The sequence below is a fragment of the Microbacterium flavum genome (assembly GCF_018717645.1).
Lineage (GTDB): Bacteria > Actinomycetota > Actinomycetes > Actinomycetales > Microbacteriaceae > Microbacterium > Microbacterium flavum.
In genome coordinates this window covers 57,672-114,278 of record NZ_JAFLHG010000010.1, presented here as the reverse complement: position 1 = coordinate 114,278, position 56,607 = coordinate 57,672, and the positions used below count along the sequence as shown (strand labels likewise).

Sequence of the window (56,607 nt, the reverse complement as noted above, 5' to 3'; positions counted from 1 at the left end):
CGGTGTCGGGCTGGCTTGGCGACGGGGCAGAGCTCGTCTCCACGTATCGGGCGACGCTCGAGGCACTGCGCGAGGGCCGGATCGATGAACGGCACGCGTCGGCGATCATCGACGCCGGGGTGGCCCTGGATGGGGATGTGCGCGCAGAGTACGAGCGCCGCGCTCTCGACATCGCCGACACAGCCACCGCACCGGAGCTGCGCGATACCGCGCGCATCATTGCGGCGCGCCTGCAGCCGTCGATCGTCGACGAGGGCCGCCGTGACGCGCTGGCGCAGCGCCAGGTGAAGACCTACGGTCTCCGCGACGGTCTGTCGCGGCTGCTGCTCGACGCTCCGGCGGCGCTCGTCCAGGGGGTCTTCGAACGGGTCACCGACATGGCGTGCGCGCTCGAGTCCGCGGCGCCGCCGGACGAGACGGAGGACAGCGACGATCGCACGCTCGACCAGCGCCGTGCGGATGTTCTCTGCGACCTGCTGCTGACCGGTGCCCCGGCGCTCGGCGCGAAGTCCGCGGCGCCGCCGGACGAGACGGAGGACAGCGACGATCGCACGCTCGACCAGCGCCGTGCGGATGTTCTCTGCGACCTGCTGCTGACCGGTGCCCCGGCGCTCGGCGCGAAGGCGGGCCTCGGATCCATTCGCGCGACCGTCAACGTCACCGTGCCGCTCCTGACCCTCGCTGGCCTGGACTCTCGGCCGGCCGTCCTCCACGGCCACGGGCCGATCGACGTCGAGACGGTCCGAGTGCTGGCCGCGGCCGCGCCCGTCTGGCAGCGGGTCATGACGCACCCCGTGACCGAAGAGCCGCTCCGCCTCGACGTCTACCGGCCGAGCGGACGCCTTCGCCGCCTGCTGAATGCCCGGGACCGCACCTGCCGGTGGCCGGGATGCCGCCGCCCCGCGGCGAGATCAGAAGCCGACCACACTCGGGCGTGGGAGGAGGGTGGCGCGACCTGCGCATCGAACCTCGCGATTCTGTGCAAGGGACATCACACCCTCAAGCACGCGTCCGCGTGGACGGTGCGTCATCTCGGCGGCGGCAGCCTCGAGTTCACGTCGCCGACCCGGCGACGACATCGGAACGACGCTCCGGCAGTGGTGGAGGCGCGGGGAGATGTCGGCCTCCGGCCACCGCCGTGGCGGCGTCTGCTCGACTCCCAGTACGACTGGTCCGATCCTGCGCCGTTCTGAGCCGCGGGCGACGGATGTACGGCGCGCTCGTCGAGTGAGATACTCGGGCATCGTTATGATCGCTTGCGCCCCGCCCACGTGACCGTCGGGTAAACGGTCGCACGTGGCAGGGGCCCGGCGTAAATGGTTGGGAACGGTTCTGTAAGGTCCTGGTCACCGAACCGATCCACGCGGCATCCGGGCCATAGCGTCGTCTCCACCTCGCCGACTGGCGGCGGGAGGCAAGGAGCTGACATGATCGACAACCCGCCGCTGGCGACGAGGACGGAGGGGCGCCCCGGGCGCACCCGTTCTCTCATGTACTGGCAGGTGCGCATCTTCGCGATCACCTGGATCGCGTACGCCGCCTTCTACATCACCCGTCAGGCGTTCGCCGCCGCGAAGCTCGGCATCCTCGACGACCCCGACGCGAGCACTATTCTGACGCGGGAGATGCTGGGTAACATCGACGCGGCCTACCTCATCGCCTACGCCGTCGGCCAGTTCGTCTGGGGCAGCGTCGCCGACAAGTGGGGCACCCGCGTCGTCGTCCTCGGCGGGCTGCTCGGGTCGGCCGTCGCCGCCCTCCTCATGGGCGTCGTGCCGGCTCTCATCCTGTTCCTCCCCCTCATGATCGTGCAGGGGCTCGCGCAGTCCTCGGGCTGGGGCCCCCTGCTGAAGAACGTGTCGCTGTTCTTCTCGCCGTCCGTCCGCGGGCGGGTCATCGGGTTCTGGTCGACCACGTACGTCTTCGGCGGTCTCATCGGCGCGCCCGTGGCCGGATGGTTCGCCTACTCGGTCTTCGACTCGTGGCGGGCCGCCTTCGTCGCCGCCGCCCTCATCGTCACCGCGGTGGCCGTCCTGTTCTTCGTGTTCCAGCGGAACACCCCGGAGGACGTCGGCCTCTCGGCCGCCGAGCCCGTCGACGGCGAGGAGGGGATCCCCGGATCGGAGGCGAAGAAGGTCGTCGCTGCTCCCGCGCGACGCGGCTCCGCCTTCCGTGCCCTCCTGGATGCGATGCGCAACCGCGACGTCGTCCGCCTGGGCGCGGTCTACTTCCTGCTGAAGCCGGCGCGCTACGCGATCCTGCTGTGGGGCCCGATCATCGCGATCGAGCGGATCCCGAGCCTCGACTTCCTGTCTGCGACGGTTCTCCCGGTCGTCTTCGGGATCGCGGGGCTGGCCGCGCCGATCGTCGCCGGCTGGGTGTCCGACTCCGTCTTCGGTGCGCGGCGCGCCCCTGTCGCGATCATCGCCCTCGGCGTCACCGCGCTCGCCCTCGCCCTCTTCTACCCGCTCACCGCGGGCGGCTCGATCTGGGCTCTCGCGCTCATGTTCGGTGCCCTCGGCTTCGCGCTCTACAGCGCCGACTCGGTCGTCTCGGCGGTCGCGGCCGTCGACTTCGGCGACGATGAGTCCGCCGCGGCATCTATCGGCTTCGTCAACGGCGCCGGGGCGATCGGGGCGGTGCTCGGCGGACTGCTGCCCGGGTACTTCGCGGGATCGACCCTCTTCCTGTTCTTCGGTGGAGCGACGGTCGTCGCCGCGCTGATCCTCCTGCCCAGCTGGAACCGCCGCGCGTCGGACCGGTCCGTTCTCCTCGAGGAGGTCGCGCGATGAGCGGTTCGAGCATCATGGAGGCCAACAGCTTCTCCGGCGCCTTCGCGGAGGGGATGGACGAAGACGTGCAGCAGCTCGTCGAGCGTCGGCAGAAGGTCATGGGCGGGGCCTACCGACTCTTCTACCGGGAGCCCGTGCACCTCGTCCGCGGCCGCGGCGCCAGGCTGTGGGATGCCGCGGGTCGCGAGTACATCGACATGTACAACAACGTCGCGAGCCTCGGGCACTGCCACCCGGCGGTGATCGAGGCGGTCACCGCGCAGATGTCGCAGCTCAACACGCACACGCGCTACCTGCACGAGACCGTGGTCGACTACACCGAGCGCCTGCTCGAGACCTTCCCCGCGGCCATCGACCGGGCCATGTACATGTGCACGGGATCCGAGGCCAACGACCTCGCGATCCGCGTCGCGCAGCAGTACACCGGCGCGCGCGGCATCATCGTGACCTCCGAGGCCTATCACGGCACGAGCGCGCTCACGAGCGGAGCCTCACCCGCCCTCGGCTCCGGCCAGCCCCTCGCGCCCGAGGTGCGCGCGGTGCCGGCGCCGGACACGTACCGGGAGGGAGCGGATGCCGGCGCCCGGTTCGCGCGAGACGTCCGCGCGGCGGCCGCAGACCTCGCCGCCCACGGTCACGGCACGGCCGCGCTCCTCATCGACTCGATCCTCTCCTCGGACGGGGTCCTGCCCGGTCCGCGCGGCATGCTCGGCGCGGCGGCGGCAGAGGTCCGGGCCGCGGGCGGCATCGTGATCGCCGACGAGGTGCAACCCGGCTTCGGACGAACCGGGGACACCTTCTGGGGCTTCGAGCGGCACGCGCTCGACCCCGAGATCGTGACCCTCGGCAAGCCGATGGGCAACGGGATGCCGGTGTCCGGCCTCGTCGCCCGCGGCGACGTGCTCGCCGCGTTCAGCGATGACCTGCCGTACTTCAACACGTTCGGAGGGAACCCCGTGTCCATGGCGGCGGCGTCGGCGGTGCTGCGCGTGCTGCAGGAGGAGAGGCTCATGGAGCACAGCGCCCGCATCGGCGGGCAGCTGCTCGAATCGCTGTCGACGCTGGCCGACCGGCACGAGCTCGTCGGCGACGTGCGCGGCGCGGGACTGTTCATCGGCTTCGAGCTGGTCGAGGACCGCACGACGAAGGCGCCGGCCCGCACCGCGGCGCTGCAGGTGATCGAGGAGCTGCGTCGCAGGGGAGTGCTGACCTCGGTCGCCGGGCCCTACGGCAATGTCCTGAAACTGCGCCCGCCGCTGGCGTTCCAGGAGTCCGACATCGCTCCTGTCGTCGCGGCGCTGGACGATTCCCTCCGCGTCGTCGAGCATTGACCCATGCCATCCGGACGGGCAGGAGCGAGCGCGGAGGAGATCCTGCGCGAATGGATGCATCAGGGTGCCTTCCTGCCCGGAGAGCGACTGGGGAGTGAGCGTGATCTCGCAGAGCGGTTCGGCATCAGCCGGGCCGCTCTGCGGTCGGCGCTCGAACATCTCGAAGCGGCCGGACAGGTCCGCCGGGCCATGGGACGCACCGGGGGCGTGTTCGCCGACGACGGCAAGCTGCAGCGTCAGGTCAACACCACCCTCGGCGTCCCCGCCATCGCCCGTCAACAGGGCTACGACGTCATCACCCGCGTGCTGGGCTGCGACCTCACCGCCGCGACCCCCGCACAGTCCCGCGCCCTGCAGATCGCCGCCGGTGATGGCGTCGTCCGCATCCGGCGGCTGCGGAGCGTCAAGGGCACCAGCTGGTCGCTGGACGAGTCGGTCCTTCCCGCCGCACGGTTCCCGGGGCTCGAGGACAGGGACCTCTCGGGCTCCCTGTACGACCTGCTCCGTGAGTCGTACGCGCTCCGCATCGGCCGGACGGAGGAGACGGTCGAGGGGATCATCGCCGACGAGAGCCGCGCCGAGCTGCTGCGCATCCCGGACGGTGCACCGCTCCTGCTGCTGCGCCGCGTGGCGTGGGACGACGCCGGCGCGCCGTTCGAATGGGCGCAGGACGCGTTCCGGGCCGACCGCACCCGGCTGCAGCTCGCGCCGCTCCCGGCCAACTGGAAGAGACTCCAGGGCTGAGGCCGCGCCTCAGATGAAGTACTCGGGCGTCGTGAGGATCGCCCGCGTGTCGTCGCCCGGGACGCGTCGGCGCGCCTTGGCGGGCACGCCGACGAGGACCGAGTCCTCCGGGGCATCCCGCGTGACGACCGCGTTCGCACCGACCGCGGACCCCGCGCCGATGACGACGGGGCCGAGGATCTTCGCTCCGGCTCCCACGGCGACCCCGTCGCCGAGGGTCGGATGCCGCTTGCCCGCATCGCGGGTGCGTCCGCCGAGGGTGACTCCGTGGTAGAGCATCACGTCGTCGCCGACTTCGGCCGTCTCGCCGATGACGACGCCCATGCCGTGATCGATGAAGAAGCGGCGCCCGATCACCGCGCCCGGGTGGATCTCGACGCCCGTGAGCCACCGCGTCAGCTGGGAGAGGGCGCGCGCGGGAAAGCGCAGACCGCGCTCCCACAGCGCGTGGGCGATCCGGTACGACCAGATCGCGTGGAGACCCGAGTACAGGACGGCGATCTCCACGCCGCTCCGGGCGGCGGGGTCGCGCAGCTTCGCAGCGGCGATGTCTTCACGCACGCGGGCCACCGCGCCGATGCGGTCGTTCGCAGGGGTCATGTCGCAGGTCTCCGGTCGGGGGAGGGGGCGATGAGCGGACGGCGGCGGTCACGGACGACGGGAACCCGCGTCCGTGACCGCCCCGGCGTCCGATCAGAGCCCGGCGGGCTCGTCGCGCAGGTTCTCGAACAGCACGGTCGACAGGTAGCGCTCGCCGAAGGAGGGGATGATCACCACGATGTTCTTGCCCTCGGCCTCGGGACGCGCGGCGATCTGCAGCGCCGCCCACACCGCGGCGCCCGACGAGATGCCCGCGAGAATGCCTTCGCGGGTGGCGAGCTCGCGCGCGACGCGCAGCGTGTCGTCGAGCTGGACGTCGATGACCTCGTCGATGACGCTCTGGTCGAGGATCTCGGGGATGAAGTTCGCGCCGATGCCCTGGATCTTGTGCGGCCCCGCGGTGCCCTTGGTCAGAAGCGGCGAGTCGGCCGGCTCGACGGCGACGACCTTGGCATCCGGCACGCGCTCCTTGAGCACCTGGCCGACGCCGGAGATGGTGCCGCCGGTGCCGACGCCCGCGACGAAGTAGCCGATCTCGCCGTCGGTGTCGCGGAGGATCTCCTCCGCGGTCGTCTTGCGGTGGATCTCGACGTTCGCCTGGTTCGCGAACTGCTTCGCGAGGATGGCGCCCGGCGTCTCCGCGGCGATCTCCTCGGCCTTGGCGACCGCGCCCTTCATGCCGAGGGGCGGGTCGGTGAGCACCAGCTCGGCGCCGTAGGCCTTCAGGAGCAGACGGCGCTCGATCGACATGGATGCCGGCATCGTGAGGATCACCTTGTAGCCGCGCGCCGCACCCACCATGGCGAGCGCGATGCCGGTGTTGCCGCTCGTGCCCTCGACGATCGTGCCGCCCGGCTTGAGCTCGCCCGACGCCTCCGCCGCGTCGATGATCGCGATCCCGAGGCGGTCCTTGACCGAGGAGGCGGGGTTGTAGAACTCGAGCTTGGCGAGGATGGTGCCCGGGAGCCCCTCCGCGAGGCGATTGAGACGGACGAGCGGAGTGTTGCCGAACGCGCTGGTGATGTCGGGGTGGATGCCGGACATGGAATGCCTTTCGTGGGGTTCCAGGATTGTCCAGAAGCCTATTGCGACCGGCCGGCGCGGGGGCCGAATGTGACGAATCGTCACGGGGGGCTTGCCACGGGGCCGGGGAGCGGGCACCGGTAAACTGGCACGAGTCATGAACATCGCGCACGAACCCGCGGCATCCGCACCCGACGTCCCGACCGAGGCGGCGCCGGCCCCCGATCTCCCGCTCGCCGCCGTCCTGACGGACGCCGCCGCCGTCCTCGCCTCCGCCGGCGTCCCGACGCCGGACGTGGATGCCGAGCTCCTCGCGGCCCACGTCCTGGGCCTTTCGCGGGGGGAGCTCGCCGCCGTCGCCCTGCGCGGAGGGGCGTTCTCCGGGGATGCGGCGGAGTTCGCCCAGCTCGTCCGCCGCCGCGCGTCTCGCGAGCCCCTCCAGCACCTGACCGGCTCCGCGCCGTTCCGCCACCTCGAACTCCGCGTCGGACCGGGCGTGTTCGTCCCGCGACCCGAGACGGAGATGGTCGCCCAGCTCGCGATCGACGCGCTGCGCGCCGTCCCCGACGCCGCACCGATCGCCGTCGACCTCGGCACCGGGTCGGGTGCGATCGCCCTGTCGCTGCAGACGGAGGTGCCGCACGCCCGTGTGCACGCCGCCGAGAACGCGGTCGACGCGTTCGTCTGGGCGAAGGAGAACTTCGCGCGGATCGCTCCCGAGGCGCGGCTCGCCTTCGTCGACCTCGCCCAGGCGTTCCCCGACCTCGACGGCGCGGTCTCGGTGCTCGTCTCCAACCCGCCCTACGTCCCGGATGGGGCGATCCCGCGCGACCCCGAGGTGCAGCACTGGGACCCGCCGTCCGCCCTGTACGGGGGAGCGGACGGGCTCGACGTCGTCCGCGTGCTCTCCGAGGTCGGGCTCCGGCTCCTGCGCCCCGGGGGGACGCTCGTCATCGAGCACGGCGAGTGGCAGGGGGCCGCCATCCGGGGCCTCCTCACCGACGCCGGGTGGCGCGCCGCCGCCACGCATCCCGACCTCACCCAGCGCGAGCGCGCCACGACCGCGCTTCGTCCCTGACCGGGAGCGGCCCTCGCCGTAGACTGGCACGGATATGTACGAGCTCTTCGACAGCCGCGATCCCGAGCAGCTGCTTCCCGGCATGCGCAAAGCGCGTCAGGCGATCGCGCGCGGCGAGCTGGTGGTCCTGCCGACCGACACCGTCTACGGGGTGGCCGCCGACGCGTTCAACGCCGCTGCGGTCGCACGGCTCCTCGCCGCGAAGGGCCGCGGCCGCCAGTCGCCTCCGCCCGTCCTCGTGGCCGGCGTGACGACGATGCGGGCGCTCGTGGCCGACGTCCCCGAACCGATCGAGCGTCTCGTCGAAGCCTTCTGGCCCGGCGGCCTCACGATCGTGCTGCCCGCGCAGCCGTCGCTGTCATGGGATCTCGGCGACACGGGCGGCACCGTCGCCGTGCGGATGCCGGCGGACCGCGTCGCGCTGGAGCTTCTGGAGGAGTGCGGACCGCTCGCCGTCTCGAGCGCGAACCTCACGAAGCGCTCCGCCGCCGTCGACGTCGACGACGCGGCGAGGATGCTCGGCGACACCGTCGCGGTGTACCTCGACGGCGGCCCGTCCCGCGATGGCGTGGCCTCGACGATCATCGACGCCACCGGGCTCGTGAGCGGTGCGCGGCCGGTGCGGGTCCTCCGCAGCGGCGCCGTCAGCCGCGACCAGCTCCGCAGCATCCTCGGCGAGCACCTCGAGCCCGACCCCGAGGACGACCACGACCACGATCACGGCCCGGCGTGAAGTACTACGTCTTCACGGTCGTCGTGACGGCCCTCGTCACCCTGGGCTTCACGGCGATCGTGTGGCGGCTGGGGCTGCGTTTCAAGCTGCACCCCGAGATCCGCGAGCGCGACGTGCACACGACGCCGAAGCCCCGCATCGGCGGGGTGGCCATGTATCTCGGCATCCTCGCCGCCTTCGCGCTCTCCTCCCGGGTTCCGTACTTCTCGATCATCTGGAACGACCCGGCCGTCATCTGGTCGATCCTCGGTGCGGCGACCCTCATCGTCATCATCGGCGTGGCCGACGACCTCTGGGACCTCGACTGGATGATCAAGCTGGGCGCGCAGTTCCTCGCGGCGGGGATCGTCGTGGGCTTCGGCGGCGTGCAGATCTTCGCGATCCCGTTCGGCGGCCAGATCGTGTTCTCGAGCTGGGTGAGCTTCGCCCTGTCCGTGCTGGCGATCGTCATCGTCATGAACGCGGTGAACTTCATCGACGGCCTCGACGGACTCGTCGCCGGGGTGGCGCTCATCGCCAACGCGGTCTTCTTCGTCTACACCTACCTCGTCGCCCGTGACACCGGCGCCTCGACCTACTCGAGCCTCGCCTCCTTCATCGCCGTCGCCCTGGTGGCGGTGTGCCTCGGGTTCCTGCCGCTCAACTGGAACCCGTCCAAGCTCTTCATGGGGGATTCCGGGGCGCTCCTCATCGGCCTGCTCATGGCGGTCGCGGCCATCGTCTTCACCGGGAACCTGGACCCGGCCCTGCTCGGCGACAACGACGTCTTCGGCCGCTCGCAGCTGCTCGGCGCCTTCATCCCGATCCTCCTGCCGGTGGTGGTGGTCCTCCTGCCGCTCCTCGATTTCGGCATGGCCGTGATCCGTCGGATGGGCCAGGGCAAGTCGCCGTTCTCGCCGGACCGCAAGCACCTGCATCACCGGATGCTCGACATGGGCCACTCCGACCGCGCCGCCGTCCTCATCTTCTACGCGTGGACCGCCGTCGTGTCGACCGGCGTCCTCCTGATGTACATCGGGACGACCCAGGACTGGCCGGGCGACTACTGGCCGGGCGTCGCGTTCCTCGTCCTCGGCGCCGCCGCGTGCGTCGCCGTCACCCTCCTTCCGCGGCCGCGCGCCGCCCTGCTCCCGACCGCGGCGCCCGGGCCCGAACCCGGCGCCGAATCCGCACCTGAACCGAGGACCTCATGACCGAGACCCCCGATCCGTCCGCCGCCACCTCCCGCCGCGCGGTGTCGAGCGACCGCCTGTTCCGCACGACCCTGCTGTGGTCTGCGGCGATCACCGGCATCCTCGCGGTCGCCGGCGCTGCCATCGGCTTCGCCGTCGGCGGCACCTCGGGCCTGTGGAGCGCGCTGGTCGCGATCATCCTGGCCGCCGTGTTCCTCGGCCTCACCGCGGGGACGATTCTCGTCGCGAACCGCTGGTACGGCGATCCTCTCTACGTCCCGATCTTCTTCGGCGCCGTGATGGGCGGATGGATCGTCAAGTTCGCCCTGTTCATCGTCGTGCTGCTGGTCCTGCGGGGTCAGCCGTGGCTGAACAACACGGTGTTCTTTGTCGCGCTCGTCGTCAGCGTGGTGGCATCGCTCGTCATCGACGTCGTCGTCATGCTGAAGATGCGGGTCCCGCACGTGGGGGACGTGACCCTTCCCACCCTCGCGGATGTGATCGAAGAGGCCCGGCGCCCGTCGATGCCGCCGGCGCCTCCGGAGGAGGGGAACCAGTCTCCTCCCGCGGACGCAGCGGCGCCGCGCGCCTGATAGGCTGTGCATGCGCCCCGTGACCGCGGTGTGAAAACGCTGGGGACTGTGTGCGCATCGACTTTCACCGACCATCGTCGCCTCGGTCCATGCCGATGCCCCGAAGCTGGAGTCTGCGCTGTTTACCCACGCTGCGACACTGATCGCCAAGACCGCTGAAGATGGCGGCGAGTTCCACGGGCCTTCGATCCATGAGTTCTTCCCGGATGTGCTGTTCACGATCGCGGGGATCCCGGTCACCCGCATCCACCTGATCCAGATCCTGGCGACCGTGGCCCTCGTGCTCTTCCTGTGGCTCGGGACGCGCAACATGCGCATCGTGCCGGGTCGCTTCCAGTCGATCACCGAGATGGGGCTCGACTTCGTCCGGGTCAGCATCGCCGAGGACCTGCTGGGCAAGAAGGACGGGCAGCGGTTCCTCCCGATCCTCACGACGATCTTCTTCATGATCCTGTTCTTCAACCTGACAGGCATCATCCCGTTCCTGAACCTGGCGGGGACGGCGATCATCGCGGTCCCGCTCCTGCTGGCACTCGTCAGCTACGTGACGTTCATCTACGCCGGCATCAAGAAGAGCCCGAAGAACTTCTTCAAGAACGCGCTGTTCCCCTCGGGCGTGCCGTGGCCGATCTACATCATCGTGACGCCGATCGAGCTCATCTCGACGTTCATCATCCGCCCGGTGACGCTGACCCTGCGACTGCTCATGAACATGATGGTCGGGCACCTCCTGCTCGTCCTGTTCTTCGCCGCCACGCAGTTCTTCCTCTTCACCCTCGGCGGCTGGTGGTCGGCGCTCGCGGCGGGCTCGCTCGCCTTCGGCTTCGTCTTCACGCTGTTCGAACTCCTGGTGGCCGTCCTCCAGGCCTACGTCTTCACCATCCTCACCGCGGTCTACATCCAGCTCGCGGTGGCAGAAGAGCACTGAGCGGGCGAACCTCCCGGTTCTCCCACCCAACCCCGAAAGGAAACAACCCGTGGACGCAACTACGGTTCTCGCCGATGTCTCCGGCTCCATCGCGACGGTCGGCTACGGCCTCGCGGCCATCGGCCCCGCCATCGGCGTGGGCATCGTCGTCGGCAAGACGATCGAGGGCGTCGCCCGTCAGCCCGAGCTGGCCGGTCGCCTGCAGGTGCTGATGTGGATCGGTATCGCCTTCACCGAGGCGCTCGCCTTCATCGGCATCGCCACCGCCTTCATCTTCGGCTTCTGATCGCCCCCCACCAGTCTTAAGGAGACAGGATGCACAGTCTTGTCGCGTACGCCGCGGAAGAGGGAGCGCCCAACCCGCTCATCCCCGCGTGGTATGACATCATCTGGTCGGCGGTCTGCTTCGTCATCATCCTGATCGTCGTCTGGAAGGTCGCTCTTCCCAAGATGAAGGTCATGCTGGACAAGCGGGCTGAGGCCATCGAGGGCAACATCGCGAAGGCCGACGAGGCCCAGCGCAAGGCCGAGGCCGCGCTCGAGGAGTACACGGCGCAGCTCGCCGAGGCTCGCAAGGAGGCGGGTGAGATCCGAGACGCCGCCCGCGAGGACGGCAAGAAGATCGTCGCCGAGGCCAAGGATGCCGCGACCACCGAGGCCGCGCGCGTCACCGCCAGCGCCCACTCGCAGATCGAGGCGGAGCGCCAGTCGGCCCTCGTCTCGCTGCGCAGCGAGGTCGGCACGCTCGCCCTCGACCTGGCCGGCGGTGTCATCGGCGAGACCCTCTCCGACGACGCCAAGGCCAAGGGCGTCGTGGACCGCTTCCTCGCCGACCTCGAGAAGGCGAAGTAATGGGAAGCGCGACCACTCACGCACTGGCGACGACCACCGCGGAGCTGAAGACGGCCCACGTGAGCGACCTCGAGGTCGCCCGCGAGCTGTTCACGGCCGCGCGCGAGATCGCCGACTCGGCGCAGCTGAGCGGCGCGCTCTCCTCATGGGGCGCGCCGGGCGCGGCGCGTGCCCAGGTCATGCGGACGGTCTTCGCCGGCTTCGGTGAGACCTCCCGCCAGCTTCTCGCTGCGGCGGCCGCCGAGCGCTGGTCCTCCGTGGAGGACCTCGTCTCCGGGATCGAGGAGCTCGCCATCCGCGCGGCGGCGATGGCGGCGACGGGAACGGACCTCGAAGGGGAGCTGTTCCAGTTCTCCCGCGCGGTCGGCGGCAACGCGGAGCTCGAGCTCGCCCTCGGGAGCCGTCTCGGCGACGCGTCCGCGAAGGGCGCCCTCGTCTCGACGCTGCTGAGCGGCCGCGCGAGCGAAGCGACGACGCTGATCGTCTCGGAGCTCGTGCAGCAGCCCCGCGAGCGGCGTGTGCGCTCGCTCCTCGGTCGCGCGCTGAAGATCGTGGCGGACCAGCGCGGCTCGACCGTCGCGACGGTCCGCGTGGCAAATGCACTGGATGCCGCGCAGCAGGGCCGCCTCGCGGCTGCGCTCGGCGCGAAGTACGGCAGCGACGTCACCCTGAACGTCGTCGTCGACCCGACCGTCCTCGGCGGCGTGCGGGTGGAGATCGGAGACGACGCCATCGACGCGACCGTCTCCTCCCGAATCAACGACTTGCGCCAGCGCCTCGCTGGCTAGAACAGAAGGAACACCATGGCAGATCTCACCATCAGCCCCGACGTCATCCGTGACGCGCTGAAAGACTTCGTCGCCGCCTACGAGCCCTCGGGCGCCGCGGCGACCGAGGTCGGCACGGTCGTCGACGCGGCCGACGGCATCGCGCACGTCGAGGGTCTCCCCGGCGTCATGGCGAACGAGCTCGTCCGGTTCGACAACGGCGTCGAGGGTCTCGCGCTGAACCTCGATGAGACCGAGATCGGTGTCGTCGTGCTCGGCGACTTCTCCGGCATCCAGGCGGGCCAGAAGGTCACGCGCACCGGCGAGGTGCTCTCGGTCGCCGTCGGCGACGGCTACCTCGGCCGCGTCGTCGACCCGCTCGGCAACCCGATCGACGGTCTCGGCGAGATCGCCACCGAGGGTCGCCGCGCACTCGAACTGCAGGCCCCCGGCGTCATGCAGCGTAAGAGCGTGCACGAGCCCATGCAGACCGGCATCAAGGCGATCGACGCCATGATCCCCGTCGGCCGCGGCCAGCGCCAGCTCATCATCGGCGACCGCCAGACGGGCAAGACGGCGATCGCGATCGACACGATCATCAACCAGAAGGCCAACTGGGAGTCCGGCGACGTCGAGAAGCAGGTCCGCTGCATCTACGTCGCGATCGGCCAGAAGGGCTCCACGATCGCCGCCGTCAAGGGTGCGCTCGAGGATGCCGGCGCCATGGACTACACGACCATCGTGGCCGCTCCCGCGTCCGACCCGGCCGGCTTCAAGTACCTCGCGCCCTACACCGGCTCGGCCATCGGCCAGCACTGGATGTACGGCGGCAAGCACGTCCTGATCATCTTCGACGACCTGTCCAAGCAGGCCGAGGCCTACCGCGCCGTGTCGCTGCTGCTGCGTCGCCCGCCGGGCCGCGAGGCGTACCCCGGCGACGTCTTCTACCTGCACTCGCGTCTGCTGGAGCGTTGCGCGAAGCTCTCCGACGAGCTGGGTGCCGGATCGATGACGGGTCTGCCGATCATCGAGACGAAGGCCAACGACGTGTCGGCCTACATCCCGACCAACGTGATCTCGATCACCGACGGCCAGATCTTCCTCCAGTCCGACCTGTTCAACGCGAACCAGCGTCCGGCTGTCGACGTGGGAATCTCGGTCTCGCGCGTCGGCGGTGACGCCCAGGTCAAGTCGATCAAGAAGGTGTCGGGAACGCTCAAGCTCGAGCTCGCCCAGTACCGCTCGCTCGAGGCGTTCGCGATGTTCGCCTCCGACCTCGACGCGGCCTCGCGCCGTCAGCTCGAGCGCGGCGCGCGTCTGACCGAGCTGCTCAAGCAGCCCCAGTACGACCCGTATCCCGTCGAGGAGCAGGTCGTCTCGATCTGGGCCGGCACGAACGGCAAGCTCGACACGATCGCGGTCGAGGACGTGCTCCGCTTCGAGCGGGACCTCCTGGACTACCTCAAGCGCAACACGACCATCCTCGACACGCTCCGCGACACGAACGTCCTCGACGACGCGACCGCCGCTGAGCTCGAGAAGGTCACGGACGCCTTCGTCCTGGAGTTCCAGGGCGGCAAGGGCCAGGCCATCAACAAGCCGGGTCACGAAGAGGTCTCCGCAGCTCTCGAGGACGACGTCAACCAGGAGCAGATCGTCAAGGGTCGCCGCGGCTGAGGCCGGGCATCCCCCTCTGATACAGGACATCCATGGGCGCACAACTCCGGGTCTACAAGCAGAAGATCTCTTCTGCTCAGACGACCAAGAAGATCACGAAGGCGATGGAACTCATCGCGGCTTCGCGCATCCAGAAGGCGATGGCGCGCGTGCGCGCCTCCTCGCCCTTCGCGCGAGCCGTGACGCGGGCCGTCTCCGCCGTGGCCACGCACTCGAACATCCAGCACCCGCTCACGACCGAGCGTGAGACGATCCGCCGCTCGGCGGTCGTCATCTTCGCCTCGGACCGCGGGCTCGCCGGCGCGTTCAACTCGCAGATCCTCCGCGAGGGCATGCAGCTCGGCGAGCTGCTGCGCTCGCAGGGCAAGGACGTCGAGTACTTCCTCGTCGGACGCAAGGCGGTGGGCTATTTCCAGTTCCGCCGCATGGCGGCGGCGGGGGAGTGGATCGGCGACACCGACACCCCTCACTTCAACACCGCGGAGCAGATCGCGGGCGCCCTTCTGGACGCCTATGACCGCGGCGGCGAGGAGGAGGGCGGCGTCGACGAGATCCACCTCGTCTTCAATCGCTTCGTCAGCATGATGACCCAGGAGCCGCAGACCGTGCGTCTGCTGCCCCTCGAGGTCGTCGAAGCCGATGAGGTCGTGGAGTCGGCAGGCGCCGGGCCCAGCCAGGTGTACCCGCTCTACGAGTTCGAGCCGAGCCCCGAGGTCGTCCTCGATGCGCTGCTGCCGGTCTACGTGCAGAGCCGCGTGTTCAACGCGCTCCTGCAGTCCTCGGCAGCCAAGCACGCCGCGACCCAGAAGGCGATGAAGAGCGCGAGCGACAACGCCGACAAGCTCATCACCGACTACACCCGCCTGCGCAACAACGCGCGTCAGGCCGAGATCACTCAGCAGATCGCCGAGATCGTCGGCGGCGCCGACGCCCTGGCATCCGGCAAATAAGCCCGACTGCACGACAGACCACACGAAAGAGAAGAAGCCATGAGCCTCACCGCAGACAAGACGGACACGACGGTCGTCGGCCGCGTCGCGCGCGTCACCGGGCCCGTCGTCGACATCGAGTTCCCGCACGACTCGATCCCGGACATCTACAACGCTCTGAAGACGACCATCACCATCGGCGACGAGGCGACGGAGATCACGCTCGAGGTCGCGCAGCACCTCGGCGACGACCTCGTCCGCGCCATCTCCCTCAAGCCCACCGACGGCATGGTCCGCGGCCAGGAGGTGCGCGACACTGGCGGCCCCATCACCGTCCCCGTGGGCGATGTCACCAAGGGCAAGGTCTTCAACGTCACCGGCGACATCCTCAACCTCGAGCCCGGCGAGCAGGTGGAGATCACCGAGCGCTGGGGCATCCACCGCCAGGCGCCGAACTTCGACCAGCTCGAGTCGAAGACGGAGATGTTCGAGACCGGCATCAAGTCGATCGACCTCCTCACCCCCTACGTGCAGGGCGGCAAGATCGGCCTGTTCGGCGGTGCCGGGGTCGGCAAGACCGTCCTCATCCAGGAGATGATCCAGCGCGTTGCACAGGACCACGGTGGTGTGTCCGTGTTCGCCGGCGTCGGCGAGCGCACGCGTGAGGGCAACGACCTCATCGGCGAGATGGAGGAGGCGGGCGTCTTCGACAAGACCGCGCTCGTCTTCGGTCAGATGGACGAGCCGCCGGGAACGCGCCTGCGCGTGGCCCTGTCGGCGCTGACGATGGCGGAGTACTTCCGCGACGTGCAGAAGCAGGACGTGCTGCTGTTCATCGACAACATCTTCCGCTTCACGCAGGCCGGATCCGAGGTGTCGACCCTTCTCGGCCGCATGCCCTCCGCGGTGGGCTACCAGCCGAACCTCGCCGACGAGATGGGTGTACTCCAGGAGCGCATCACCTCGACGCGCGGTCACTCGATCACCTCGCTGCAGGCGATCTACGTGCCCGCCGACGACTACACCGACCCGGCCCCGGCCACGACGTTCGCGCACCTGGACGCGACCACCGAGCTCTCCCGTGAGATCGCCTCGAAGGGTCTGTACCCGGCGATCGACCCGCTGACCTCGACGAGCCGCATCCTGGACCCCCGCTACATCGGTGAGGACCACTACCGCGTGGCCACGGCCGTGAAGCAGATCCTCCAGAAGAACAAGGAGCTGCAGGAGATCATCGCGATCCTCGGTGTCGACGAGCTCTCCGAAGAGGACAAGATCGTCGTCTCGCGCGCCCGTCGCATCCAGCAGTTCCTCTCGCAGAACACCTACATGGCGAAGAAGTTCACCGGTGTCGAGGGCTCCACGGTTCCGATCAAGGAGACCATCGAATCGTTCGACGCGATCGTCAAGGGCGACTTCGACCACGTCGCCGAGCAGGCCTTCTTCAACGTCGGCGGCATCGGCGACGTCGAGGAGAAGTGGGCGAAGATCCAGAAGGAGAACAGCTGACATGGCGCTGACCGTCACCCTCGTCTCCGCGGAGGAGGAGGTCTGGCACGGCGAGGCATCCCTCGTCGTGGCGAAGACCGTCGAGGGCGAGATCGGCTTCATGACCGGCCACGAGCCCGTGCTGGCGATCCTCGCCGAGGGCAAGGTGCGCATCACCCAGGCCGACGGCTCCAAGGTGGTGGCGAGCGCCCAGGACGGCTTCCTGTCGATGGAGGGTGACGAGCTCACCATCGTCGCGGGCCACGCCGCACTCGAGTCCTGACCCGACCCGCCGAGAACCACCTCACGCGCGACAGACCGCTCCGGCGGTCCGCAGCGCGCGGGGTGGTTTCTCGCTGTCCCGGAGGTGTCCGTGCTGATCCTGTTGCCCCCGAGCGAGACCAAGCGCGCCGGCGGGCGGCGCCGGCCGCTCGATCTCGGCGCGCTCGCGCTGCCCGAGCTCGCGCCCCAGCGCGAGCTGATCGTCGATGCCCTCGTCGCGCTCAGCGCCGACGAGGACGTCGCGGCGCGGGTGCTGAAGCTGTCCGCGCGCCAGCGCGGCGAGATCGCCGACAACGCCGTGCTGCGCACCGCCCCGACGATGCCCGCCGTCGATCGCTACACCGGCGTGCTGTACGACGCGCTGGATGCCGCGACGCTCGACGCCACCGCGCGGCGCTGGCTGGGCGCGCACGTCCTCATCCAGTCGGCGCCGTTCGGCCCGGTGGGCTCGCTCGACGCGATCCCCGCCTATCGCCTCGCCGCCGGAACGCCCCTCCCCGGCGTGCCGCCCCTCCGGCGTGTCTGGGCGGATGCGGCGGGCGCCGCACTCGGGGAGCGTGCGCCCGGGTTCATCCTCGATCTGCGCTCGGAGGCCTACGCCGCGCTCGGACCGGTGCCTCCCGGCATCCGCGGAGCCTACCTGCGCGTCGTGACAGAGTCTGAGCAGGGGCCCATGCGCGCCCTCAACCACTTCAACAAGCACGCCAAGGGAGCGCTCGTGCGGCGGCTCGCGGAGGAACGCCCGCGCATCGGGACCGCCGCCGCCCTCGTCGCCTGGGCGAGGGGAGCGGGGCTCGATGTCCGTGCCGGGGCCCCGGGCGAACTCGACCTGGTCGTCTGAACCGGGCGCGCCTCAGGCGCCGCCCCGGCGGGTGTTCTCCGCGGTGCGCTCGGTGTTCTCCGCGATCGCGACGAGCGCGACGCCCGATTCGATGACGAAGCGCAGCAGCACCACGGCGAAGAACGCCAGCACGGGCACGACGATCACCGTCGAGAGGATCAGGGCGATGCCGCCGCCCGGGTTCCATCCGAGCGCCCCGATGCCGTGGATGATCCCGCCGACGAACGCCGAGACGAACGCGATGCCGATGGCGATGAGGCCCACCAGGAAGAACACGCTCGCGAGGCGCCGCGTGATGAAGCGCGTGAACGTGATGTCGAACAGGGCGGCCAGGAACCCGCGGCCGATGTCGTCGATGTCTCCCGTGAGCCGGCGCACCCCCGTGTCGTCCACGCCCGCGATGCCCGGGGTCGGACCGGCCTGACCGCCCGCCTCGGCTCCCGTCGTCGTCGCCGCGGCGTCGGCGGAGGCGGCGACGTCGGCGGCGCGGCGCTCGGGGAGGGGCGGGGGAGCGGGCGTCGACGGATCGGTCATGGGGGTCCTCTCAGCGGATGTCTGCCGCCAGGCTAGCGACCCTGCGCCCCGACACGCGAGCAATCGGGCGCCTCTGGCTGGGAGAGGGCGCGCGGCTCTACGATGTGATCGAACGGGATCGGATCCCGTCGGACACCGCCTGATCGTCGGTGCCAGTGCGCGGGACATCCCTTCTGGAAAGGCTGATCATGGACGATTACGGATACGGCGACGGCGGATACTTCGCGCTCGTCGCGGCATTCGGCTTCTTCATCTTCCTCGTGGCGATCGCGGGTTACGTGATCGGCTCGTGGTTCCTGATGAAGATCTTCGACAAGGCGGGGGTGCAGGGCCGCTGGCGGGCCTGGGTGCCGTTCTACAACCTTCTCGTGTTCTCCAAGCTCGGTGACGTCAGCCCCTGGGTGATGCTGATCGCGATCGCGGCCGCCGCGCTTCTCGGCGCCGTGCCCGTGCTGAACGCGATCGTCTCGCTCCTTCCCCTCGCGGTGGGGGCCCTGGCCGCATGGCGCGTCGGTCTCAAGCTGCAGAAGGAGACCCCCTGGGTCATCCTCTACGTCTTCCTCTCGATCGTCTGGATGGGCATCAACGCGTTCGACGGATCGCGCTGGAACCCCGCCATCCCGCCCGCGCCGTGGGCGGGGAACGGATTCTTCGCCGATCGCACCGTGTGGCAGGGCATCCCGCAGCAGTCGCCGGGGTACGCCGCTCCCTACGGTGCGCCGGGCTATCAGGCTCCGGGGTATCAGAACCCCGGCCAGGCGCCCGGGTACCAGCCCCCGCCCGCGCCGCCGCAGAGCGCTCCGCCCGCCTGGCAGCCTCCGGTCACGCCGCCCGCGGCGCAGCCCCCGGTCACGCCGGCCGCTCCGCCCGCGGCGCAGCCCCCGGTCACGCCGCCTGCTCCGCCCGCGGCGCAGCCCCCGGTCACGCCGCCCGCCCCGCCCGCTCCGGACGGTGACGCGCCCCGCATCTGACGCGCCGCGCCGATACGGCGGACGGTGACCGACTTGATCCGGTCGCCCGCGCAGGCGTAGCGTCGATCCGCGCCCGGATCGCTCCCGGCGCGGGAAGGCGCGCGCATGCTCGGCAGGATCCTCGGACGCTATCTCGCTCCTGCGTGGCCGCTCCTCGCGCTGGTGGTCGTGTTCCAGCTCGGGCAGTCGATCGCCTCGCTCGCGCTGCCGACCCTCAACGCGGACATCATCGACACCGGGGTCATCCGCGGGGACATCCCCTACATCTGGAGCACCGGCGGGACGATGCTCGCCGTGAGCCTCGTGCAGGTCGTGTGCGCGCTCGTCGCCGTCTATTTCGGCTCGCGGCTCGCCATGGGCCTCGGTGCCCGGCTGCGCGGTGACATCTTCCATCGGGTGGTGGCGTTCTCCCAGCGGGAGGTGGGCCAGTTCGGCGCGCCCTCGCTGATCACCCGCAACACGAACGACGTGCAGCAGGTGCAGATGCTCGTCCAGATGTCGGCGACGGTGATGGTCTCCGCCCCCATGCTCGCGATCGGCGGCATCATCATGGCGGTGCGCCAGGATGCCGGGCTGTCCTGGCTCATGCTCGTCGCGATCCCGGTCCTGCTCCTCGTGGTATCGCTCATCGTGGTGCGGATGGTGCCGGCCTTCACCCGCATGCAGGCCCGTATCGACCGCCTCAATCAGATCCTGCGCGAGCAGCTCACCGGCATCCGCGTCATCCGCGCCTTCGTCCGCGAGGACGAGGAGCGGCACCGGTTCGGACGCGCGAGCGGCGATGTCATGGAGACGGCGCTGCGCGCCGGCAACCTCATGGCGCTGATGTTCCCGGTCGTGATGCTCGTCATGAACCTCTCGTCCGCCGCGGTCATCTGGTTCGGCGCGAGTCAGGTGCAGGACCACGGCGTCCAGATCGGCACCCTGTTCGCGTTCCTGAACTACCTCATGCAGATCCTGATGGGCGTCATGATGGCGACGTTCATGTTCGTGATGATTCCGCGCGCCGCGGTCTGCGCCGATCGGATCGGCGCGGTGCTCGAGACCGAACCGTCCGTGCAGGCCCCGCTCCAAAGTGTGGACGCGCCGGCGGGCCCCGGACGCGTGGAGTTCGACCACGTGTCCTTCACCTACCCGGGCGCCGATGACGCCGTCCTCCACGACATCACCTTCACGGCCGAGCCCGGCACGACGACCGCCATCATCGGGTCGACCGGCTCGGGCAAGACGACGCTCGTCGGGCTCATCGCGCGCCTGTTCGACGTCACCGCGGGGGTGGTCCGCGTCGACGGCGTGGATGTCCGCGACGTGGACCCCGACCGGCTGTGGGCGCGGATCGGGCTCGTGCCCCAGCGCGCGTTCCTGTTCGCCGGCACCGTCGCCTCCAACCTGCGCTACGGCGACCGCGAGGCGACCGACGCCGATCTGTGGCGGGCTCTCGACATCGCCCAGGCATCCGAGTTCGTCCGCGGGCTCGAGGGCAGCCTGGACGCGCAGATCGCACAGGGGGGAACGAACGTGTCCGGGGGACAGCGGCAGCGCCTGGCGATCGCGCGGGCTCTCGTCAAGCAGCCCGAGATCTTCGTGTTCGACGACTCCTTCTCGGCGCTCGACCTGAAGACGGATGCGGCCCTGCGGCGCGCGCTGGATCGGGACCTGCCGGCGGAGACCCGCATCATCGTCGCCCAGCGGGTGTCGACCGTGCAGCACGCAGACCAGATCATCGTGCTCGAGCACGGTCGGATGGTCGGCCGCGGGACCCACGAGGAGCTCCTGAAGAGCTCGGAGACGTATCGCGAGATCGTCGATTCGCAGCTCTCGGCTCAGGAGGCGGCATGAGCGGCGGGCACGGCCCGATGGGGCGGGGCCCGGCGCGCGGAATGGCTCCGGGCGCGAAGGCGCAGAACTTCGGGCCGAGCGCGAAGCGACTGCTCGGCACGCTCCGGGTCGACACGCCGCTGCTCGTCCTGGTCCTGCTGTTCGGGGTGATCTCGGTGGCGCTGAGCGTGGCCGGGCCGAAGATCCTCGGCGAGGGCACGAACATCATCTTCGCGGGGTTCATCTCGATGCAGGTGCCGGCGGGCGCCACGAAACAGCAGGTCGTCGATCAGCTCGTCGCGAGCGGCCAGCAGCAGCAGGCGGACATGCTCGGGGCGATGGACTTCGTTCCGGGCGCCGGCATCGACTTCGAGAGGCTGGGGATGGTCATCCTCGCCGTCCTCGGGGTCTATCTGTTCGCCGCCCTGTTCGGATGGCTGCAGGCGCGGCTGCTCAACGGGATCGTGCAGCGCGCGATGAACCGGCTGCGCATGCGGGTCGAGGACAAGATCCACCGTCTGCCGCTGTCCTATTTCGATCGGGTTCAGCGCGGCGAACTGCTCAGCCGCGTGACCAACGATGTCGACAACATCGGGCAGACGATGCAGCAGACGCTCTCCCAGGTCGTGGTCTCCCTCCTCACGGTTATCGGCGTGCTCGTGATGATGTTCCTCATCTCCCCGCTTCTCGCCGTGATCGCGCTCGTCACCATCCCGCTCACGATCGTCGTCACCGTCACGGTGGCGAAGCGCTCGCAGAAGCTCTTCGTCGCGCAGTGGAAGGCGACGGGCATCCTGAACGCGCGCGTCGAGGAGACCTTCTCGGGCCACAACATCGTCAAGGTCTTCGGACACCAGCGCGAGGTGGAGAAGGATTTCGCGGCGGAGAACGCGGAGGTGTACCGCGCGAGTTTCGGCGCCCAGTTCCTCTCGGGCATCATCATGCCCGCCATGATGTTCATCGGGAACCTCGTCTACGTCGCGATCGCCGTCGTGGGCGGCCTGCAGGTCGCGGGCGGCCTCATGTCGATCGGCGACGTGCAGGCGTTCATCCAGTACTCGCGCCAGTTCACGCAGCCGCTCAGCCAGCTCGGCTCGATGGCGAACCTGCTGCAGTCGGGAGTGGCGAGCGCAGAGCGCGTGTTCGAGCTCCTCGACGAAGAGGAGCAGAGCCCCGACGCGGATCCGGCCCGGACGGTGCCGCCGGATGCCGCCGACCTCTCCTTCCGCGAGGTGGCGTTCCGCTACACCCCGGACACTCCGCTCATCGACGACCTCTCCCTCCACGCCGCCCCGGGGTCCACGGTCGCGATCGTCGGCCCGACCGGAGCGGGGAAGACGACGCTCGTCAACCTCGTCATGCGGTTCTACGACGTGGATGCCGGGGTCATCTCGCTGGACGGCCTCGACACCCGCCTCATGACCCGCGACGACCTGCGCCGACGGACCGGGATGGTCCTGCAGGACACGTGGCTGTTCGCCGGCACGATCCGGGAGAACATCGCGTACGGGCGCCCGGAGGCGACCGAGGAGGAGATCGTGGAGGCGGCGACCGCGGCGTACGTCGACCGGTTCGTGCATGCGCTCCCGGACGGCTACGACACCGTCCTCGACGATGAGGCGACGAACCTGTCGGTGGGGGAGCGCCAGCTCGTGACGATCGCGCGCGCCTTCCTGTCGGATCCGCGCATCCTCATCCTCGACGAGGCCACGAGCTCGGTCGACACGCGTACCGAGCTGCTCATCCAGCGCGCGATGTCGCGGCTCCGTCGCGACCGCACCTCGTTCGTCATCGCGCATCGGCTCTCGACGATCCGCGATGCCGACCTCATTCTCGTGATGGAGGCCGGTGCGATCGTCGAACAGGGCACCCACGACGAGCTCCTCGCCGTCCGCGGGGCATACTGGCGGCTCTACAATGCGCAGTTCGACCAGCCCGCCGCCGAGGAGGCGGGCGAGGCGTCCACTAGAGTGTGAGCGTGACCGAACCCGCGACCCAGTCGCGCACCGTCCCCCTCGCGGACGGAGCGCTCGAGCTGCAGTGGTCCTCGATCACGCACCGCGGCCGCCGGCGCGACGCGAACCAGGATGCCATGATGGCGGAGTTCCCCCTGTTCATCGTCGCGGACGGCATGGGTGGGCACATCGGCGGAGAGATCGCCAGCGCCAGCACCGTCGATCGCCTGCGCGCCGTCGCGGCGAAGGGCGACGTCGGTCCGAAGACGATCGAGAAGGCGCTCGCCCGTGCGGTGGGCGACATCGCCTCTCACCCCGAGACGACCGACGAGGGCACCGGAACGACGGTCACCGGCGTCTACCTCGACCTCACCGGCGACGAGCCGACGTGGGTGACCCTGAACGTCGGCGACTCGCGGGTCTACCTCTTCCGCGACGGCGGCCTCGCGCAGGTCACGACGGACCACTCCGTGGTGCAGGAGCTCATCTCCGCCGGTCGCCTCACCCCCGAAGAGGCCGAGAACCACCCGTACGGCAACGTCATCACCCGCGCGATCGGTCCCTCCGACGGTGTCCTGCCCGACTACGTGCGCCTGGAGGTCGTCGACGGCGACCGGTTCGTCATCTGCAGCGACGGACTCACCAAGGAGCTCACGGACTACGGCATCCTGCACTTCCTTCTGCAGCACGACGACCCCACCGAAGCGGCGGACGACATGCTCGAGGCGGCGCTGGAGAACGGCGGACGCGACAACGTCACGATCATCGTCATCAACGCGCACCGGACGGGCGCAGGCGCGGACGGCGCGGCGGCTGCGGACGCCGCGGGCGACGCGGATGCCGCGGGCGACGACGACTCGTCCACAACCGCACCCTGACGCGAGCCGTCCACCGATCCGCCCCGCGGTGACCGTCGCCGGGCGCGGCGGTCTTGACTGGGCGCATGGACGATCCGCTCGATGAGCCGCTGCGGCTGCCCGCACCGCCACCCGCGCCGCCCCGGCCGACGATCCCCATCGCTGCGGCCATCGTGCCGATCGTGGGGGCGGTCGTCCTCTGGAGGGTGACGGGATCGACCTTCGCGCTGTGGTTCGCGGCGCTCGGCCCCCTCATGGCCGTCGCCGGGATCATCGACGGGCTGCGCACATCGCGGCGCGCGAAGCGGCGGTCCTCACGTGAGAGCGCTGCGGCGATCAGAGCCCTCGATGAGGAGATCGAGGAGCGGCATGGTGCGGAGCGGAGGCGCGCCTGGCGCCGGACGCCGGATGTCGCGGGCTATGCGGTCGACGTCGACGAGGTCTGGCGCGTGGTGCCCGGGAGGAGCGAAGTGCTCGTGGTCGGCCGGGGGAGCGGCGGCAGTGACCTCCGGGTCGAGGGCGAGGCGCACGACCCCGCATCCCGGGACCTCCGCCGCAGAGCGCGGGTCCTCGATGACGCTCCGATGACCGTTCCGATGTCCGCGGGGGTCGCCGTCAGCGGACCACCGGTCGCCGCCGCGGCCGTCCTCCGGGCGCTCGCCCTGCAGACGTGTCTCGCGCGGGCGCCGGGGAGCGTGCGACTCGTCGGCGAGGCGGCAGAGCTGGCCGCGGTTCCGCACCGCGCGGCGACGCGGGGCGCCGTCGTGTTCCTCGGCACGGGGGAGGTGCCGCTCCCCGAGGACGCGGACCTTCCTCTGATCCGGATCGCCGAGGGGGCGCCGCCCCCACCCCGGTGCGCGGCGGTCCTGACACTGACCTCGCACGGGCGTGCCCGGCTCGATCATGCCGGGTCGTCGCGCGAGGTGGCCGTCGAGGCGGTCTCCCGCGCGCAGGCGGACGAGATCGCCGCCGCGCTCGCCGCACGTTCGACGCGCCTCGGACACCGGCCCGACGACGTCATCTGCCTCGAGGACCTGAGTCCGCAGGGCGGCGGCCGCGCGAGTCTCGCCGCCGCGATCGGGATGAGCGCCGGAGCGCCGGTGGTCGTGGACCTCGTCGCGGATGGTCCGCACGCCGTCGTCGTCGGGGTGACCGGCTCGGGGAAGAGCGAGCTGCTCACGACCTGGATGACCGCGATGTGCCGCACCCGCACCCCGCAGGAGCTCGCGCTGCTCCTCGTCGACTTCAAGGGAGGTCGTACGTTCGACGCGCTCGCCGGGCTGCCGCATGTCACCGGGGTTCTCACCGACCTCGACGAGGAGCGGGCGGTGCGTGCGGTCGAAAGCCTGCGGGCCGAGGTCCGCCACCGGGAACGCGTCCTCGCGCATGCGCAGGCCCGTGACATCGACGGCGCGGGTGCCGCGCTCGCGCGCCTCGTGATCGTCGTCGATGAGTACGCCGCGCTCGTGACGGCCCGGCCCGAGCTGCACGAGCTGTTCGGCGACATCGCCGCCCGGGGCCGGGCGCTCGGCATGCACCTCGTTCTCGCCTCCCAGCGGGTGGGCGGCGCGTTCCGCGACGGGGTCCTCGCGAATGCGCCCCTGCGGATCGCCTTCCGGGTGACCGATGCCGGCGACTCCCGCACGATCATCGGTCAGGACGATGCCGTGCATCTGCCGGGCACGGCCGCCGCACGTGGATCCGCCCTGCTGCGCTGCGCCGCCGACAGCGCGCCGCGACGGATCCGCGTGGCACTGTGCCGTGCGGAGACGATCGCCGCCGTCCGTGCCGCGGCATCCGCGCTCGCCCCCGCACGCCGACCGTGGCTTCCGCCGCTGCCGGAACGGATCGGGGTGGGCGCCGTGCGGTCGAGGACAGAGGCACCCGCAGCGGCGATCGTCCTCGGCATCTCGGACGAGCCCGAGCATCAGCGCCAGTCAGCCGTCACCCTCCCGGCAGACGCGGCGGGTCTCGTCGTCGTCGGCGGAGCGGGGAGCGGTCGGACGAGTCTGCTGCGCACGGTCGCGGGCCAGGCCGCCGCGCCGGTGTGGATCCCCGAGGACCCGGAAGGCGCCTGGGATGCGGTGTACGCCCTCGACGAGGCGCCGCGCGGGACGGTCGTGCTCTTCGACGACGCCGACGCGCTCGTCCCCCGATTCGGTGCCGATCACGGCGCCGTGTGGCTGGGCGCGCTGGAGCGGATCTGCCGTGAAGCGCGCGGCCGTGGCATCACGCTCGTGGTCTCCGTCAGCAGGCTGAGCGGAACGCTGGGACGCGTGCTCGAGCTTCTTCCGCAGCGCGTCATGCTCCCGATGGCCACCCGCGCCGACCACGTGGCTGCGGGGGGAGCGTCCGGAGACTTCGTGCCCGATGCGCCCGCGGGGCGCGGGCGATGGGGGCGCACTCTCGTCCAGTTCGCGATGCCGGACGATGACGATTCGGTGCGACTCTCGGTCGCCCCGCTCTGGGGTCCGCGGCCTGTGGCGCTCGGATCGGCGCGCGGGATCATCGGATTCGTGCTCGCGCCGGGACCGCGCGCGGCGCTCGTGAGGACGGCGTGCGCGCGGGAGGGCATCGAGATCGTCGACCTCGCTGATGCGGCGCGGCCAGCGCCCGACGTCGGTGCTGGCGCCGATGGTGCGCGCGCGGCGCGGGCATTCGTCGGGAGCCCGGAGGCGTGGCTCGCGCACTGGGGTGCGCTCGCCCACGTGCGCGAACACGGGACGCTCGTCGTGGATGCCGCCTGTGCCGCGGAGTACCGCGGCGTCACCGGGTCGCGTGAGCTCCCACCTTTCGCCGCCCCGGGGAAGGGCCGCGCGTGGCTGATCGAGCCCGGCGTCGCGGTGCGACGGGTACGTCTCCCGGAGGGATGAGGGTGCGAGCCCGGGTTCAGACGGTCGCGCGGATGACGCCGACATCGCGTCCGCCGCCGGAGACGGTGAGCGGCAGCTGCGCCAGGGTCCCCGCGACGTCGCCGGCCGCGAGGGCGCCGACCCGCTCGAGCAGGGAGATCGCGACGGCGCTCGCCGCTCGGCCCGACCCGTCCAGGACCTTGAGGGCTACAGTCGTGCCGTTCGGCGCCACCATGATCATGATGCCCTCGGCGCCGCCCTTCGCGAACACGCCCAGTCGCTCGATGACGATCGTGTCAGGCCGCCCGGGTCCATCGATCGCCCAGGGGTTCTCGCGGACAGCGCGCACGAGGGCACCCGCGGTGCGGTGCAGGGCGAAGGGAGACCGCTCGGACGAGGTGCCGATACGGTGGGTGGCGCGGGCGAGGGCCGACAGGCTCATCGCATGCACCGGCGCCCCGCATCCGTCGATCGCGGTGACCGTGATCTTCGCTCCGGTGAGGCGCTCGATCACCTCGCGGATGTGCAGCTGCAGGGGGTGCGCGGTGTCGAGGTAGCTCTCGGTATCCCAGCCGCTGGCCCGGCATGCGAGGAGCATCGCGGCGTGCTTGCCGGAGCAGTTCATGCGGAGGCGCTGTGGCTGCGCGAGCTCGCGCACCATCTCATCGCGGGTATCGGTATCGCCGGGCCACGCGGCGGGGCAACCCAGGTCGGACTCGGTCAGCCCGCCCTGGTCGAGCATGTCGCGCACCACGGCGACGTGGCGGTCGGTGCCGGAGTGGCTCGCGGTCGCGAGGGCGAGACGCTCCCCCTCGAGCACGGCGCCCGCCGTCAGAGATCCGAGCGCCTGCATGGGCTTCATGCTCGAGCGCGGCAGGATGGGAGTGTCGACGTCACCGAGGGACAGCAGCGGTACGCCCTCGGGATCGAGCACGATCGCGGCGCCGGCGTGCCGAGATTCGACGAATCCGCTGCGCTCCACGACGGCGAGCTCGACGGATGCAGGTACGGAGATGGTCTCGGGCACCGAGACAGCCTATCGCCGCGCGGGCCTTCACGTTCCGGGGCCCGCTCTGCGGGCCTCCGCCGGCCGGCTGGCAGACTTGCCCCATGATCGGTGAGCACCATTACCTCGTCCGCAGCGAGTGGACCGGCAACCGAGGGGCGGGAACGAGCGGCTACCGCGACTACGATCGCGCGGTCAGCCTGGCGATCGACGGCAAGCAGACCCTCGCGGCATCCGCCGACAAGCCATTTCGCGGCGACGCCACGAAATGGAACCCCGAGGACCTCCTCCTCGCCGCGCTCTCCGAGTGCCACCTCCTCTCCTACCTGCACGCCTGCGTGGGTGCGGGCGTCGTCGTCGTCTCGTACGCCGACGAGGCGACCGGGGTGATGGTCGAGGACGGCAGGGGCGGCGGCGCGTTCCGCGAGGTGACCCTGCATCCGCGTGTCGTCGTCGCCGAGGCATCGATGGTCTCCGCCGCGGAGGCCGCGCACGCGCAGGCACGGGACTGGTGCTTCATCGCGAACTCGGTCAACTTTCCCGTGCGACACGAGGCGACCGTCAGCGTCGCCGGCTGAGGCCTCGCCGCCGCTCGGCTTCGCCGGGGGCTGTTCGGACGAGTTTCTGTGCCGAAAGCAGGGCGGATCGCTCACAAGGGCACCTGGCGACCCCGCGAGCTCGGGTTCCCCCTGCTTTTGCGACAAGGATCGCGCGGCGCGACTCGACTCGACTCGACCGATCCGGGCGCGGCTCAGCGCGCGGCCGGACGCCGCCGCGCCGCGCGGCCGGCGAGCAGCCCGGTGATGGCCGCGCGTACCCGATCCGCATGCCACAGAATGTCTTCCGCGATCGGGCGGTAGGTGGCGTAGCCGAGTGCCGCCGAGCGCTGGTCGCGCCGGCGATCGCGCTTCTGCTCGAGCCACGACGAGTGGTGCGCCTCGCTGTCGCATTCGATGATGAGCCACCCGTCCACGAGGAAGTCGACTCGGCCGACATCGCCGATGAGGACCTGGATCTCGACGCGGCATCCGATCGAGCGCAGGATGAGGCGCAGAAAGGTCTCGGGGCCGGACTCGGACCGGGAATCCAGCAGGCGCCGCAGTCGGCGGAAGCGGCGTGGGAGGCTCTCGAAGAGCTCCGCGAGGTCATGATGGGGGAGGACGCCCAGGTGTAGGGCCGAATCGATCGTCGCGATCGCGGCGCGCGGCGGTTGGCAGCGAACCGCCTGGCGGACCGCGTCGAGCACCTCCACGCTGATCGACCGCGGATGCGGCATCCGGAGGAGCCGCTCGCGGTGGACCCGGTCGCCAGCGGCGGACGCCGGCAGCCGTGCGGCGTCAGGAGCGACGTGGAAGTGGCGAGCCGCGGGCTCCAGGACGAAGACGCCGCGCCGCCGCAGCTCGGACACGCACGCGAGGCGGCCGCGCAGCTCCGCCGCAGCGAGACAGTCGGCGTCGGTGTCGGGAGGGAGGTACACGCCGCGTCGCGCGCGGACGAGCCGGCCCTGCGCGACCGCGGCGCGCAGGTCGCGGTGTCGCCAGCCTGCGGCGGTGAGGTCGCGCGTCCGGAGGACGTGCGGCGCATCCCTCGTGTCTCGGTAGGACATGTCCACAGCATCGCGATCGGCATGCGGCCGAAGACGGGTGGAGACCGGGTCTGTGGACAGTCCGCCGTATGCGCGCCTGTGTGAGCGGGGAGTTGCCGGTGTGCCGCGCGGGGACTGTCCCGTCGGCAGGCTCGATCCGCCGTCGGCCACCGGCAAGACCTGCCGGGAGGCGATCGAGCCTCCTTTTCGGACGTGGCGACACAGCCAGCACAGCGGCGGCGCGGCGAGCACGGCGGCGGCGCGGCGAGCACGGCGGCGACGCGGCCGGCACGGCGGCGGAGCGGCCGGGGCGGCGCGGTCAGGGTGGCCGCGGTCAGCGGCGCTCGTGCGGGAGGACCTGCTTGAGCCGCTCGACGGGGTTCGAGGCGGGTGATTCGTTGTACGTGCCGGCGAGTTCCTGGCCGGACAGGGCGTGGATCGCCGCCATGATCTCGTCGGTCGCGAGGCGCCGGGCCCGGCCGCTGTTCGCGGCGCCCAGGTGAGAGAGGTCGATGGGCTCGCCGTAGCGGACGATCACGCGCGGATGGCGCTTGGGATACTTGGCGCCGACCGGCATCGCCTCGTTGGTGCCGATGATGCCGACGGGGACGACCTGCGCACTCTCTTCAAGCGCAAGGAACGCGACGCCCGTCCGGCCCTTGTAGAGGCGCCCGTCGAGCGAGCGGGTGCCCTCCGGGTAGAGCGCGATCGCGCGGCCGGAGTGAAGGATGCGCCGCTGTTGGTCGAGCGCATCGAGGGCCGCCTGCCCGGCGCCGCGCTCGACGGGCGTCGCGCCGATCGCGGTGAAGAAGTGGCGGCTCAGCCATCCCTTGACGCCGGTGCCGTCGAAGTACGACGACTTGGCCAGGAAGTAGACCGGGCGCGGCGAGAACATCGGGATGACGAGCGAGTCGATGAACGAGAGGTGGTTGCTCGCGAAGATCACCTTGCCGGTCCGCGGAATGTTCCCGCGTCCCTCGATGCGCGGGCGATAGATGAGGCGCGCGAGGGGCACCAGGATGCCGCGGCCGACGTAGTAGGTGAAGCCGACGGGTGCGGGTTCGGCCTGGGTCTGCGCGGCGGGGGGTCGATGCGCGTCCGGTGCGCCCGCCTGCTCTTCTGCCACCCGTCGAGGGTACTCCCGATTCCATTCCTCTTCGCGCATGGCGAGGCCTCGCTTCTCGCACGGCGCAGCGCGGAGACGCGCAGCTGCGCCGTTCTCAGCCGGAGCAGAAGATTGTGCGACAAGATGGGGCGTCCCCTGACATCCATCTCTGTGAGGTTCTCCGTGCGCCTGCGCCCGATCGTCGCCCTGTCCGCCGCCGCCGTGTCGGTGCTCCTCCTCGCCGGCTGCGCCGGTTCGGGTGGGGATGCCTCTCCGACGGCATCCGGAAGCGCGAGCGCCGCCGTCGACCTCTGCGACGCGCGCGCCGCCTCCGGCGACGCCTCGAAGGCCGTGTCCGTCTCGGGTGACTTCGGCAGCCCCGGCACCGCCACGTTCACCGCACCGCTGGAGGTTCCGGCGCTGCAGTCGACCGTCATCACCGAGGGCTCGGGCACGCCGCTGAAGGCGGGCGACTTCGTGTCCTACGCCATGACCGCGTACGACGCGCAGACGGGCGAGAAGCTCGGCGAGGTCGGGTACAACCCGGCCGAGCTGCTGCCGCAGCAGGTGTCGGCCGACAGCCCCCTCGGGCAGATCTTCGGGTGCGGAGCGCCCGGCGAGCGGGTCGTCGCCACCTTCCCGGCGACGCAGTCCGCCGCCGGCCAGGTGTACGTCATCGACCTCCTCTCGACCGTCCCGACCGCCGCGTGGGGCGAGCCGCAGACGCCGACCGACGGCCTGCCGACCGTCGCGCTCGCCGACTCCGGTGCTCCGACGATCACGCTCCCCGGCGGCGACGCGCCCACGGAGACGACGCTGGAGACCCTGAAGAAGGGCGACGGGTACACCGTGCAGAGCGGCGACACCGTCCTCGTGCAGTACACCGGAGTCCGCTGGTCCGACGGCAAGACGTTCGACTCGACGTGGGACAAGGGCGGCGTGCCCACGAACTTCACCACGACCGGCGTCGTCGCAGGCTTCCAGAAGGCGCTCGAGGGTCAGACGGTCGGCTCGCAGGTTCTCGTCGTGATCCCGCCGAAGGACGGCTACGGCGAAGGTGAGATCAACGACAAGGATCTCAAGGGCGACACCCTCGTCTTCGTCGTCGACATCCTCGGCGCGCAGAAGACGCCGGCTCAGTCGCAGGGCCAGTGACGCCGGGGCAGTGACGCCGAAGCAGTGATGCGGGGTCGGTGGCCCCGGGCCCGTGAAGCCTGGGCCACCCCGCCCCTGAGGATCGGGACGCGCCGGATAAGCTGACCCCATGCGGCGCGTCCTGATCCTCGGCTCCACCGGTTCGATCGGGACCCAGGCCCTCGACGTCATCCGCACGCGGCGCGACCGCTTCGAGGTCGTGGGCCTCGCCGCGGGCTCCGACCGCGACGGCCTGGCCGCCCAGGCGCGCGAGTTCTCCGTTCCGTCCGCAGCGACGGCCCTGGGAGCGGATGCCGCCGAACAGCTCGTCCGTGACACCGAGGCGGACGTCGTGCTCAACGGCATCACCGGCTCCGTCGGCCTCGGCCCGACGCTCGCGGCGCTCGAGACGGGGCGGACGCTCGCGCTCGCCAACAAGGAGTCGTTGATCGTCGGCGGCGGGCTCGTCACGGCACTCGCGGCACCCGGGCAGATCGTGCCCGTGGACTCCGAGCACTCCGCGATCGCTCAGGCGCTGCGCGCGGGGGCGCCGTCGGAAGTGCGCCGACTCGTTCTGACGGCGTCCGGCGGCCCGTTCCGCGGGCGGCCCCGCGCCGATCTGGCGGGGGTCACCCCGAGCCAAGCGCTCGCCCACCCGACGTGGGACATGGGGCGGGTCGTCACGACGAACTCCGCGACGCTCGTCAACAAGGGGCTCGAGGTGATCGAGGCGCACCTGCTGTTCGGCGTCGACTACGACCGCATCGAGGTGACGGTCCACCCGCAGTCGATCGTGCACTCGATGGTCGAGTTCATCGACGGCTCGACGATCGCTCAGGCATCCCCGCCCGACATGCGCCTGCCGATCTCGCTCGGACTGGACTGGCCGCACCGCGTGGACGGCGTCGGCGCGCCGCTCGACTGGACCACGGCGCAGGCGTGGACCTTCGAGCCGCTGGACGCCGCGGCCTTCCCCGCCGTCGAGCTCGCCAAGCACGTGGGGCGAGCGGGTGGCACCTATCCCGCCGTCTTCAACGCCGCCAACGAGCAGGCGGTGGATGCCTTCCACGAGGGCGCCCTCGGATTCCTGGGCATCCTGGACACCGTCCGCCGCGTGGTCGACGCCCACACGCCGCCCGCGGAGCTCACGCGCGCCTCACTCGCCGGCGCTGAGCGATGGGCGCGCGGGGCCGCGGACGCGGCCATCGCGAACGCCTGAGAGGCGCGGCCCCGCGCTGACCCGTCGGGGCGAGCGGTCAGTACGTCTGCAGCCCGTGTGCGCGGAAGCGCGCGCGGACGGACTCGGTCCGTTCGGGCGTGGGCGGCTGCGTGTCGCCGAGCCGGTAGTCGCGGCCCAGTGCCGCCCACTTGTCGCGCCCCATCTGGTGGAACGGCAGCACCTCGACGCGGGTCACCGTCCCGGGTGTGATCTCGTTCAGGGATGCCGCGTACGCCGCGACCTTCTCGACGTTGCCCGGGTCATCGGTGAGGCCCGGGACGAGGACGAAGCGGATCCAGACCTCCGGTCGATGCCCGCCGAGGGGGAGCGCGGCGAGCCGGCGCCCGAACGCGAGTGTCGGCTCGAGCGTGCGCCCGGTGACCCGGCGATAGGTCTCGGGGTCGCCGCTCTTCACATCCAGCAGGACGAGGTCGATGTCCGCCAGCATCTCGTCGGTCGCGGCCGCGCCGAGGAAGCCGGACGTATCGATGGCGGTGTGGATGCCGAGCTCCTTCGCGCCGCGCAGGATGCGGGCGGCGAACGCGGGCTGCATGAGCACCTCGCCGCCCGACAGGGTGATGCCCCCGCCGGTCGCTCGGAAGACGCCGGCGTACCGGGCGATGCGCGCCAACAGCTCGTCGCTCGTGACGGGGTGCCCGTCGCGCATGGCGAGCGTGTCGGGGTTGTGGCAGTACAGGCACTCCAGCGGACATCCGCTGAGGAAGGTCGTCAGCCGGGTTCCCGGGCCGTCGACGGCGGTGACGAGCTCCCACGAGTGCACCGAGCCGAGCCGCCCCTCGCGCATCGCGACGAGGCGGTCGTGACGGGTGGCATCGGCCACCGCGAGGCCCCCGAGCGGAGCGTCGACGCGCGGGCGAATCGGTGTCGCGACCACGGTCTGTTCTCCTCTCGGGGGCCTGCGTCGCCCGGGGGGGCGGATGGGGGGAAGGGGGCTACACCGAGCCGTGGAACGTGCGCGAGAGCACGTCGAGCTGCTGCTCGCGGGTCAGGCGTACGAAGTTCACGGCGTATCCGGAGACCCGGATGGTGAGCTGCGGATAGTTCTCGGGGTGCTCCATGGCATCCTCGAGCGTCTCGCGGTTCAGGACGTTGACGTTCATGTGATATCCCTGCGAACCGACATAGGCATCGAGAAGGCCGGCGAGGTTCGCGACCTGCTCGTCCTTCGTGCGGCCGAGGCCGGCGGGCACGACGGTGTTGGTCAGCGAGATCCCGTCCTGCGACTCGGAGTAGGGGAGCTTGGCGACCGACAGCGCCGAGGCGAGCATGCCGTGCGTGTCGCGTCCGTTCATCGGGTTCGCGCCCGGTGCGAACGGCTCGCCCGCGCGGCGCCCGTCGGGCGTGTTGCCCGTGGCCTTGCCGTAGACGACGTTCGAGGTGATGGTCAGGACCGACTGCGTGGGCAGGGCATCCCGGTACATGGGGTGCGAGCGGATCTTGGCCATGAAGCGCTCGACCAGGTCGACGGCGATCTCGTCGGCGCGGTCGTCGTCGTTGCCGTAGGTGGGGAACTCGCCGCGCGTCTCGTAGTCCACGACGACGCCGCGGTCATCGAAGACCGGCGTGACGGTGGCGTATTTGATCGCCGACAGCGAGTCGGCCGCGACCGAGAGCCCCGCGATGCCGCAGGCCATCGTCCGGAGCACGTCCTTGTCGTGCAGCGCCATCTCGAGGCGCTCGTACGCGTACTTGTCGTGCGACCAGTGGATGCAGTTGAGGGCCTCGACGTAGGTCTCGGCGAGCCAGTCCATGGTCTTGTCGAAGCGTGCCATCACGTCGTCGAAGCGCAGCGGGCCGTCGCCGACCGGCGCGGCGATCGGGGAGACCTGCTTTCCGGACACCTCGTCGCGTCCGCCGTTGATCGCGTACAGGAGGGTCTTGGCGAGGTTCACGCGGGCGCCGAAGAACTGCATCTGCTTGCCGACGCGCATGGGGCTCACGCAGCAGGCGATGGCGGCGTCGTCGCCCCAGGCGGGGCGGATGATCTCATCGGACTCGTACTGCACGGCCGACGTGTCGATCGAGACCTGCGCGCAGAAGTCCTTGAAGCCCTGGGGGAGGGCGGGGCTCCAGAACACGGTCATGTTCGGCTCTGGGGCGGGCCCCAGGTTGTACAGCGTCTGCAGGTAGCGGAACGAGTTCTTCGTCACGAGGGGGCGACCGTCCTCACCCATGCCGCCGATCGTCTCGGTCACCCAGGTCGGGTCGCCGGAGAAGAGGGAGTCGTACTCGGGTGTACGGAGGAACCGGACGATGCGCAGCTTGATGACGAAGTCGTCGATGATCTCCTGTGCCTGCTCTTCCGTGAGGATGCCGGCGCGGAGGTCCCGCTCGATGAACACGTCGAGGAAGGTCGAGGTGCGACCGAGCGACATCGCCGCGCCGTTCTGCTCCTTGACGGCGCCGAGGTAGGCGAAGTAGAGCCACTGCACGGCCTCCTGGGCGGTGGTCGCCGGGCCCGAGATGTCGATGCCGTAGGAGGCCGCCATGGCCTTCAGCTCCTGCAGCGCACGGATCTGCTCGGCGTGCTCCTCGCGCTCGCGGGCGATCTTCTCGGTGAAGGGGGTCGTGTCCAGGCCCAGCTTGTCGATCTTCTTGGCGGCGATCAGCTGGTCGACACCGTAGAGGGCGACCCGCCGATAGTCGCCGATGATGCGGCCGCGGCCGTAGGCATCCGGGAGTCCGGTGATGATGTGCGACGAGCGGGCGGCGCGGACATTCGGGGAGTACACGTCGAAGACGCCCTGGTTGTGCGTCTTGCGGTACTCGCTGAAGACGGTCTTGAGGGTCTGGTCGACCTCGTAGCCGTAGGTCTCCAGGGCGCCTTCGACCATGCGCCAGCCGCCGTTGGGCATGATGGCACGCTTCAGCGGCGCGTCGGTCTGCAGGCCCACGATGACCTCTTCGCCTTCGCGGATGTAGCCGGGCCCGTGGGCGGTGATGCCCGCGGGGGTGTGCGGGTCGACGTCGTAGATGCCCTTCTCGCGCTCCTCGGGGAACATCGCCGACAGGGTGTCCCAGATGCGCGTCGTCCGGGCGGTGGCGCTCGCCAGGAAGGCGGCGTCGCCTTCGTAGGGGGTGTAGTTGCGCTGGATGAAGTCCCGCACGTCGATCTCGTCCTGCCACGGACCGGCGGTGAATCCGGCCCAGGCGGCGGGCTGCGTGTCGTGGGCGGCGGGGGTGACGGTGGTCATGATTCGCTTCCTCGGTCCTTGTGGGCTGCTCGCGCCCATCCGCGAGCCATGACGTCAGGATACGACTGTGGTCAGACCACAAGGGCATTCTGCATGAAACCTCCACTCGGAGCGGGAGGAGACGCGAATCCCTTGTGGTCTGACCACAAAGACCGGAACGGCGGATCAGGCCCTTCGACGGCGACCGAACAACGCGACGCCGAGGGCCGCGAGCGCTGCGACGAGGGCGCCGCCACTCAGCCAGCGCGCCACCGGGTCGGCATCCGAGGGTGCGGCGGCGCCACCGGCGTCGCCGTGCTCGGACGAGTGGTCCGTCGCGGCGTCGTCGTGGCCGTGGCCGTGCCCCGCGTCGGCGGTGACGTCGCCCACGGCGACGACCGGAGCGGGCGCGGCCAGGTCATCCTCCGACTGGCCTTCGGCGGGGACCTCCGACCAGTCCGTCTCCCCGACGGCGCACTTCTGCAGGACGGGGAAGGCGACCGAGGTGCCCGACGCCGACGAGGCGAAGATGACATCCAGCGAGACGGTCGCCGAGACGCCCGTCTCGATCGGGTTCACCGCCGTGTAGGTGACCGACGTCGGGATGCCGTCGGATCCGACCTCGCGCTGGAGGGTCCAGGCGCCGTCGAGGACGGGCGTCACGCCGTCGACGCCCTCGGGGATCGTGAACACGAGCGCCGTCGTGGGCGACCCGTCGCAGCCGTGGCTGGTCGTGAAGGAGAGGCGCGTGGTCGCGCCGGCGGCGGAATCCTCCGGCGTCACGTGGATGTGGGCGGAGGCAGCCAGCGGAGCGGCGACGACGAGGGCGGCGCCGGCAAGGCCGCCGAGGAGAAGACGTGCGCGGGTGCGCGAAGAAGAATGGGTCATGAAGAGCTCTCTGTGTGTGCGGTGCGGCCGGATGCCGCGAGTGGGGAAGCCGCCCGGGAGGAGCCCGATCAGGCGGCGAGGAGGAGAGCGGGGCCCGCCGGTGGGCCCCGTCGCATCGCACAGAGGAAGAGGAGGCGCGTGGCGACCCGGGCATCTCGCCCGGCCACGGGCGCCGGTCGCAGGTGCGGACGGTGCGGCGAGAGCGCACGCCGCCGCAGCAGCTGCCGGATGCCGCGCGCGATCGCCGCGATGAGCTGCTCGCCCCACGCGAGGACGAGGAACGTGAGCGCGGCGGCGCAGACGTGTCCGGCGGTCATCGTGGCATCCATGGCGGTGATGCTGCTCGGCGCGGAGCCGAGCAGCGCCGACATGTCGAGGGTGTGATGGTGCGCGGCGACCGTCGGGGCACCCGGAACGCCGGCGCGCGGCGCGGTATCGCCGACCGCGGCGAACGCGGCGTGGAGAGCGATCTGGGCGGTGGCCACGGCGGCCGCGAGTCGGGGGAGCGCCCGCGCGCCGGAGCGGCGGGATCCGACCAGTGCGATGCACAGCGGGGCGGCGAGGATCGCCACGGCGACGGCGAGCCACAGCGGCGGAGCGTCGCCTCCCGCGAGGGTGTGCGCCGTCGAGGCGATGAGGACGGCGATCGCGGCGGCGAGCGACCCGCGCAGGACGCGGACGCGCCGAACGCGCATCACACGCGTGCGCGCGTGACCGTCCGACTCCGCCCCTGTCACAGGAGGAGCCTACGGGAAACTCAAAGGGGGTCGGGGTAGCGTCCTTCCGTGACCGTCATCGCTTTCATCGTCGGAGTCGTGCTCCTCGTCGTGGGACTCGCGGTCTCGATCGGCCTGCACGAGATCGGTCACCTCGTGCCCGCCAAGCGCTTCGGCGTGCGCGTCGGCCGGTACATGATCGGCTTCGGCCCGACGCTGTGGTCGCGCCGCTTCGGCGAGACCGAGTACGGCATCAAGGCGCTGCCGATCGGCGGGTACATCTCGATGGCGGGGATGTACCCGCCCTCGCCGACCGAGGAGCCCGCGGCTGTCGCGGTGTCCGCGGACTCCGCCTCCGCCTCCGCCGGCTCCGCGCCGGCGTCACCCGCACCTCGTGCATCGGGCCCGGCCGGCGGCCGCTTCTTCGGGGCGATGGTCCAGGACGCGCGCCTCGCCAACGATGAGACCCTTGCCGGGAGCGCCGAGGGCACCTTCTACGCCCTGCCGGTGTGGAAGCGCATCGTCATCATGCTCGGCGGTCCGTTCATGAACCTCGTCCTTGCCATCGTGCTGTTCGCGATCGCCTTCTCCGGCATCGGCCTCCAGACCGCGACGACGACGATCGCCTCGGTCAACGAGTGCGTGCTGCCCGCCGGCACGACGCAGACGACCTGCACGTCGTCCGATCCCGTCTCACCCGCCTCCGCGGCCGGACTCCGGCCGGGCGATCAGCTCGTCGCGGTCGACGGGACGCCCGTCTCCACGTTCGCGGAGGCATCCGCCATCGTCCAGGCATCGCCGGGTCGTCCCCTCCCCGTCGTCGTCGAGCGGGATGGAGAGCGCCAGACTCTGCAGGTGACCCCGCTCCTGGCCGAACGGCAGGTGCAGGGCGCGGACGGCGCGGTGACCACGGCGGAGGTCGGGTTCGTCGGGATGACGGCGACGCTGGAGTACGTCCCCCAGCCCCTCTGGGAAGGTCCCCAGGCGGCGCTGGCCCAGACGGGGCAGGTCTTCGGGATCATCTGGCAGCTGCCGGTGCGCGTGTGGGACACGGCCGTCGACCTCGTGACCGGTCAGTCGCGCGACCCGAACAGCCCACTGTCCGTCGTGGGCGCGGGCCGGCTCGCGGGGGAGGTCGCGGCGACGGACACCCCCGTCCTCAGCCGGGTGGCGAGCCTCCTCACGATCCTCGGCTCGCTGAACATCGCGCTGTTCGTCTTCAACCTGGTCCCGCTCCTGCCCCTGGATGGAGGCCACGTCGTCATCGCCCTGTGGGACGGGCTGAAGCGACGCTGGGCGGCGCTGTTCCGCCGCCCGCCGCCACGCCCGGTGGACGCCACGCGACTCGTGCCGGTGACGTTCGTCGTCGTCCTCGCGATCGCCGTCATGGGCGGGGTGCTGATCCTCGCCGACCTGATCAACCCCATCAAGCTCCTCGGGTGACATCCGACGCCGGTCCGGTTTTCCCCGGCGGTGCGCACGGCGGATGCCACGGCATCCGCGTAGCGTCGTGATCGTGGAAGACCCGCACCCCTGGACCGAACCCGAGACCGTCACCGAGTCGATCTGCATCCTCGGCTACGACTGAGCCCGCCCGTCAGCGGGTGAGGCGGCTGCGCGCCGCGGGTGCGCACTAGGCTCGATCCTCGTGACGGCTCCCGATGACGTGCGTCCACCCGCGGGTGCGAGCCTCCCGGCGGGTCGTACCCTCCCGGCGGGTCTGGCCCTGAGCGGCGCGGTCCTCGTCGGGGTGCTGACGGCGATCCAGGCCCGCGTCAACGGGCAGCTCGGCCTGCGCCTCGGCGACGGCTTCGTGGCCGCGGCGATCTCCTTCGGGTCGGGGCTGCTCGCGCTCCTCGTGCTCTCGGCGGCGTTGCCCGTGGGTCGGCGGGGGATGCGTGCGCTCGCGACGGGGGTGCGCACGCGGAGCATCCCCTGGTGGATGCTCGCGGGCGGCGCGGCGGGCGCGTTCACCGTCGCGACGCAGGGGCTCGCCGTCGCGATCATCGGCGTCTCGCTGTTCACGGTCGGCGTCGTCGCCGGTCAGACGCTGTCGGGTCTTCTCCTCGACCGGATCGGCTTCGGCCCGGCCGGCGTGGTGGCCGTGACCGTGCCGCGCCTCGTCGGCGGGGCGCTCGCGCTCGTCGCCGTCGCGATCTCGCTGCAGGGCGGCGTGCTCGAACGGGTGCCGTTCTGGATGCTCGTCATGCCGGTGATCGCCGGCATCGGCATCGCCTGGCAGCAGGCGACGAACGGTCGCCTCCGTCAGCGCGTGGGGACCCCGCTGACGGCGACGTTCGTCAACTTCCTCGGCGGGACCGTGATCCTCGTGATCGCCGCGGTCCTCCACGTGTCCCTCGTCGGCGCGCCGCACGGCTCGCTCCCGGCCGAGCCGTGGTTCTACCTCGGCGGCGTCATCGGAGTGACCTACATCTTCCTCTCCGCCGCCCTCGTCGCCCGCACGGGTGTGCTGCTGCTCGGTCTCGGGTCGGTCGCCGGTCAGCTCGTCTCCGCGTTCCTCCTCGACGCGCTGTGGCCGGCCGACGCCGGTCCGGGCTGGACGACCGAGTTCGCGATGGTGCTCGTCGCCGGGATCGGGGTCGTGGTCGCGGCTGCGCCGTGGCGTCGCCGCGCGGCCCGCTGACGGCGACTGCTAAGGCTGGGCGTCCGAGGCGGGAGCGGCATCCGCCCTCGCAGGTCCGTCGATGGCCCTTGCGCGTGCGGCGACGGCCTTCGCCTCCGCCTTCCGTGCCCTGCTCGCAGCCTTCCGGGCCTTCGTCTCGGCTTTCCGGGCCTTCGCCGCCCAATCCGTCGGAGGCTTCGACGTCTTCCCTCGGCGGCCCTTGCCCTTCGTGCCCTTGCCCGTGCCCTTGCCCTTGCCCCTGCCCTTGTCGCCCTTCGTGCCCTTGCCGTTCGCGGCGGCCGCGTCCCGCCCGTGCGTCAGATCGTCCGGGGCCGCGGCGGCGCTCGGCATCCGGCTCACGAACGGACGCGCGTCGACGGTCTTGCGCCGCTCGGGGCGCGATCGCTCCGGCTTCCCGCCGACGTAGAGCCAGCCGAGGAGGTCCTCGTCGGGTCCGAGTCCGTGGGCGGCGGCGACCGGCGCCGAGCGCGTGTACCCGCCGGTGCGCCAGAAGACGCCCCAGCCGGCCTCGTCGAGAAGGAGGCTCAGCACGTGGGCGACGCCCGAGGCCACGGCCTCCTGCTCCCACCGTGGCACCTTCCCGCTCGGGCGGTAGCTCGCGACGACGGCGATCACGAGCGGCGCACGCAGCGGCTTCGTCGACGGCTTCTGATCGCCCTCCGCCGCCGCGATCGCGGCGCCGAGGGTGCGGCGATCGTCGCCGCGCAGCTCGATCAGGCGCCACGGCCGCAGCGAGGAATGGTCCGCAACCCGCGCGGCAGCCGACACGAGGGTCAGCAGCTCCGCCTTCCGGGGGGCGGCATCGGTGACCTTCGACCACGACCGGCGGGCGCGCATGGCCTCCAGCGCGGATCGGTCGGCTGCCTCGCTCACGACTCGGGCGTGAATGACAGCGAGAGCGAGTTCATGCAGTAGCGGTCGCCCGTCGGCGTGCCGAACCCGTCGGGGAACACGTGCCCCAGGTGCGAGCCGCAGTTGGCGCAGCGCACTTCGGTGCGCACCATGCCGTGGCTGCGGTCATCGATCAGCTCGACGGCCTCCGGGCGCACCGACTCGTAGAAGCTTGGCCAGCCGCAGTGGGAGTCGAACTTCGTCCCGCTCTTGAACAGCTCCGCGCCGCACGCGGCGCAGGTGTACAGACCCGCGCGGCCCTCGTCCAGCAGCTCACCGGTCCAGGCGCGCTCGGTGCCGGACTGGCGGAGCACGGCGTACTGCTCGGGGCTCAGCTCCGACCGCCACTGCTCATCGGTCTTCTGCACGTTGTACGACATGGATGACACCTTTCGTTCTCTCTATTCAACCCGAACCCGTACCGAACTGTTCCGCACGATCCACGCGCGTGCGGGGTGGCATCCCGGCCCGCACGCACGGCGCCTCTACCCTCGGAGCATGGCCCTTTCCGTGCGCGACCGCAGCTTGCTGGACTTCGAGTCCCGCTGGAACGGGCACGGCGCCGCGAAGGAGGAGGCGATCGCCCGCGATCTCGCCATGACCCCGGCGCGCTACTACCAGCTGCTCGAGCGGGTCGTCGTCGATCCGGATGCCGCGGACTACGACGCCCTGCTCGTCCACCGCCTCCGCCGCCTCCGCGAGCGCCGGCGCTCCCCGGGGAGTGCGCCGGATGCCGGGGCGGCACCCGGCGCGGTGCGCACAGGAACGTCCCGGTAGCATTCTCTGGTGCCCAAGACCCCGCCGCCGAAGGATCGCTTCGACGACCTTCCCTCCGATGTCGGGCGGATCGGCGCCCATCGCGCCGAGAACCCGCGCATGCGCGGCGGCGTCGTGCTGCTCTGGTCGCTCATCGCCACGATCGTCCTCGTGGCCGCCGGGATCTTCGGGACCATGCTCGCGACGGGTCGGATCGCGCTCGCTCCCACGCCGACGGCCTCGCCGTCCGCACTGCCGACCGCCGAGGCCCGACTCGACACGTCGTACAAGGTGACGATCCTCAACGCGACCCCCGAGCGCGGACTCGCGAGCGCGATGAGCGACACCCTCGTCGCAGCCGGGTGGAGTGCCGACGACGTGACCGCGGGAGACGCGGGGTCGGAGGACTTCGCCACGACGACCGTCTACTTCAGCTCTCCCGCCGACGAGGGCGCGGCTCGCGGGCTCGCAAGCGCCATCGGCGGCGCGGATGTCGAGCTCAGCGACGCCTATGCCGGGCTGTGGGGCGCGGACGTGCCGCAGCTGGCCCTCGTGATCGGACTCGACCGGGCCGGCAGCGCAGAGCCCGATCCCGCCGAGACGGACGCCGCCGGCGCGAACGGCTGAGCGGGCCCGTCCGCTCCGTCACGGTCCCGCCCGGAGCCCTCCGCCCGGGGCGTGTTTCACGCGTGTGAACACTTCGGTGCGGCCGTGTCAACAGTGCCGGGATCGAGGCATCCGGCGCTCATCCGCTGGTTAGCATGGCCGAGTCCCACCGCATCATCAGGAGATTCGTATGGCCGGCACAACGCAAGGCACCGTCAAGTGGTTCAACGCCGAGAAGGGCTTCGGCTTCATCACCGTCGAAGGCGGCCAGGACGTCTTCGTGCACTACTCCAACATCGACATGTCCGGATTCCGGGTGCTCGAAGAGGGGCAGGCCGTCGAGTTCACGGTCGGCGCCGGCGCCAAGGGACCCCAGGCGGAGTCGGTGCACGTCATCGGCTGAACCGGCCGACCTCCCGCGCCGCCCGGGCGCGCCGTCGGAGTGCGCTCCGATCGGCTTGCACTCGGCATGCCCGAGTGCCAGAATGAGTTAGCACTCCATCCTGCTGAGTGCTAAAGACTCATCCTCACGTCCGGGAGGGACGACACACTTATGGCAAAGATCATCGCTTTCGACGAAGAGGCCCGCCGTGGCCTCGAGCGCGGCCTGAACATCCTGGCCGACGCCGTCAAGGTGACGCTCGGCCCGCGTGGCCGCAACGTCGTGCTCGAGAAGAAGTGGGGCGCCCCCACGATCACGAACGACGGTGTCTCCATCGCCAAGGAGATCGAACTCGACGACCCGTTCGAGAAGATCGGTGCGGAGCTCGTCAAGGAGGTCGCGAAGAAGACCGACGACGTCGCCGGTGACGGCACGACGACGGCTACCGTCCTCGCTCAGGCGCTCGTGCGCGAGGGCCTGCGCAACGTCGCGGCCGGCGCCGACCCCATCTCCCTGAAGAAGGGCATCGAGAAGGCCGTCAAGGCCATCTCCGACGAGCTGCTCGCCTCCGCCAAGGAGGTCGAGACCAAGGAGGAGATCGCCGCCACGGCGTCCATCTCCGCCGCCGACCCCGAGATCGGCGAGCTCATCGCCGAGGCGATCGACAAGGTCGGCAAGGAGGGCGTGGTCACCGTCGAGGAGTCCAACACCTTCGGCACCGAGCTCGAGCTCACCGAGGGCATGCGCTTCGACAAGGGCTACATCAACCCCTACTTCGTCACGGACCCGGAGCGCCAGGAGGCGGTCTTCGAGGACCCGTACATCCTCATCGCGAACCAGAAGATCTCCAACATCAAGGACCTGCTGCCGATCGTCGACAAGGTGATCCAGGAGGGCAAGGAGCTCGTCATCATCGCCGAGGACGTCGAGGGCGAGGCTCTCGCGACGCTCGTGCTCAACAAGATCCGCGGCATCTTCAAGTCGGTCGCCGTCAAGGCCCCCGGCTTCGGGGACCGCCGCAAGGCGCAGCTCCAGGACATCGCGATCCTCACCGGCGGCCAGGTCATCACCGAGGAGGTCGGTCTCAAGCTCGAGAACGCCACCACGGACCTGCTCGGCAAGGCGCGCAAGGTCATCGTCACCAAGGACGAGACCACGATCGTCGAGGGTGCCGGCGAGTCGTCGCAGATCGAGGGTCGCGTGACCCAGATCAAGCGCGAGATCGAGAACACCGACAGCGACTACGACCGCGAGAAGCTCCAGGAGCGCCTCGCCAAGCTCGCCGGCGGCGTCGCCGTCATCAAGGCGGGCGCGGCCACCGAGGTCGAGCTGAAGGAGCGCAAGCACCGCATCGAGGACGCCGTCCGCAACGCCAAGGCGGCCGTCGAGGAGGGCATCGTCCCCGGTGGTGGCGTCGCGCTCATCCAGGCCGGCAAGAACGCGCTCGGCGCGCTCGAGCTCGTCGGTGACGAGGCGACCGGTGCGAACATCGTGCGTGTCGCGATCGAGGCTCCGCTCAAGCAGATCGCCCTCAACGCCGGTCTCGAGCCGGGCGTCGTCGCCAACAAGGTGTCGGAGCTGCCCGTCGGTCAGGGCCTGAACGCGGCCACCGGCGAGTACGTCGACATGTTCGCGGCGGGCATCATCGACCCGGCCAAGGTGACCCGGTCGGCGCTGCAGAACGCGGCATCCATCGCCGGTCTGTTCCTGACGACCGAGGCGGTCGTCGCGGACAAGCCCGAGAAGGTCTCGGCTCCGGCCGGCGACCCCACGGGTGGCATGGACTTCTGAGTCCCGACTCATCGCGAAAGGGCCCCTCTTCGGAGGGGCCCTTTCCCGTTCTCAGCGGAACAGGCCGGAGGCGGCGGCCTCGGTGTGCGCGTACTGGCTGCCCGCCTGGGCGAGCGCGGACCCGATGTCGCCGAGTGCGGCCTCGAGGTCGCGCTGCGTGACGCGCCAGCGGTCGATCACCCCCTGGAAGGCGATCGCGGCCGCGCCGGTCCACGACCCCTGCAGCTGCGTGAGCTGCCCGAGCATCGCGGCGGTCTCGCCCTGCAGGCGATCGGCGGTCGACCGGATGGCCGATGTCGCGGTCAGGACGGCATCGGAATCGACGGAGAAGGTCGCCATGTCGGACCCCTTTCTGATCTGGATGCCGCCACGGTAGAACGGCGCACGGTGGCCGCGACGGGGATCCGACCGATCGGTGGACGTCGGAGCGGATTCGCGCGCTGTGGACGAGGCGATGTCGCGCCGCCGCGGCGCCGCGGCCCACTCAGTGCGCGTCGGGGAGGTCCTCGGGGCGGAGGCGCTGGATGGGCTGCGTCTCGATGAGGAGATGCTCTGCTCGGCTGCGGTGCGTGGCGAGGGGGAAGCCGACGGTGAAGGTCGCGCCGCCGCCGGGGGTCTCGCTCACCCTGATCGAGCCGTGCAGGGCCTCGACGACGGAGGCGACGATCGAGAGCCCGAGTCCGGATCCGCCCGTCTCCCGGGTGCGGGACGTGTCCGCCCGCCAGAAGCGCTGGAAGATCTTCTCGCGGATCTGCTCGGGGATGCCGTCACCGTGATCGATCACCGCGATCCATCCCATCGCCGCGCGCTCATCGACGCCCGTCGCCAACTCGACCGGAGACCCCGCAGGGGTGTATCGCCGCGCGTTGCCGAGGAGGTTCGCGATCACCTGCCGGATGCGGTTCTCGTCGCCGAGGACGATGGGCTCCGGCGCCTCGCGGACGGCGGGAGCCGGATCGCCGGCCGCCGCAGCGCCCGCCCGCGGCGTCCGAGACGAGGAAGGGAGCGGTCGCGGGCGACGGCGGAGCAGGGAGCGGGCACCGGTGAGACCTCCCCGTCGGGCGGAGGAGACATCCGTCGTCGCGGTCTCGACGGGGACCGGTGCGGTGGGGGCCTTGGCGGCGGGCTCGTCGACGAGCGTCACCTCGCGATCCGGGGCGGATGCGCGCGCGTCGAGGACGGCGTCGCGGGCGATCGGGCGCAGGTCGATGTCGGTGACGACGATGTCGCGCCGTTCATCCAGCCGCGCGAGGGCGAGGAGGTCCTCGACGAGGCCTCCCATCCGGATCGCCTCCTTCTCGATCCGTTCCATGGACTGCGCGGTCTGCTCCGGGCCGGCGATCGCGCCCATGCGGTACAGCTCCGCGTACCCGCGGACGGTGACCAGGGGGGTGCGCAGCTCATGGCTGGCGTCGCCGATGAACCGGCGCATCTGCTGCACGGTCGCATCGCGCTGTCCGAGCGCCTGGTCGATGCGGTCGAGCATCGTGTTGATCGCGATCTTGAGGCGGCCCACCTCCGTGCCGGGGGAGATGTCGCCCATGCGCTGGCTGAAGTCTCCCGCCGCGATCGACATCGCCGTCGTCTCCACCTGACCGAGGCTGCGGAAGGCGAACGTCACGAGCAGACGCGTCGCGAACGCGCCGGCGAGGATCGTCACGAGGGCGAGCACGGTGTAGATGCCGACGAAGTTCGCCACCGTCTGGTTGACCGGCGCGAGGGAGAGCGCGAGCAGCTGGACGTATGTCTGCTGCGAATCGGCGATCGGCAGCAGGTCGACGGCGGCGTGATAGACGGTCTTGCCGTCGACGGAGAGGATGTCGAAGGGTGTCGTCCCCTGCATCAGGGCCTTGTCGAGCCCGAACGGAGTCGGGAAGTCGGGCTGATTCCCGCCCGGCGCGCTCGCCGCGCCGCCGGTCTGCAGGAGCGTCCCATCCGGCCCGTAGACGGCGATCGAGAACGACGTCAGCGGGGCGGTGGTCGGAGGCCCGAAGTGCGCCTCGCCGTCGATGACCTCGACGCTCAGCAGACTGGAGGCCTGGTCGAGGGTGACCGCCTGGCTGATCGACTTGTCGCGTTCGTCGATCTGTGCGTTGCGGAGGAAGACGGCGGTGCCGATCCCGACGGCGACCAGTCCCATCGCGAGGACCGCCACGGTGACTCCCGTCACCTTGGCGCGAAGGCTCACACCGCGCCACCAGTCGGTGAGCCGGTCGCCCTTGCGGGCGTGGGCGGCGTGGGCGGCGAGGGGAGCTGCCACGGTCGAGCGGACGGCGCTCAGGCCGTCTTGCCGGCCTTCAGCATGTAGCCGAATCCGCGCTTGGTCTGGATGAGGGGCTCCGACGAGTACGGATCGATCTTGCGGCGCAGGTACGAGATGTAGCTCTCGACGATCCCCGCGTCACCGTTGAAGTCGTACTCCCACACGTGATCGAGGATCTGCGCTTTGCTGAGCACGCGGTTCGGGTTGAGCATCAGGTAGCGCAGGAGCTTGAACTCGGTGGGGGACAGGTCGATCGAGACCTCGCCGACTGTGACGTCGTGGGTGTCCTGATCCATCGTGAGCTCGCCGGCCCGGATGGTCGACTCCTCGTCGGCCTGCATCGTGCGGCGGAGGATCGCCTGGAGCCGCGCGACGATCTCGTCGAGCGAGAAGGGCTTGGTGACGTAGTCGTCGCCGCCGGCGTTGAGGCCCTCGATCTTGTCTTCGGTCTCGTCCTTCGCCGTGAGGAACAGGATCGGCGCGGTGTACCCCGCGCCCCGGAGGCGCTTGGTCACGCTGAACCCGTTCATGTCGGGCAGCATGACGTCGAGGATGATGAGGTCGGGCTCCTCCTCGAGCACGGCCGAGATGGTCTGCGCGCCGTTCGCGACGGCACGCACCTGGTAGCCGGCGAAGCGGAGGCTCGTGACGAGCAGATCGCGGATGTTCGGTTCGTCGTCCACGACGAGGATGCGCGGTGCGGTCATGCCCCCCATACTGGCACCGGAATCGATGCGGTTGCTGGATATCGTCCCCGGAGGGGCGAGATCGGGTGGGGATCGGTCATCATGAGAGGGTGATGCCTCCCCCCGCACCGCCGGTTTCTCCTCTGCCCGCCCCGCTGCCCGCCCCCGTGCTCCCGGCCGATGCGACGACGACCGGTCTGGCGTTCCACCGGCTCGTCTACGCACGCCGCCGGTCCGGCTGGTGGACGCCGCTCGCGGTCGGCGCGCTCGGCATCGCCTTCTATGCGGTGCTGATGGTGATCGCCCTGGTCGTCATCTTCATCGCGGCGTCCGCGGATCCGAGCCTGCTCGACCGTCTCATGACCCTCGCGACGAATCCCACGATCGACGCCGGCGACCCGGTCATCCTCGCCTTCCTGCTCGGGACGATCGTGCTCATGCTCCCGTGCTATCAGCTGGCCTCGCTCATCGTGAACGGGAAGCGCGTCGGGCTCATCTCCTCCGCAGCCGGTCGCCTGCGCTGGCGGTGGCTCCTGCAGTGCGGCCTCGTCGCCCTCGTGCTGTACGCGGTGTCCGCGCTCGTCTCGCTGCTGATCCCGGGGGAGGCTGCGGCGGCGGCGGCTCCGCATCCGCTCTGGCTCGTGTCGCTGGTGCTCATCCTCCTCCTGGTGCCGCTGCAGTCCGCGGCGGAGGAGTACATCTTCCGCGGATACCTGATGCAGACGATCGGGCGGTGGCTGCGGCATCCCGCCTTCGCGATCCTGCTCCCGGTGCCCCTGTTCGTCCTGGGGCACATGTACGACATCCTCGGTCAGCTGGGTGTCGGCCTGTTCGCCGTCGCCGCCGGGTGGCTGACGTGGCGCACCGGCGGGCTCGAGGCGGCGATCGCGCTGCACGTCGTGAACAACCTGTCCGGGTTCCTGCTCTCCCTCGCCGCCGGCACCGACCCGACCGCGAGCGAGACGGGTCTCGTGAGCTTCGTCTTCTCGCTCGTCCTGATCGTCGGGTACACCGGGGTCGTCGAGGCGATCCTGCGCCGCCGCGCCGCGCAGGGGCGCCCCCTGCCGCGGACGCTCGTGCTCACGCCACCGGTGGCCGCGTCCGCTCCGGCGGCGCCCGCCGCGTCCGCCTTCCGCTGAGCACGCTCCGGTCGGCGGTGTACCGAACGCAGGACGAAAGATCGCGCCGCCGCGCCTCGCCCGCGGAATCCTGCGGTCGGCTCCGGCGCGGCCGCACGGTCCTCCTGCGTTGGGGACACGGCGCGTTCGTCACCGCAGGGCGTCGCGCCCCACTTCTGTGACCGCTCAGGCGGCGGCGATCTCTTCGGCGTCGAGGATCGTATAGCTGTAGCCCTGCTCCGCGAGGAACCGCTGCCTGTTCTGCGCGAAGTCCTGATCGACGGTGTCGCGGGCGATCAGGGTGTAGAAGCTCGCCGTATGTCCGTTGGTCTTCGGGCGGAGCAGCCGGCCGAGCCGCTGCGCCTCCTCCTGGCGGGAGCCGAAGGATCCCGAGACCTGGATGGCGACGGATGCCTCGGGCAGGTCGATCGAGAAGTTCGCGACCTTCGAGACGACGAGCACCGGGATGCGGCCTTCGCGGAACGCCCCGTAGAGCTGTTCGCGCTCGTCGACGGGGGTGGCGCCCGTGATCTGCGGGGCGTCCAGGGCCTCCGCCAGCACGTCGATCTGGTCGAGGTACTGGCCGATCACCAGGATCTGCTCGCCGGCGTGGCGGGCGACGAGGTCTTTCACGACCCCGATCTTCGCGTGAGCGGTCGCGGCGAGGCGGTACCGATCCTCGTCCGCGGCTGCGGCGTACTCCATCCGGTCGCCCGGGGGCAGGTCGACGCGCACCTCGTAGCAGACGGCGGGGGAGATGAATCCCTGCGCCTCGATCTCCTTCCACGGCGCGTCGAAGCGCTTCGGGCCGATGAGGCTGAAGACGTCGCCCTCCCGGCCGTCCTCGCGCACGAGCGTCGCGGTCAGGCCGAGGCGCCGGCGGGCCTGCAGGTCGGCGGTCAGCTTGAACACCGGTGCCGGGAGGAGGTGCACCTCGTCATAGACGATGAGGCCCCAGTCCAGGGCATCCAGCAGCGCGAGGTGCGCGTACTCGCCCTTCCGCTTCGCGGTGAGGATCTGGTAGGTCGCGATCGTGACCGGCTTGACCTCCTTGGCCTGACCCGAGTACTCGCCGATCTCCTCCGGCGTGAGCGACGTGCGCTTGAGCAGCTCGTCACGCCACTGGCGGGCGCTCACGGTGTTGGTCACGAGGATGAGGGTCGTCGTCTTCGTCTCGGCCATCGCTGCGGCGCCGACGAGGGTCTTCCCGGCGCCGCAGGGGAGGACCACGACCCCCGATCCGCCTTCGCTGAAGATGTCGACGGCCTTGCGCTGATACGGGCGCAGCGTCCACCCGTCCTCGGCGAGCTCGATCTCGTGCGGCGTTCCGGGCGTGTACCCGGCGTGGTCTTCGGCGGGCCAGCCGACCTTGAGGAGCTCCTGCTTGATGTGGCCGCGCGCCCAGGCATCCACCGTGAAGACGCCGGGAGAAGGGTGCCCCGTGAGCAGCGGCTGGATGCGCTTGTTCCGCGCGACCTCGGCGAGGACGGCGGTGTCGGTCGCGCGGAGGATCAGGGTGCCTTCGTCGTCGCGCTCGATGACGAGTCGGCCGTAGCGGTTGACGGTCTCGCGGATGTCGAGGGACACCGAGGCGGGCACGGGGAAGCGCGACCATCGGTCGAGCGTCGTGAGCATGTCGTCCGCGGTGTGTCCCGCGGCGCGGGCGTTCCAGAGGCCGAGGCGGGTGATCCGGTAGGTGTGGATGTGCTCGGGAGCGCGCTCGAGCTCGGCGAAGATCGCGAGCTCGTGACGGGCGCTCTCGGCGTCGGGGTGAGCCACTTCGAGCAGCACGGTGCGGTCGCTCTGCACGATGAGGGGTCCGTCAGCCATAACGGAACAGTCTACCGGCCGGAGGGAGGACGCGGCCGCTCTGGACGACGGGGGCGCCGCGGGCGGTGAGGGCGCGGCGGGCGGTGAGGGGCGCGGCTCAGACGGCGCGAAGGCGGACGATGCTGGAGACGGGAAGCGTGCGCTCCACGTCGACCGTGCGGTCGAGGCCCCGGAGCCTGCCGCCGCCGAGACCTGTCGCCTCGACGACGAACTCCCGCTCGATCCCGTCCGGGAGGAGCACGGTCACCGCGATCGTCGCGCGGCCGCGCACGGCCTGCTCGAGCTCGCGGCCGAGCCAGGCGGCGTCGGCGTCCCCGGACTGCGCCGCCCGCAGGCGGGCGATGAGGTCGGCGTAGACCTCGGCGGGGTCGGGGTCCTCGGCCGGGATTCGCGCCAGGCGGTGACGGTCGAGCGCGCGGCGTGAGCCGTCGACGTCGACCGCGACGACCGGGTAGCGCGCATCGGCGATCATCCAGAACGCGGTGTCGGGGCTCGTGCGGGTGATCAGCGCGTCGCCGTCGGGCACGAGTCCGAGAGGGCGCAGTGCCTGGTCGACGGCGATGGTCTCGAGGAGGGCCGGGTCGGCGCTCGTGATCCGGGTCCGCCCCGAGCCGTCGGGTCCGACGCGCAGCGCGCCGTGCCGCCCGGCGGACCGCTCGATCTCGTAGGCGAGCGGCTGGGGCAGGCCGGTCAGAGACAGGCCGAGCAGGAACGAGCGGAGCGAATCGGCCGTCTCGCCGGCCGTCAGGGCGTCGGCGAGCGTCTCGGCGGAGAACCGGTAGCTGGATGCCTGGGCGCGCGACTCGCGCCGCGCCATCGACCGCAGGCGCACATCGAGGTGGGGCGCGAGGGCGCCGGGGGCGATCGCGGTGAGGTCGTTCTGCAGATAGACGCGGTCGACCTCGGGGGGAAGTCTGCTCGCGAGGGCATCGAGGTCGGGGGTGCCGCCTCCGAACGCGGAGCCCATCCACGTGGACGGCGCGCCGTCGACGCCGGTGACCGCCCAGCGGTGCAGGAGCCCCGCGAAGGCATCCGCCTGCGCGGGCCAGGCCGGGTCGAACGGGTAGGCGCCCGCCCAGGACGCCACGGGCGTGAGCGCGCCGCCGGTGCTGCGGATGCCGGCGGGGAGCGCCGCGAGCAGTCGCTCCGCGACCTCGGCCCACCGGGCGAGCGTGCTGCTGCTGAGCCAGTCGACGCCCGCGGAGGTGACGAGGATCGAGCGGTCCTCGGCGAAGAGGAGGCCCGCCGTCTCGCCGATCGCCACGAGCTCGTCCGCGGCGGCGGCATCCTCGACCGCGCCCGCCTCGATGAGGCGTCGCCGGTCGACAGCGCCCAGCGTCCCCGAGCCGATGCGTCCCAGCGGGGCAGCGAGGGCGGCGTGGAGGACATCCGCGAGGGAGGCGGACGCGGTGAACGCCCGCTCGGCGGCGGCCTCAGCGGTCTCCTGCGCCGGCGCGGGCGCGCTCGGTGCCGGCGGCGAGAAGCGTCCGGTCGTTCGGAACGCGTCCGCGACGCTGTCCCAGGCGCGACCCTCGGCATCCACCAGCGCGCGCTCGGCGAGCGCATCACGGGCGGCTCCGGGAGGGGCGGTGCCCTCGAGAGCCGAGGCCAGCGCATCCGCCTCGGCGGCGGTGAGCTCCTTCAGCGCGCGGGCGATCGACGACGGGTCGAGGAGGTGCTCGGCCGCGTCGAACGCGTCGTTCCAGTCCGAGCCCGGCGCGATGCGGCGGGCGCCCAGCAGCGCGGCGAGGGAACGGTCGTCCCGGCCCGCGAGCTCGTGCGCGAGGGTCCGCGCGGAGGGTCCGGCCACGGTCAGCGGCCCTTGCCGACCCGCGCCTTCCGGATGAAGGTCATGATGAGCACCGTCAACAGGAGCAGGAACGCGACGATCGGTGCGATGTACACCGTCGTGCCGAGTGCGGGCCAGAGGCCCGTCCTCATGTCGGCGCCGGAGCGCGACCCGATGATGATCGCGGCGAAGCACACGATCGAGAGCACGACGAGGCCGAGCGACATGAACGCGAGGATGCGGTCGATGCGGCGGACGGGCAGATCGTCGGCCGGCTTCGACGTGCGCGGTGCGGAAGGGGACATCCGCCCCAGCCTACTGCGTCGAGCCCCCGGCCGGGCAGAGCCGTGGCGTAGGCTGGAGGGTGGGGCATCCTGCCCCTCTTTCCCAGCGCCCGCACGTGGCGAGCACGATCAGCGAGGTTCACATGCCCACCGGCAAGGTCAGGTTCTACGACGACGAGAAGGGCTTCGGCTTCATCACCACCGATGACGGCCAGGACGTCTTCCTGCACGCCACGGCCCTCCCGGCAGGAGCGGCTGTGAAGACCGGTTCGCGCCTCGAGTTCGGCGTGGCCGACGGCAAGCGCGGACTTCAGGCCCTCGCGGTGCGCGTGCTCGATGCGCCGGTGAGCCTGGCCAAGCGCAACCGCCCGAAGCCGGATGACATGGCGATCATCATCGAGGACGTCGTGAAGCTGCTCGACAAGGTCGGCGGCGATCTGCGCCGCGGTCACTACCCGGCCGGCGGCCAGGGCGCGAAGGTCGCGGCGATCCTGCGCAAGGTGGCCGATGACCTCGACGCCTGAGTCCGAGCCCTCGACGCCCGGGGCTGCGTCGCCCGAGGCGGCGACCGTCGACGTCGCCGAGTCCGGCGTCGCCGTCGAGGAGGTGCCGGTCGACGAGCGTCTCTTCGCCGCGCACGACCTCGCGCTCGCGGCGCTGCACGAGATCACGCCGGCATCGACCGTCGGCCCTGCCGCCGGCTACACCGTCGAGGACGGCGGCGTCGTCTCGTTGCGCTTCGAGAACACGATGGACGGCTACCCCGGCTGGTTCTGGACGGTGAGCGTCGCGGTCGTCGAGGACGCCGAGCCCACCGTGCTGGAGGCCGAGCTGATCCCGGGCGAGGGCGCGCTGCTCGCGCCCGAGTGGGTGCCGTGGGCCGTCCGCCTGGCCGATTACCAGGCCGCCCAGGCGGCGCTCGCCGCCGACGACGACGCGGCACCCGACGACGATGACGACGACGAGGACGAGGACGAGGACGGCGACGAGGAAGAGGACGGCGACGAGGTCGACGACCTCGATGACCTCGACGCCGCAGACTTCGACGAGGACGGCTCCTCGATCCTGCACGCCGGAGACGTGGACGGCGTCGACATCGACGTCCTCGATCCGCAGTCCGCGGATGCTGACGACGAGGACGACGACGAGGACGACGACGACGACGCTGACGACGACGATCGCGACTGAGGATTTCGGGCGGCGCCCGGACGCCTCCTCGGAGGCTGCCGACGCTCCGGAGTGATCCGGCCGGTCGCGGGACGGCACCCACCGCGTCCGCGCCCCGGCCGGATCGGCCTCTCCGGGTCAGGCCGCGACGGTGAACCCCGCCGCCTGCAGCGACTCGTCACGTGAGGACGAGCCGATGAGCAGTTCGAAATCGCCGGGTTCGACGACCCGCCGGCCGCGGGCGTCGACGATCGAGCAGTCGCGGACGGCGACCTCCAGCTCGACCGTGCGTTCCTCGCCGGGGGCGAGGTCGACGTGGCGGTACGCCTTGAGCTCCTTGTCGGCCCAGCTCGCCGACGTGACGGCATCCCGGACGTACACCTGCACGAGTTCGCGCACGGGGCGGGCTCCGGTGTTGCGCACCGTGATACGCGCGCGGACGGTGTCATCGACACCGAGAACCGCGGCGTCGATCACGGGTGGGCCATACGCGACCGTCGTGTAGGACAGGCCTTCGCCGAAGGCGTGCGCCGGTCGCTGGGTGAGATCCGCGTAGCGGTCGCCGTGCTGTCCGCGCAGCTGGTTGTAGTAGGTCGGCTGCTGGCCCACATGCTCGGCGAACGAGATCGGCAGACGTCCCTCGGGTTCGATGCGCCCGAGGAGCAGCTCCGCGATGGCGCGACCGCCCTGCATCCCCGGGTTCGCGACCCAGACGAGCGGAGCGTCCGCCACCGCGGCGGGGAGCACGAGAGGCTTGGATGCCAAGAGGACGACGACGAGCGGCGTGCCGGTGGCCACCAGGGCCTCGAGGAGCGCCTTCTGCCCGCCGACGAGCTCCAGCGTGGCCGTCGAGCGCCCTTCGCCGACGAGCTCGATACGGTCCCCGACGACGGCGACGACGACATCCGCGCCCTGTGCGTCGGCGACCGCCTGCGCGATCATGTCCGCGTCGGGCTCGGCGGGCACGACCACCCGAGGGCGTGGCTGCCCGTCGGGGAAGAAGGCTCCCGCGGGGTCGTCCTCCAGGGTGAGGATGCCCGCACCTTCATGGAAGGAGACCGACCAGTCCGCGGGCGCGAGCTCCCGCAGTCCGTCGAGCACGGTCGTGATCTGCCGGCGCGGCTGGCCATGCAGGAGCCAGTCCACCTGGCCCGACGAGCCGGCCCAGTCGCCCAGCTGGGTCTGGGCGTCGTCGGCGAGCGGGCCCACGACGGCGATGCGACGGGGGCCGGAGGCTGCCGCCTGCTCCAGCGGGAGCGTGCCGTCGTTGCGCAGCAGCACGAGAGAGCGTCGCGCCACCTCGAGGTTGAGATCGGTGTGCGCGGGGGTCGCCATGACCTCCGAGATGCGGGCGGCATCCGGCATCCGCGGGTCTTCGAACAGCCCCAGCTCGAATTTGAGCGTGAGGATGCGCGCGACGGCGCGGTCGATGTCCGATTCGGCCAGGAGCCCCGCCTCGACCGCGTCCAGCGCGCCCGGGAAGAAGCCGGGCGTCGTCATGATCATGTCGTTGCCGGCCCGGACGGCCGCCGCGGCCGCGTGCGCGTAGTCCGGCTGGATCTTCTGCTCCCAGACCATGCGGCCGACGTTGTCCCAGTCGGTGATGAGGGTGCCGGTGTACCCCCACTCGCCGCGCAGCACGTCGCTGAGCAGCCATTCGTTGAGCGTGATCGGCACTCCGTCGGTGCTCTGGTAGCCGAGCATGAACGTCGCGCAGCCGGCGCGCGCGACCCGCTCGAACGGCGGCAGGAACCACGAGCGCAGCTTGCGGTGCGAGATGTCCGCCTCGCTGGCGTCCCGCCCGCCCTGCGTCTCGGAATAGCCCGCGAAATGCTTGGCTGTCGCGAGGATCGCCGTCGGGTCCGTGAGGCCCTCGCCCTGATAGCCGCGGACCATCGCCGCGGCGAGCTCCCCGATGAGGAACGGATCCTCGCCGAACGTCTCGTCCACGCGCCCCCAGCGGAGGTCGCGCGCGATGCAGAGCACCGGCGAGAACGTCCAGTGGATGCCGGTGGCCGCGACCTCGACGGCCGTCGCGCGGGCGACCCGCTCGACGAGCGCGGCATCCCACGTGGCGGCCATGCCGAGCTGCGTGGGGTAGATGGTCGCACCCTCCCAGAACGAGTGGCCGTGAATGCAGTCCTCCCCGACGATGAGGGGGATGCGCAGGCGCGTCTGGGCCGTGAGCTCGGCCGCGCGCAGCACCTTCTCGGGGGAGGTGTGCAGGATCGAGCCGGCGTGGCGGTCCAGGACGATGTGGGAGAGGTCCTCCCGCGCGTCGAACTGCATCATCTGCCCGACCTTCTCGGGGAGGGTCATCCGCCCCACGAGGTCGGCGACGCGCTCGGCGACGGGGAGGGCCGCGTCCAGGTACGGGGCGGTCCGGGTGTCGACGGAGGTCACGGATTCTGTCCTTCGGAGGTCGTGGTGCGGACGGCGGTGACGGCGGAGGTGGCGCTCATGCCCTTCTTGCGGAGGGCGCGGGCACGCTCTCCCGCGGAGCGTAGTCGCGGGTTCACATACTCGTCGATGCCGAAGTTGATGAGGGCGAGCGCCACACCGAGTGCGGCGATGCAGAGCCCCGCAGGGACGTACCACCACCAGTAGTCGGGGAAGGCGCTGTTCTGCTGCGCCCAGAACAGGATGGTGCCCCAGTTGAGGTTCGACACCGGGATGACCCCGATGAAGGCGAGGGTCGTGAGCCCGAGGACGGCCGCGGTCATGGTGCCGACGAAG

General features: G+C 70.9%; 54 protein-coding genes (2 of these 54 running past the window's edge). 34 read left to right on the top strand and 20 right to left on the bottom strand.

Annotation, left to right across the window (positions count from 1 at the left end; translation table 11 throughout):
• The 4 genes from J0P97_RS11625 to J0P97_RS11610 form a co-directional block, all read left to right on the top strand.
• Positions 1-1,193, top strand: the 3' portion of a protein-coding gene (locus J0P97_RS11625; RefSeq protein ID WP_215487946.1) for an HNH endonuclease signature motif containing protein. 262 nt of this gene lie to the left of the window's left edge; the window shows 1,193 of its 1,455 coding nt (coding positions 263-1,455); its start codon lies off the left edge, out of view; the stop codon is at positions 1,191-1,193.
• Positions 1,194-1,427: 234 nt separating this feature from the next.
• Positions 1,428-2,792 (top strand): MFS transporter, encoded by a 1,365-nt coding sequence (locus J0P97_RS11620; RefSeq protein ID WP_215487945.1) that lies wholly within the window; start codon positions 1,428-1,430, stop codon positions 2,790-2,792.
• Positions 2,789-4,123, top strand: coding sequence for an aspartate aminotransferase family protein (locus J0P97_RS11615; RefSeq protein ID WP_246540302.1), 1,335 nt, complete (start codon positions 2,789-2,791; stop codon positions 4,121-4,123). The genes J0P97_RS11620 and J0P97_RS11615 overlap by 4 nt, the downstream gene beginning before the upstream one ends.
• A gap of 3 nt (positions 4,124-4,126) precedes the next feature.
• Positions 4,127-4,867: a GntR family transcriptional regulator gene (locus J0P97_RS11610; protein WP_215487944.1), complete on the top strand. Its 741-nt coding sequence runs from the start codon at positions 4,127-4,129 to the stop codon at positions 4,865-4,867.
• A gap of 9 nt (positions 4,868-4,876) precedes the next feature.
• On the opposite strand, the gene epsC is transcribed toward J0P97_RS11610, so the two are convergent.
• Complete coding sequence (epsC, locus tag J0P97_RS11605; RefSeq protein WP_215487943.1) at positions 4,877-5,467, bottom strand: serine O-acetyltransferase EpsC; 591 nt, start codon at positions 5,465-5,467, stop codon at positions 4,877-4,879.
• A gap of 93 nt (positions 5,468-5,560) precedes the next feature.
• Positions 5,561-6,511 carry a cysteine synthase A gene (gene cysK, locus J0P97_RS11600; protein ID WP_215487942.1) on the bottom strand — a complete coding sequence of 317 codons (951 nt, stop codon included), beginning with the start codon at positions 6,509-6,511 and terminating at the stop codon, positions 5,561-5,563.
• A 136-nt stretch (positions 6,512-6,647) separates the two neighbouring features.
• Here cysK and prmC point away from each other — a divergent pair, with 136 nt between their 5' ends.
• The 13 genes from prmC to J0P97_RS11535 all read left to right on the top strand — a co-directional run bounded on the left by prmC (position 6,648) and on the right by J0P97_RS11535 (position 17,830).
• The gene (prmC, locus tag J0P97_RS11595; protein ID WP_215487941.1) at positions 6,648-7,568 is read left to right on the top strand and encodes a peptide chain release factor N(5)-glutamine methyltransferase; all 921 of its coding nucleotides are present in this window, start codon (positions 6,648-6,650) and stop codon (positions 7,566-7,568) included.
• A 34-nt stretch (positions 7,569-7,602) separates the two neighbouring features.
• A complete protein-coding gene (locus tag J0P97_RS11590; RefSeq protein ID WP_215487940.1) occupies positions 7,603-8,301 on the top strand; it encodes an L-threonylcarbamoyladenylate synthase in 699 nt (232 codons plus the stop codon).
• On the top strand, positions 8,298-9,494 hold the full coding sequence (locus J0P97_RS11585) for an MraY family glycosyltransferase (RefSeq protein ID WP_215487939.1): 1,197 nt from the start codon (positions 8,298-8,300) through the stop codon (positions 9,492-9,494). The genes J0P97_RS11590 and J0P97_RS11585 overlap by 4 nt, the downstream gene beginning before the upstream one ends.
• On the top strand, positions 9,491-10,066 hold the full coding sequence (locus J0P97_RS11580; protein ID WP_215487938.1) for a Cg1360 family ATP-synthase-associated protein: 576 nt from the start codon (positions 9,491-9,493) through the stop codon (positions 10,064-10,066). Before J0P97_RS11585 ends, J0P97_RS11580 begins: the two co-directional genes overlap by 4 nt.
• Positions 10,067-10,184: 118 nt before the next feature.
• Positions 10,185-10,994, top strand: coding sequence for a F0F1 ATP synthase subunit A (atpB, locus tag J0P97_RS11575; protein WP_246540319.1), 810 nt, complete (start codon positions 10,185-10,187; stop codon positions 10,992-10,994).
• 49 nt (positions 10,995-11,043) lie between these two features.
• Positions 11,044-11,280, top strand: coding sequence for an ATP synthase F0 subunit C (gene atpE / locus J0P97_RS11570; protein WP_215487937.1), 237 nt, complete (start codon positions 11,044-11,046; stop codon positions 11,278-11,280).
• A 29-nt stretch (positions 11,281-11,309) separates the two neighbouring features.
• Positions 11,310-11,846: a F0F1 ATP synthase subunit B gene (locus tag J0P97_RS11565; protein ID WP_215487936.1), complete on the top strand. Its 537-nt coding sequence runs from the start codon at positions 11,310-11,312 to the stop codon at positions 11,844-11,846.
• A complete protein-coding gene (locus tag J0P97_RS11560) occupies positions 11,846-12,634 on the top strand; it encodes a F0F1 ATP synthase subunit delta (RefSeq protein WP_215487935.1) in 789 nt (262 codons plus the stop codon). Before J0P97_RS11565 ends, J0P97_RS11560 begins: the two co-directional genes overlap by 1 nt.
• A gap of 15 nt (positions 12,635-12,649) precedes the next feature.
• Positions 12,650-14,290 carry a F0F1 ATP synthase subunit alpha gene (gene atpA / locus J0P97_RS11555; protein WP_215487934.1) on the top strand — a complete coding sequence of 547 codons (1,641 nt, stop codon included), beginning with the start codon at positions 12,650-12,652 and terminating at the stop codon, positions 14,288-14,290.
• Between the two features lie 32 nt (positions 14,291-14,322).
• Positions 14,323-15,240 (top strand): F0F1 ATP synthase subunit gamma, encoded by a 918-nt coding sequence (locus tag J0P97_RS11550; protein ID WP_215487933.1) that lies wholly within the window; start codon positions 14,323-14,325, stop codon positions 15,238-15,240.
• 39 nt (positions 15,241-15,279) lie between these two features.
• The gene (gene atpD, locus J0P97_RS11545) at positions 15,280-16,728 is read left to right on the top strand and encodes a F0F1 ATP synthase subunit beta (RefSeq protein WP_215487932.1); all 1,449 of its coding nucleotides are present in this window, start codon (positions 15,280-15,282) and stop codon (positions 16,726-16,728) included.
• Position 16,729: 1 nt separating this feature from the next.
• Positions 16,730-16,990 (top strand): F0F1 ATP synthase subunit epsilon, encoded by a 261-nt coding sequence (locus J0P97_RS11540; RefSeq protein ID WP_215487931.1) that lies wholly within the window; start codon positions 16,730-16,732, stop codon positions 16,988-16,990.
• A 90-nt stretch (positions 16,991-17,080) separates the two neighbouring features.
• A complete protein-coding gene (locus tag J0P97_RS11535) occupies positions 17,081-17,830 on the top strand; it encodes a YaaA family protein (protein WP_215487930.1) in 750 nt (249 codons plus the stop codon).
• 12 nt (positions 17,831-17,842) lie between these two features.
• On the opposite strand, the gene J0P97_RS11530 is transcribed toward J0P97_RS11535, so the two are convergent.
• Positions 17,843-18,364 carry a DUF4282 domain-containing protein gene (locus tag J0P97_RS11530; protein WP_215487929.1) on the bottom strand — a complete coding sequence of 174 codons (522 nt, stop codon included), beginning with the start codon at positions 18,362-18,364 and terminating at the stop codon, positions 17,843-17,845.
• Positions 18,365-18,552: 188 nt separating this feature from the next.
• On the opposite strand from J0P97_RS11530, the gene J0P97_RS11525 reads away from it, so the two are divergent.
• From J0P97_RS11525 to J0P97_RS11505, 5 genes are all read left to right on the top strand, one after another.
• Positions 18,553-19,335 (top strand): large exoprotein, encoded by a 783-nt coding sequence (locus J0P97_RS11525; RefSeq protein WP_215487928.1) that lies wholly within the window; start codon positions 18,553-18,555, stop codon positions 19,333-19,335.
• Between the two features lie 105 nt (positions 19,336-19,440).
• Positions 19,441-21,174: an ABC transporter ATP-binding protein gene (locus tag J0P97_RS11520; protein WP_215487927.1), complete on the top strand. Its 1,734-nt coding sequence runs from the start codon at positions 19,441-19,443 to the stop codon at positions 21,172-21,174.
• Entirely contained in the window at positions 21,171-23,129 is a 1,959-nt protein-coding gene (locus J0P97_RS11515; RefSeq protein WP_246540300.1) for an ABC transporter ATP-binding protein, read from the top strand. The genes J0P97_RS11520 and J0P97_RS11515 overlap by 4 nt, the downstream gene beginning before the upstream one ends.
• Before the next feature lie 2 nt (positions 23,130-23,131).
• Positions 23,132-23,986, top strand: a complete 855-nt coding sequence (locus tag J0P97_RS11510) for a PP2C family protein-serine/threonine phosphatase (RefSeq protein ID WP_215487926.1) — start codon at positions 23,132-23,134, stop codon at positions 23,984-23,986.
• Between the two features lie 65 nt (positions 23,987-24,051).
• Positions 24,052-26,838, top strand: coding sequence for an FtsK/SpoIIIE domain-containing protein (locus J0P97_RS11505; RefSeq protein WP_215487925.1), 2,787 nt, complete (start codon positions 24,052-24,054; stop codon positions 26,836-26,838).
• Positions 26,839-26,854: 16 nt separating this feature from the next.
• Here J0P97_RS11505 and J0P97_RS11500 read toward each other — a convergent pair whose 3' ends face one another.
• Positions 26,855-27,844, bottom strand: coding sequence for an asparaginase (locus J0P97_RS11500; RefSeq protein ID WP_215487924.1), 990 nt, complete (start codon positions 27,842-27,844; stop codon positions 26,855-26,857).
• An 83-nt stretch (positions 27,845-27,927) separates the two neighbouring features.
• Here J0P97_RS11500 and J0P97_RS11495 point away from each other — a divergent pair, with 83 nt between their 5' ends.
• On the top strand, positions 27,928-28,401 hold the full coding sequence (locus J0P97_RS11495) for an OsmC family protein (RefSeq protein ID WP_215487923.1): 474 nt from the start codon (positions 27,928-27,930) through the stop codon (positions 28,399-28,401).
• A 173-nt stretch (positions 28,402-28,574) separates the two neighbouring features.
• Here J0P97_RS11495 and J0P97_RS11490 read toward each other — a convergent pair whose 3' ends face one another.
• Both J0P97_RS11490 and J0P97_RS11485 read right to left on the bottom strand, forming a co-directional pair.
• Positions 28,575-29,429: a type IV toxin-antitoxin system AbiEi family antitoxin domain-containing protein gene (locus J0P97_RS11490; protein WP_215487922.1), complete on the bottom strand. Its 855-nt coding sequence runs from the start codon at positions 29,427-29,429 to the stop codon at positions 28,575-28,577.
• Positions 29,430-29,742: 313 nt separating this feature from the next.
• The gene (locus J0P97_RS11485; RefSeq protein ID WP_215487921.1) at positions 29,743-30,573 is read right to left on the bottom strand and encodes a lysophospholipid acyltransferase family protein; all 831 of its coding nucleotides are present in this window, start codon (positions 30,571-30,573) and stop codon (positions 29,743-29,745) included.
• A 111-nt stretch (positions 30,574-30,684) separates the two neighbouring features.
• Between J0P97_RS11485 and J0P97_RS11480 the strand changes: the two genes are divergently transcribed.
• Both J0P97_RS11480 and J0P97_RS11475 read left to right on the top strand, forming a co-directional pair.
• Entirely contained in the window at positions 30,685-31,668 is a 984-nt protein-coding gene (locus J0P97_RS11480) for an FKBP-type peptidyl-prolyl cis-trans isomerase (protein WP_308163548.1), read from the top strand.
• Positions 31,669-31,777: 109 nt separating this feature from the next.
• The gene (locus J0P97_RS11475) at positions 31,778-32,866 is read left to right on the top strand and encodes a 1-deoxy-D-xylulose-5-phosphate reductoisomerase (RefSeq protein WP_215487920.1); all 1,089 of its coding nucleotides are present in this window, start codon (positions 31,778-31,780) and stop codon (positions 32,864-32,866) included.
• A gap of 37 nt (positions 32,867-32,903) precedes the next feature.
• Here the strand turns inward: J0P97_RS11475 and pflA are convergent, their stop codons facing one another.
• The 4 genes from pflA to J0P97_RS11455 form a co-directional block, all read right to left on the bottom strand.
• The gene (gene pflA / locus J0P97_RS11470) at positions 32,904-33,761 is read right to left on the bottom strand and encodes a pyruvate formate-lyase-activating protein (protein WP_282837440.1); all 858 of its coding nucleotides are present in this window, start codon (positions 33,759-33,761) and stop codon (positions 32,904-32,906) included.
• A 58-nt stretch (positions 33,762-33,819) separates the two neighbouring features.
• Positions 33,820-36,081, bottom strand: a complete 2,262-nt coding sequence (gene pflB / locus J0P97_RS11465; RefSeq protein WP_215487919.1) for a formate C-acetyltransferase — start codon at positions 36,079-36,081, stop codon at positions 33,820-33,822.
• 165 nt (positions 36,082-36,246) lie between these two features.
• Positions 36,247-36,948: a DUF1775 domain-containing protein gene (locus J0P97_RS11460; RefSeq protein WP_215487918.1), complete on the bottom strand. Its 702-nt coding sequence runs from the start codon at positions 36,946-36,948 to the stop codon at positions 36,247-36,249.
• A gap of 68 nt (positions 36,949-37,016) precedes the next feature.
• Positions 37,017-37,685 carry a hypothetical protein gene (locus J0P97_RS11455; RefSeq protein WP_215487917.1) on the bottom strand — a complete coding sequence of 223 codons (669 nt, stop codon included), beginning with the start codon at positions 37,683-37,685 and terminating at the stop codon, positions 37,017-37,019.
• A 48-nt stretch (positions 37,686-37,733) separates the two neighbouring features.
• Here J0P97_RS11455 and J0P97_RS11450 point away from each other — a divergent pair, with 48 nt between their 5' ends.
• Complete coding sequence (locus tag J0P97_RS11450; RefSeq protein WP_215487916.1) at positions 37,734-39,107, top strand: M50 family metallopeptidase; 1,374 nt, start codon at positions 37,734-37,736, stop codon at positions 39,105-39,107.
• 277 nt (positions 39,108-39,384) lie between these two features.
• Entirely contained in the window at positions 39,385-40,308 is a 924-nt protein-coding gene (locus J0P97_RS11445; protein WP_215487978.1) for a DMT family transporter, read from the top strand.
• Between the two features lie 9 nt (positions 40,309-40,317).
• On the opposite strand, the gene J0P97_RS16020 is transcribed toward J0P97_RS11445, so the two are convergent.
• Positions 40,318-41,181, bottom strand: a complete 864-nt coding sequence (locus J0P97_RS16020) for a nitroreductase family protein (protein WP_372449705.1) — start codon at positions 41,179-41,181, stop codon at positions 40,318-40,320.
• Complete coding sequence (gene msrB / locus J0P97_RS11435) at positions 41,178-41,579, bottom strand: peptide-methionine (R)-S-oxide reductase MsrB (protein ID WP_215487915.1); 402 nt, start codon at positions 41,577-41,579, stop codon at positions 41,178-41,180. The genes J0P97_RS16020 and msrB overlap by 4 nt, the downstream gene beginning before the upstream one ends.
• A gap of 118 nt (positions 41,580-41,697) precedes the next feature.
• Between msrB and J0P97_RS11430 the strand changes: the two genes are divergently transcribed.
• The 4 genes from J0P97_RS11430 (at position 41,698) to groL (ending at position 44,734) form a co-directional block, all read left to right on the top strand.
• The gene (locus tag J0P97_RS11430; RefSeq protein ID WP_215487914.1) at positions 41,698-41,976 is read left to right on the top strand and encodes a DUF3263 domain-containing protein; all 279 of its coding nucleotides are present in this window, start codon (positions 41,698-41,700) and stop codon (positions 41,974-41,976) included.
• 9 nt (positions 41,977-41,985) lie between these two features.
• Positions 41,986-42,582, top strand: coding sequence for a LytR C-terminal domain-containing protein (locus J0P97_RS11425; RefSeq protein WP_215487913.1), 597 nt, complete (start codon positions 41,986-41,988; stop codon positions 42,580-42,582).
• Positions 42,583-42,751: 169 nt separating this feature from the next.
• A complete protein-coding gene (locus J0P97_RS11420) occupies positions 42,752-42,964 on the top strand; it encodes a cold-shock protein (RefSeq protein WP_215487912.1) in 213 nt (70 codons plus the stop codon).
• 150 nt (positions 42,965-43,114) lie between these two features.
• Positions 43,115-44,734 (top strand): chaperonin GroEL, encoded by a 1,620-nt coding sequence (groL, locus tag J0P97_RS11415; protein ID WP_215487911.1) that lies wholly within the window; start codon positions 43,115-43,117, stop codon positions 44,732-44,734.
• Positions 44,735-44,785: 51 nt separating this feature from the next.
• Here groL and J0P97_RS11410 read toward each other — a convergent pair whose 3' ends face one another.
• From J0P97_RS11410 to J0P97_RS11400, 3 genes are all read right to left on the bottom strand, one after another.
• The gene (locus tag J0P97_RS11410) at positions 44,786-45,073 is read right to left on the bottom strand and encodes a WXG100 family type VII secretion target (protein ID WP_215487910.1); all 288 of its coding nucleotides are present in this window, start codon (positions 45,071-45,073) and stop codon (positions 44,786-44,788) included.
• A gap of 145 nt (positions 45,074-45,218) precedes the next feature.
• Positions 45,219-46,874, bottom strand: a complete 1,656-nt coding sequence (locus J0P97_RS11405; protein ID WP_215487976.1) for a sensor histidine kinase — start codon at positions 46,872-46,874, stop codon at positions 45,219-45,221.
• A 137-nt stretch (positions 46,875-47,011) separates the two neighbouring features.
• Positions 47,012-47,704, bottom strand: coding sequence for a response regulator transcription factor (locus J0P97_RS11400; RefSeq protein ID WP_215487909.1), 693 nt, complete (start codon positions 47,702-47,704; stop codon positions 47,012-47,014).
• Positions 47,705-47,796: 92 nt separating this feature from the next.
• On the opposite strand from J0P97_RS11400, the gene J0P97_RS11395 reads away from it, so the two are divergent.
• Positions 47,797-48,822, top strand: a complete 1,026-nt coding sequence (locus J0P97_RS11395) for a CPBP family intramembrane glutamic endopeptidase (RefSeq protein WP_215487908.1) — start codon at positions 47,797-47,799, stop codon at positions 48,820-48,822.
• Between the two features lie 165 nt (positions 48,823-48,987).
• Here the strand turns inward: J0P97_RS11395 and J0P97_RS11390 are convergent, their stop codons facing one another.
• The 3 genes from J0P97_RS11390 to J0P97_RS11380 form a co-directional block, all read right to left on the bottom strand.
• A complete protein-coding gene (locus J0P97_RS11390) occupies positions 48,988-50,631 on the bottom strand; it encodes a DNA repair helicase XPB (protein WP_215487907.1) in 1,644 nt (547 codons plus the stop codon).
• Positions 50,632-50,728: 97 nt separating this feature from the next.
• Positions 50,729-52,441, bottom strand: a complete 1,713-nt coding sequence (locus tag J0P97_RS11385; protein ID WP_215487906.1) for a helicase-associated domain-containing protein — start codon at positions 52,439-52,441, stop codon at positions 50,729-50,731.
• A 2-nt stretch (positions 52,442-52,443) separates the two neighbouring features.
• A complete protein-coding gene (locus J0P97_RS11380; protein ID WP_215487905.1) occupies positions 52,444-52,725 on the bottom strand; it encodes a multidrug ABC transporter ATPase in 282 nt (93 codons plus the stop codon).
• Positions 52,726-52,847: 122 nt separating this feature from the next.
• Here J0P97_RS11380 and J0P97_RS11375 point away from each other — a divergent pair, with 122 nt between their 5' ends.
• Complete coding sequence (locus J0P97_RS11375; RefSeq protein ID WP_215487904.1) at positions 52,848-53,228, top strand: cold-shock protein; 381 nt, start codon at positions 52,848-52,850, stop codon at positions 53,226-53,228.
• On the top strand, positions 53,212-53,892 hold the full coding sequence (locus J0P97_RS11370) for a DUF3027 domain-containing protein (RefSeq protein WP_215487903.1): 681 nt from the start codon (positions 53,212-53,214) through the stop codon (positions 53,890-53,892). Before J0P97_RS11375 ends, J0P97_RS11370 begins: the two co-directional genes overlap by 17 nt.
• Before the next feature lie 117 nt (positions 53,893-54,009).
• On the opposite strand, the gene J0P97_RS11365 is transcribed toward J0P97_RS11370, so the two are convergent.
• Positions 54,010-56,274: an exo-beta-d-1,3/1,6-glucosidase gene (locus tag J0P97_RS11365; RefSeq protein WP_215487902.1), complete on the bottom strand. Its 2,265-nt coding sequence runs from the start codon at positions 56,272-56,274 to the stop codon at positions 54,010-54,012.
• Positions 56,271-56,607: the final stretch of an ABC transporter permease gene (locus J0P97_RS11360; protein ID WP_215487901.1), read on the bottom strand. Its footprint extends 722 nt past the window's final position; the window shows 337 of its 1,059 coding nt (coding positions 723-1,059); the start codon falls outside the window, past its right edge; it ends in the stop codon at positions 56,271-56,273. The genes J0P97_RS11365 and J0P97_RS11360 overlap by 4 nt, the downstream gene beginning before the upstream one ends.

Bases quoted from the DNA above. Each gene is read 5' to 3' on its own strand.
- groL (WP_215487911.1), top strand. From the start codon at position 43,115: ATGGCAAAGATCATCGCTTTCGACGAAGAGGCCCGCCGTGGCCTCGAG.
- J0P97_RS11580 (WP_215487938.1), top strand. From the start codon at position 9,491: ATGACCGAGACCCCCGATCCGTCCGCCGCCACCTCCCGCCGCGCGGTG.
- J0P97_RS11370 (WP_215487903.1), top strand. From the start codon at position 53,212: ATGACCTCGACGCCTGAGTCCGAGCCCTCGACGCCCGGGGCTGCGTCG.
- J0P97_RS11380 (WP_215487905.1), bottom strand. From the start codon at position 52,725: ATGTCCCCTTCCGCACCGCGCACGTCGAAGCCGGCCGACGATCTGCCC.
- prmC (WP_215487941.1), top strand. From the start codon at position 6,648: ATGAACATCGCGCACGAACCCGCGGCATCCGCACCCGACGTCCCGACC.
- cysK (WP_215487942.1), bottom strand. From the start codon at position 6,511: ATGTCCGGCATCCACCCCGACATCACCAGCGCGTTCGGCAACACTCCG.
- J0P97_RS11410 (WP_215487910.1), bottom strand. From the start codon at position 45,073: ATGGCGACCTTCTCCGTCGATTCCGATGCCGTCCTGACCGCGACATCG.
- atpA (WP_215487934.1), top strand. From the start codon at position 12,650: ATGGCAGATCTCACCATCAGCCCCGACGTCATCCGTGACGCGCTGAAA.
- J0P97_RS11610 (WP_215487944.1), top strand. From the start codon at position 4,127: ATGCCATCCGGACGGGCAGGAGCGAGCGCGGAGGAGATCCTGCGCGAA.
- J0P97_RS11395 (WP_215487908.1), top strand. From the start codon at position 47,797: ATGCCTCCCCCCGCACCGCCGGTTTCTCCTCTGCCCGCCCCGCTGCCC.
- J0P97_RS11460 (WP_215487918.1), bottom strand. From the start codon at position 36,948: ATGACCCATTCTTCTTCGCGCACCCGCGCACGTCTTCTCCTCGGCGGC.
- J0P97_RS11540 (WP_215487931.1), top strand. From the start codon at position 16,730: ATGGCGCTGACCGTCACCCTCGTCTCCGCGGAGGAGGAGGTCTGGCAC.
- J0P97_RS11550 (WP_215487933.1), top strand. From the start codon at position 14,323: ATGGGCGCACAACTCCGGGTCTACAAGCAGAAGATCTCTTCTGCTCAG.
- J0P97_RS11485 (WP_215487921.1), bottom strand. From the start codon at position 30,573: ATGCGCGAAGAGGAATGGAATCGGGAGTACCCTCGACGGGTGGCAGAA.
- J0P97_RS11560 (WP_215487935.1), top strand. From the start codon at position 11,846: ATGGGAAGCGCGACCACTCACGCACTGGCGACGACCACCGCGGAGCTG.
- J0P97_RS11590 (WP_215487940.1), top strand. From the start codon at position 7,603: ATGTACGAGCTCTTCGACAGCCGCGATCCCGAGCAGCTGCTTCCCGGC.
- J0P97_RS11505 (WP_215487925.1), top strand. From the start codon at position 24,052: ATGGACGATCCGCTCGATGAGCCGCTGCGGCTGCCCGCACCGCCACCC.
- J0P97_RS11400 (WP_215487909.1), bottom strand. From the start codon at position 47,704: ATGACCGCACCGCGCATCCTCGTCGTGGACGACGAACCGAACATCCGC.
- J0P97_RS11530 (WP_215487929.1), bottom strand. From the start codon at position 18,364: ATGACCGATCCGTCGACGCCCGCTCCCCCGCCCCTCCCCGAGCGCCGC.
- J0P97_RS11375 (WP_215487904.1), top strand. From the start codon at position 52,848: ATGCCCACCGGCAAGGTCAGGTTCTACGACGACGAGAAGGGCTTCGGC.
- J0P97_RS11565 (WP_215487936.1), top strand. From the start codon at position 11,310: ATGCACAGTCTTGTCGCGTACGCCGCGGAAGAGGGAGCGCCCAACCCG.
- J0P97_RS11520 (WP_215487927.1), top strand. From the start codon at position 19,441: ATGCTCGGCAGGATCCTCGGACGCTATCTCGCTCCTGCGTGGCCGCTC.
- J0P97_RS11620 (WP_215487945.1), top strand. From the start codon at position 1,428: ATGATCGACAACCCGCCGCTGGCGACGAGGACGGAGGGGCGCCCCGGG.
- J0P97_RS11515 (WP_246540300.1), top strand. From the start codon at position 21,171: ATGAGCGGCGGGCACGGCCCGATGGGGCGGGGCCCGGCGCGCGGAATG.
- J0P97_RS11525 (WP_215487928.1), top strand. From the start codon at position 18,553: ATGGACGATTACGGATACGGCGACGGCGGATACTTCGCGCTCGTCGCG.
- J0P97_RS11420 (WP_215487912.1), top strand. From the start codon at position 42,752: ATGGCCGGCACAACGCAAGGCACCGTCAAGTGGTTCAACGCCGAGAAG.
- J0P97_RS11475 (WP_215487920.1), top strand. From the start codon at position 31,778: ATGCGGCGCGTCCTGATCCTCGGCTCCACCGGTTCGATCGGGACCCAG.
- epsC (WP_215487943.1), bottom strand. From the start codon at position 5,467: ATGACCCCTGCGAACGACCGCATCGGCGCGGTGGCCCGCGTGCGTGAA.
- J0P97_RS11390 (WP_215487907.1), bottom strand. From the start codon at position 50,631: ATGGCTGACGGACCCCTCATCGTGCAGAGCGACCGCACCGTGCTGCTC.
- msrB (WP_215487915.1), bottom strand. From the start codon at position 41,579: ATGTCGTACAACGTGCAGAAGACCGATGAGCAGTGGCGGTCGGAGCTG.
- pflB (WP_215487919.1), bottom strand. From the start codon at position 36,081: ATGACCACCGTCACCCCCGCCGCCCACGACACGCAGCCCGCCGCCTGG.
- J0P97_RS11495 (WP_215487923.1), top strand. From the start codon at position 27,928: ATGATCGGTGAGCACCATTACCTCGTCCGCAGCGAGTGGACCGGCAAC.
- J0P97_RS11430 (WP_215487914.1), top strand. From the start codon at position 41,698: ATGGCCCTTTCCGTGCGCGACCGCAGCTTGCTGGACTTCGAGTCCCGC.
- atpD (WP_215487932.1), top strand. From the start codon at position 15,280: ATGAGCCTCACCGCAGACAAGACGGACACGACGGTCGTCGGCCGCGTC.
- J0P97_RS11490 (WP_215487922.1), bottom strand. From the start codon at position 29,429: ATGTCCTACCGAGACACGAGGGATGCGCCGCACGTCCTCCGGACGCGC.
- J0P97_RS11405 (WP_215487976.1), bottom strand. From the start codon at position 46,874: ATGGGACTGGTCGCCGTCGGGATCGGCACCGCCGTCTTCCTCCGCAAC.
- J0P97_RS11615 (WP_246540302.1), top strand. From the start codon at position 2,789: ATGAGCGGTTCGAGCATCATGGAGGCCAACAGCTTCTCCGGCGCCTTC.